Genomic DNA, 54,126 nt, shown 5'->3' with positions numbered 1-54,126 from the left:
CGGGGTTGAGCGAGGCGTCCGTCTGGAGCGCCTTGTAGGTCGTCGTCGAGGTGCCGGTGTCGCCGTTGAACTGGCGGCCGCCGAACTCGAACGGCCACTGGCCGTTGCCGCCGCCCTGCCCCTGCTGGCTCTGGCTCTCGTCGGTGGAGACGGTCACGTCCCGGTTCAGGGCCGAGACGATGCCGCTGGTGACGGTGCCCGTCAGGCCCTCGGGGGAGCCGATCGCCACGACCTCGTCGCCGACCTGGACCCCGTCGGAGTTGCCGAGGGTCGCCACCGTCAGGCCGGAGGCGTTCTCCAGCTTGATCAGGGCGAGGTCCTTCTTGCTGTCGGTACCGACGACCCGGGCGGTGTACTCCTTGCCGTCGCTCGTCGCCACCTTGATCGACGAGGCGCCGGAGATGACGTGGTTGTTGGTGACGATCTCGCCGTCGCTGGTGACGATCACCCCGGAGCCGGTCGAGGAGCCGTTGCTGAGCGTGGCCTTGACCTCGACGATGCTCGGGCTGACCGCCGCGGCGACCCCGGAGACCGTGCCCTTCTTGGCGGAGGGCACCACGTTGGTGCTGGTGGAGCTGGAGGCGACCGAGTCCTTGCCGGTGAGCTCCTGGATGCCGTAGGCCGTGCCGCCGCCCACGGCGGCGGCGATGATCGCCACGGCGGCGAGCAGGGCGACCGTGCCGCGGTTCCGCTGCTTCTTCGGCGCGGGCCCGGCGGGTACGGCGGCCAGGAGAGCGGTGTCGCCTCCGTGACCGGCGCCGGAACCGGAGCCGTCCGCCGCGGAACCGGCGAAACCTGAGAAACCGGCGAAATCGACCGGTGCGCCGGGCGCGGTCGCCGAGGAGGCCTGGGCCGGCCACACCGTGGTGCCGGGCTCCACCGTCACCGGCTCGGTCGACGGCTGTGCGGGCCGGTAGGCCGGCGGGGGCGGCCACTCCGGGTCCACGGGAGAGGAGGCGTGCTGCTGCTGGGGGTACGCCGGCTGCTGCTGGTCGCCCTGGTAGGGGTTCTCGTACTCGCCGCTGCGGCGGAAGCTCTCGGTCATGAGGAGAGCTTCCCGCTCCACGATGAGAGCTTCCTGAGTGCTGACTGAGAAGGCGGGTAGAACCTCGTATGCCCGATATAAAGCGGGTTCCCGCGGCCGGGCGAGACCTCTCAGGACGGTCTCGGAAACGCCCGGGACCGGGAGCGGCGGACGTGCCGAAGCTCACTCGCAGCCGCAGGACCTGCGGGCTACCAGCTTCGAGGGGAACACCTTCAGCCGCTCCCGTCGCGACCCCGCGACCCGCAGCCCGTCGTCCAGCACCAGGTCCACCGCCGCCCGGGCCATCGCCGAACGGTCCGAGGCGATCGTGGTCAGTGGCGGATCCGCCAGCGCCGCTTCCTTGATGTCGTCGAAGCCGGCCACCGCCAGCTCTCCCGGCACGTCCAGACGCAACTCCCGCGCCGCCCGCAGCAGGCCGATCGCCTGGTCGTCGGTGGAGCAGAAGACGGCCGGGGGCCGCCGGGGACCGGACAGGATGTCGAGAGCGACCTTGTAGGCGTCGTAGCGGTTGTACGGCGCCTCGAAGAGGCGGCCCTCCGTCGATATCCCGGCCTCGTCCATGGCGCGCCGCCAGCCCTCGACGTGGTCGGAGACGGGGTCGCCGACCGCGGGGGTCTCCGCGGTGCCGCCCAGACAGGCCACGTACTCGTAGCCGTGCTCCAGCAGATGGCGTACGACGTGCTGGGCACCGCCCAGGTCGTCCAGGACGACGGCGACGTCGTCTATGGCCTCGGGCCGCTCGTGCAGCAGGACCACCCGGGCGTCCCAGGCCTCGATCTCGGCGGCGGCCAGGTCGTTGAGCGCGTGGCTGACGAGGATCAGGCCGGAGACGCGCATCCCGAGGAAGGCCCGCAGGTAGTGGACCTCGCGCTCACCGATGTAGTCGGAGTTGCCGACGAGCACCATTTTCCCGCGCTCGGAGGCGGCCTGCTCGACCGCGTGCGCCATCTCCGCGAAGAACGGCTGGCGCGCGTCCGGCACGATCAGGCCTATGAGGTCGGTGCGCCGGGACGCCATCGCCTGGGCCACCCGGTCGGGCCGGTAGCCCAGTTCCTTGATGGCGGCGAGGACACGCTCGCGCGTGGCCGGGGCGACCGGCCGGGGTCCGTTGTTGATGACGTAACTGACCACAGCGGTGGAAGTCCCCGCCAGTCGCGCCACATCATCCCGAGTCACCTTGGCCACGCGCGGAGTCTACGCGGATGGATCCCTGCTGGGCAGGGCGTATCAGAGCTTGGATGTGCGCGTGCAATGCCCTGGACGCCCCGCCCGAGCGCCTCCTACGCCTCTGCCCCGACCTCGGTGCTGTCCAGGGCGGCCGTCTCGTCCGCATCCTCCGGCTTTGACTTGGCGGCCTTGGCCTTCGCCTCGTCCGAGGAGCGGTCGGCCTTCTCGGGAGTAACGAATCGATAACCGACGTTCCGGACGGTCCCGATCAGCGACTCGTGCTCGGGGCCGAGCTTGGCGCGCAGCCGCCGTACGTGCACGTCGACGGTCCGGGTGCCACCGAAGTAGTCGTAGCCCCAGACTTCCTGGAGCAGCTGCGCGCGGGTGAACACCCGGCCCGGGTGCTGCGCCAGGTACTTCAGGAGCTCGAACTCCTTGAAGGTGAGGTCGAGGACGCGCCCCTTGAGCTTGGCGGAGTACGTCGCCTCGTCGACCGACAGGTCGCCGTTGCGGATCTCCATCGGGGAGTCGTCGTTGACGATCTGCTGCCGGCCCATGGCCAGCCGCAGCCGGGCCTCGACCTCCGCCGGGCCGGCGGTGTCGAGGAGCACGTCGTCGATGCCCCAGTCGGCGGTCACGGCCGCGAGGCCGCCCTCGGTGACCACGAGGACGAGCGGACAGCCGGGTCCCGTGGAGTGCAGCAGCTGACACAGGCTGCGGACCTGGGGCAGGTCACGTCGTCCGTCGATCAGGATGACGTCGGCGCCCGGTGTGTCGACCAGGGCGGGGCCTTCCGCCGGGGCCACCCGCACGTTGTGCAGGAGCAGGCCGAGAGCGGGAAGCACCTCCGTCGACGGTTGGAGGGCATTGGTCAGGAGCAGCAGAGAACTCATCGCACGCCACCTGCCTGGGTCGTCGTCACATGTTCGTGCAAGGTTCGCTCGCCCATAACGTCTCGTTCCTCCTCGGTCCCTGCGAGGACGTTTGCGGCACTGCCTCCTACTGTGCGGCTCCCGGTCCTCTGGGACCCGCCACGACTCCAGGGAGCCGAGGTGCGCCGAAGGCCCGTACGCCTGCGGTTTCCCGCTTTGCATACAAAGCTTCCGAAAGCACAAAAGGACTCGGGGGCTTCTCTGCCCGAGTCCTCTGTCCAGCAGAATAGCCCACATGAGCATCAGTCCGGCAGGTCATGAGGCGCGTTCCACCATTCGTCCGAATCCCGAGACGAGCAGACCTGCACCATTGCGGACGTTTCTACGCACCGTCGACGGTGTGACGATCGATTCCGTATACGACCCGGCTGCGGTTGTATACGAAAACGGCCCGTCACCCGCCGGTGACCTCGTGTTCGTCGTGGCGCACGGGTTCACCGGCGCCGCGGACCGGCCACATGTTCGCCGGGTGGCGAAGGCGCTCGCGCGGTACGGAGCCGTCGTCACGTTCTCCTTCCGCGGCCACGGGGCCTCGGGCGGACGGTCCACGGTGGGGGACCGGGAGGTGCTCGACCTGGCGGCGGCGGTGGAGTGGGCCCGTGGGCTCGGGCACCCGCGCGTGGTCACCGTCGGCTTCTCCATGGGCGGCTCGGTGGTGCTGCGGCACGCGGCGCTGTACGGCCCGGAGCACGCGGGGGCCACGGACGCCGTGGTCTCGGTCAGCGCCCCGGCCCGCTGGTACTACCGGGGCACGGTCCTCATGCGGCGGGTGCACTGGCTGGTGACCCGGCCCGAGGGCCGCCTGGTCTGCCGCCTCGGCCTGCGCACCCGTATCCACCACCGCGACTGGGACCCGGTGCCGCTGTCCCCGGTGGAGGCGGTCCCGCGGATCGCGCCCAGGCCGCTGCTGATCGTGCACGGCGACCGGGACGGCTACTTCCCCGTCGACCACCCCCGGATGCTGGCCGCGGCCGCAGGCGAGCACGGAGAGCTCTGGCTGGAGCCCGGCATGGGCCATGCCGAGCACGCGGCGGACGAGGAACTGCTGCGCCGGATCGGCCGCTGGGCCGCGGCACCGGCGTCGGCGCAGGCACCAGTGCGGACGTCGGCGCAGACGCCCGCGCCGGGCGTCCTGGGCGGGCGGGAATTTGACGGCAGGGCCTAGCCTGATCGTGTTCACAGCCGAACCGACTCGAGGGACGAGATGGCAAAGGGCACGGTGCGCTACTGGGCCGCCGCCAAGGCCGCGGCCGGGGTCGCCGAGGAGCCGTACGACGCGGCCACGCTCGCCGGGGCGCTCGACGCCGTCCGGGAGCGACACCCCGGCGAACTGACGCGTGTCCTGCGTCGATGCTCGTTCCTCGTCGACGGGAATCCCGTCGGGACCCGCGGGCATGAGACGGTACGGCTGGCCGAGGGCGGCACGGTCGAGGTGCTCCCGCCGTTCGCAGGAGGATGACCCCACCGATGACCGACCAGCCGTACGAGCCCCGCGAGGGGGCCCCGTACGAGGGCTACGCCCCGTACGCGCAGCAGCCGCACCAGCAGCCGCAGCAGCAGCACCACCAGCACCACCAGCACCACCAGCAGCACCACCAGCAACCGTCGCACCCGTCCCACCAGCAGGCGCATCAGCCCCAGCAGTCGCAGCAGGCCTGGTCGGGGCAGCAGCACCAGCCCCACCCGTACGACGACCAGCACACCCAGCAGTGGCAGGGGCAGACCTGGGAGACCCAGACGCAGCCCCCGGTCCCCGCGGCCCCCGTGGCGGAGACGGCGTACCTGCCGCCCGTCGGGCAGGCGCCCCGGGGCCACCAGGCGCAGCCGGGCTACCAGGAGCCGTCTGCGGCCATGGGCGGATGGTCCGCCGTCTCCGCCACGGGGGCCGCCGCCCCGACCGCGGCCGAGCCCGCCGCCCGGCCCGCCGCCGGTGAAGGCGACGGTGGCACGACGGGGGGTCCCACCTACGGTCCCGCCACCCTCGCGGGCAACGCCCGTGTCACCGACGCCCAGCGCGCCCGCCTCGAAGGCCGTTCCCCGGTCATCGAGCCCGGGATGCAGCCCGCCGCGCTCACCGCGCTGCTCGGCCTGCTGCTCGCGGGCACGGCGGCCGTCGGCTCGTACGCGCTGCTCGTCCCGCTCGTCGCCCTCCAGGCCGTCACCGCGGCGGGCTGGTTCCGGCTGAACGGGATGTGGCCGGCCCGGCAGGGCATCGCGCTCGCCTTCCTGGGCGCGCTGGTCTCGGACGCGGCGGTGGTCGCGGCCGGCCGTGAGCACGGGCCCGCCGCGATCCTCGGCACCCTCGGCGTGTGGGTGCTGCTCTGCCTCGTCCTGGGCCTGCGCTCGCACGCCGACCCGGACGAGCGGATGTACGGCCTGATGGCGGGCGTCGCCTCGGCCGCGCTGGCCATCGTGGCGACCGGGTACCTCGCCGCCGAGGCGGACGTGGTGTCGGTCGGCGCCGCCGCGGTGGCGGTGGCGGTCCTGGCCCGTGCGCTGCCGCTGCCGACCCCGGCCTCGGTGGTCGTGTCGCTGCTGGCCGCGGCGGGCGCCGGTGCAGCGGTCGGCGGGATGACGGACCTCGGCGCGAAGGGGGCGCTGCTCGGCGCCGGTGCCGCGGTCTGCGCGCTGATCGGCCACCGGGTCGCCAGCTACGACTACCCGTCCCGGTTCGTGCACTTCACGGCGGGCGTGGCCCTGCCGCTCGCGACCGCGGCCCCGGCGGTCTACGTACTGGGCCGGGCGCTGGGCTAGGAGAGACCGAGGAGAACGGGCCGGGGCGGTCCGGAGACGGCCTGAACCGTCTCCGGACCGCCCCCGGCCCGTTTCCGCAGGACGATGCGGCGTCCGTGACATGTCACAGGTGATCGACAATTCCGCGACGGGCCCGCGCGCCGGGACTACCGTGGCTGTCGTCGTTGCTGACCGACCGTCAAAGGTGGGGGAGAACACCGAAATGCGTGCGCTGCGAATACTTGTGGTCCTCGTCGTGATCCTGGGTGTGCTCTTCGTCGTCGTGGACCGGGTCGCCGCGCACTTCGCCGAGGGCGAGGTGGCGGACAAGCTGAGGACGAGCGAGGGGCTGGCCGGCACCCCGGACGTCTCCATCAACGGCTTCCCGTTCCTCACCCAGGTCGCGGGCGGCGAGCTGGACGACGTCGAGATCGGCATCAAGGACTACGAGGCGGCCTCGGGTACCGGCGCCGAGAAGATCCGTATCGACGACCTGAAGGCGCACATGAAGGGCGTCGCCTTCTCGGGCGACTACAGCTCCGCCACCGCGGCCACCGCCACCGGTACCGCGACGATCTCCTACGACGAACTGCTCAAGGCCGCCAAGTCCGAGCCCACCGAGGTCGGGCCCGGAGTGAGCGCCCAGGTCGTGGGCCTGTCCGACGGCGGCAACGGCAAGATCAAGGTGATGGTCGACGCGACCCTCCTCGGCGTCAAGCTGCCCCACCCGGTGCCCGTGCTCAGCACGGTCACGGTCAAGGGCGACAGCGTGCGGGTGCGCGCGGACTCGATGCCCGGCCAGCTCGGCGCCGGCCTCGCGGAGAAGTCGGTCCGCTCGATCACCGACTTCCAGCAGGCCATCCAGGACCTGCCGGGCGGCGTCCGGCTGGACAAGGTCGAGCCGACGAGCGGCGGGGTGGAGATCTCGGTACAGGGTTCGAACGTCAGGCTGGCCGGGTAGGACGACGTCCGGCGGACACCGGCCGTCCGACAGGCGAGACGCCCCGGTCCGCGGGGCAGGAGCGGCAGCACACGCAGGCGCCCGGAAGCCGTGCCACGGCGGTCCGGGCGCCTTTCTCGTCCCACAATGTGGACGATCGCGTCTCAAAATACGACACACCGGTGACATGCCGGGCGGTCCGTCCCTACGATCGAGTCCATGAAGCGACAGGCGGACCTCACGAAGCGGCGGGCAGTAGACCTGTGCCGCGTCGCCGCCATGCTCTGTCGCCCCTTCTGAGCGGAAGCACCGACTTCCACATCCCCCTGCCCTGGCCTGGGCATTCGTGCGCCCCCTGTCGTGTGTGCGCACCCCTCTCACTTGCACGCCCGCCGCAACTGCCCGGAGGAGAAAGAGCATGAGCCGCCGCAGCGAGGTCCTGGTCGACGCCGACTGGGTCCAGGACAACCTGGACAACCCGGCGATCGCCATCGTCGAGGTCGACGAGGACACGTCCGCGTACGAGAAGAACCACATCAGGAACGCGATCCGGATCGACTGGACCAAGGACCTCCAGGACCCGGTCCGCCGTGACTTCGTCGACCAGGAGGGCTTCGAGAAGCTCCTGTCGGCCAAGGGCATCGCCAACGACACGCTGGTGATCCTCTACGGCGGCAACAACAACTGGTTCGCGTCCTACGCCTACTGGTACTTCAAGCTGTACGGCCACGAGAACGTCAAGCTCCTCGACGGCGGCCGCAAGAAGTGGGAGCTGGACGCCCGCGAGCTGGTCGAGGAGGTGCCCGAGCGCACCGAGACCTCCTACCAGGCCAAGCCGCAGAACAAGGCCATCCGCGCCTTCCGCGACGACGTCGTGGCGGCCATCGGCACCCAGAACCTGGTCGACGTCCGCTCGCCCGACGAGTTCTCCGGCAAGCTGCTCGCCCCGGCGCACCTGCCGCAGGAGCAGTCGCAGCGCCCGGGCCACGTCCCGACCGCCCGCAACATCCCGTGGTCGAAGAACGCCAACGACGACGGCACCTTCAAGTCGGACGACGCCCTCAAGGAGCTGTACGCCGACGAGCAGGTGGACCTGGCCAAGGACACCATCGCCTACTGCCGGATCGGCGAGCGCTCGGCCCTGACCTGGTTCGTCCTGCACGAGCTGCTCGGTGTCGAGAACGTCAAGAACTACGACGGCTCGTGGACCGAGTACGGCTCCCTCGTGGGTGTGCCGATCGAGCTCGGCGCCAACAAGTAAGCAATCCGACCGACCGTTCATCACCCCCTTCAGGAGTACGACATGTGTGGAGCGAAGGCCGGCGGCCCGGACGCCTCGACGATCAAGCCCGGTGAGACCACGATCCAGGGTCAGGTGACGAAGGACGGCGAGCCCGTGGTCGGCTACGTCCGCCTGCTGGACTCGACCGGTGAGTTCACCGCCGAGGTCCCGACCTCGGCCACGGGCCAGTTCCGTTTCTACGCGGCCGAGGGCACCTGGACGCTCCGCGCCCTCGTCCCCGGCGCCACGGCCGACCGCACGGTCGTCGCCGAGCAGGGTGGCCTCGCCGAGGTCGCGATCGCGGTCTGAGCGAAGCGATGGACCACCGAAGGGCCGCATCCCGCGGGTTGGACGCCTGGGATGCGGCCCTTCGGCGTGCACGGTCGTGCGCGGTCCCAGGTGCGCGGTCCTACGCTGGAGGTATGTACGCGCGGCGACGGCACGTCTACTTCGCCATGATGGGGTTCTGCATCGGCCTCTTCGTCCTGGCGTGGGCGGTCGTACGCCTGTGGTCGATACCGGTGGCCGTGGGCATGTGCGTCGTGGCCATGGTCATCCCGCCGCTCGCCGCGATGGTCGCGAACCGCCGCGGACCCGAGGACCGCTGGTGGGACGACCCCTCGGGCGACCGGGAGTCCGACGAGTGGTGGGACGAACTGGACGGGAAGAAGCGGCCCCGGTAGCTGGACGGGGAGAAGCCCGTCCCGGTAGGAAGACCGGCATGTCTCCCACCAGGCTGTCGACCGTCGTGCTGGACACCTCCGACGCGCATGAACTGGCCGGGTTCTACCTCCGGCTGCTCGGGTACGAGGTGCGCGACGAGGAACCCGACTGGGTACTCATCGGCCCGCCGCCGGGCGCGCCGGGCACCGCCCTGGCCTTCCAGACCGAGCCGGACCACGTCCCGCCCGTCTGGCCCGTGCCCGGGCCCGGCGAGCAGCGGATGATGCTGCACCTGGACATCGAGGTCGACGACCTCGCGGCCGAGACGGCACGGGCCGTCGCGGCGGGCGCCGCACTTGCCGAGTACCAGCCGCAGGACGACGTACGGGTGCTCCTCGACCCGGCCGGACACCCGTTCTGCCTGTGGGTGGCGTCGTGACGCCTGTCCGGCCGTTCCCGCGGGTACGTCAGTAGACGAGCGCCTGTGTCCCGTCGCCCAGCGCCTCCTGTACGAACACCTGCGCGCCCGCGATCCGTACGCCCTCGACGACGTCCTTCTCCGTGATGTCCCGGCGGGCCGCGCACTGGGTGCACAGGGTCAGCCGGCCGCCGGCCAGGATCGCGTCGATCAGGTCCGGCAGCGGCGCCGCGTGCGGCAGCTCGAACTCGGCCGCCCGGCCGGGCAGCGCGAACCACGAGGACTCGCCGGTCAGCCACAGGGAGACCTCGACCCCGCTGGCCACGGCCACCGCCGCGACCGTGAACGCCTGAGAGCAGCGTTCGGGCGCGTCGGCCCCCGCCGTCACCTTGATCACGAGCTTCTTCGCCATGGCTGAATCGTAATCAACTTCCTTACAACGGCCCGCAACGACCGTGAGTCTCCTGTGAAGCGTGTATGTGGAATCGATGATTCGCGTTCTGTGGGGGGACGTTTTGGAAGATCCCGAAGTGGTGCCCGATGCGTCTGTTGCGCCAGATGTGCCAGAGGTAGCAGATGCACCAGAGGCGCTGGGTGTGCCGGATGCGTCGGCGGCATCCGAGTCCGACGCGTCCGACGCGTCCGACGCCGCGGCACCGCCCCGGCCGCGCCGCCGCGGGCGTACGGCGCTGCTGATCGCCGGTGCTGCCGTGCTCGGCCTGGTCGCCGGCACCTGCGGTGGCTACCTGGTCCAGGCGGACCGTGAGCCGACGAAGCTGCCGTCGCTCTCCCAGCCGACGCTGCCGCAGGGCAGGGGCGACGGGCCCGAGCCCCTGTCGGCCGCCCAGGACCACCAGGTGAAGACCGACGGCGACCTGCGGAAGCTGCTGCTGAAGACGCCGCGCGGCGCGAAGAAGGCCGAGTGGATCTCCGACGACGGCTGGATCGACCTGGCCGCCTACGCGGACCGCTTCACCAAGCCCCGGCTGGCGTTCCCCGACGTGGTCGGCAAGGAGTTCCGTCGGGCGGCCGACACCGGCTGGCAGGTCGGCAAGACGTACAGCGTGGAGATCGAGCTGGTCCAGTTCCGTCAGGTCGATTCCCTGGGTGCCGAGGACTCCAGCGACGACGGCCAGTACTGGGCGGACAAGGAGGACCACAGCCACAGCTGGAGCATCCCCGGCACCGGGGACGGCATGGCGTACGTCCACGACCGGGCCGAGACCAAGCCCGGCTATCTGCCGCTGTACAGCGCGGAGGCGCACGCCTGGCGCGGGGACATCGCGATGGAGATCTGGATCTACGACAGCAAGCCGATCCCCAAGAAGACGATCATGGATCTGGCCAAGCGGCAGATGGAGCAGCTGTGAGCGAGAAGGAGACCGGGCCGGCCGAGTCCGCCGAGCCGGTCCGGTCGGCCGAGTCCGCCGAGCCGGCCGTGGCGCCCGGAGCGGAGATACCGGCATCCGCGACGCCCGAGCCGGTGCCGGTGCCCGAGCCCGTCGTGGCCGCGCCCGCCCGGCGACGGCTGCGCAAGGGGCGGGTCGCCGCCGTCGCCGGCTGCGTGCTGCTGGCCGGTGCCTTCGTCGCCGGGGTGGGCTACACCGTCGTGACCGTGGACGGCGCCGACCGGGACGCGGGTGCCGCCGTCTGGAAGTTCCCGGACTCCCCGGCGGACAAGAAGCAGACGACGGCTCAGCGTGGTCTCGCCGCGACGCTGGTGCCCTACGACACCGACGGCTGGAGCAAGGGGCCCGACATCGGTGAGTTCGGTGCCGACGCCCAGCTCAGCGGTGCCCAGGCCACGGCCCTGCGCAAGCAGGCGCTGGGCGATCTGCCCCGCACCCAGCGCAAGCGGCTGGAGAAGCAGATCGACAAGCAGCCCACCACGGCCATGGCGATGCGCAGCTTCTACAACCACAAGATCGACCCCTACAACAACGACGACGTCTTCACCGTGCGGATCGTGCTGGCCCAGATGGACAGCAAGGCCGCGGTCCGGGAGAGGTCGACGTTCCAGAACGAGTTCCTCGACGCCCTGCACGTCTTCCGCAAGGGGCCGGAGATCAAGGGCCACAAGGACGCCAAGTGCTTCCTGCCGCCCAAGGACGCCGACGAGGACCTCGACACGATGTACTGCTCCGGCTATGTCGGAGACGTCCTGGTCACGGCGACGGCGGAAGGGGTGAAGCCGCTCGACGCCAAGGGAGTGGCCACGCTCCTGAGCACCCAGCTCGACCGCATCGCAGAGCCTGGGAAGGCGGTATGACAGAGAAGCAGCAGGCCGCGGAACCCGCACCGACCGAGGAACCGCAGATGACCGAGCCCGCGACCGCCGAGCCCGCGACTGAGCCCGTGACTGCCGAGCCCGAGCCCGAGCCCGCGACTGAGCTTGCGACCGCCGCGCACGCGCCCGCGCCCGAGCCCGCACCCGCCGAGCCCGCCGACAGCACGCCTGCCGCGACCGGGCCCGTCGGCGATGGCGTCCGGCCCCCGAAGGACCGCCGGGTCCTGCGTGCCGTCCTGCGCTGGACCGCCGCCGTCGCCGTCTTCGCGGCCGTCGCGTCGGCGTCGGCGTACGGAATCACGGGGATGGAGCGGACGGACGTACCGGGACTCGCGACGCGGTCGGACGGACGCTGGGACTTCCCCGCGCTCGTCCGGGCGCCGCTGCCGTCGGGCAGCCCCGCGCCGTTCGCCGAGGCGAACGCGGCCAACGCCCACTACGCCGATCTGCGCGCCCTGCTCCTGCCCGCCCCGAAGGGAGCGACCCAGGACAAGGCGCTGAACGGCGCGGACGGCTGGCTGCCGACGAAGGACTACCTGGCGGAGTACGCGGACGCGGACGACCGGCAGGCGCTGGGGCAGAACCTCGTCGACTCCGGCCTGCGGCACATCGCGGCCCGCGGCTGGACCACCCAGGACGGCACCCGGACCCGTATCTACCTGCTCCAGTTCGGTACGGGCGCGGTCGCGGACAAGCTCTACGCGGGTGAGGCCGTCCCGTTCGGCAGTCCCGCCCGCCTGGTGCGCGGCGACAGCACGTCCGTGTACGACGAGACCTTCCCCGACGAGACCGCGCTGTCGGGGATCGAGCGTTCGGTGTACCAGGAGCAGAAGCCGTACGGGCCCGAACAGGTCCGCCAGGCCTACCTGTCCGCAGGTGACGTCTTCGCGCTGATCGTCCAGTCCCGCAAGGGCGGAGCCGCCGTCGTCCCCTTCCGGCAGACGGTGGTCCTGCAGAGCCAGCTCCTCGGCTGACCCGCAGGGCGTACCTCACGGAGAGGGCCGGGGCCCAGCCGCGTAAGCTGGGTCCCGGCCTTGTCTACGTGCGCAACCACGCTCATCCCAAGGAGCATCCGTGGAGATCTTCTTCGAAACCCTGCTGGTCCTGGTCTGCGTCGGCGTCCTCGCCTTCGCCGGGCTGACCGTGAAGAAGCTGTACCAGGGCCAGCGCTGATCAACCTCTAGGGACTGCCACTCATGATCGAGATCCCGTCGGACCTGCACAAGGACCTCGTCCCGCTCGCCTTCCTGCTCGGCTCCTGGGCCGGCGCGGGCGTGCACGACTTCCCCGGCTCCGAGAAGTGCAACTTCGGCCAGGAGGTCACCTTCACGCACGACGGCCGGGACTTCCTGGAGTACCGCTCCCACACCTGGGTCCTGGACAACGACGGGAACAAGGTCAGCCCCCTGGAGTCGGAGTCCGGCTTCTGGCGCATCGACGCCGACCGCAAGGTCGAGGTCACGATGACCCGCGACGACGGCGTCATCGAGATCTGGTACGGCGAACTGGCCGACAAGAAGCCGCAGATCGACCTGGTCACGGACGCGGTGGCGCGGACCGCCGCCTCCCGTCCGTACACCGGTGGCAAGCGCCTCTACGGCTACGTCAAGAGCGACCTCATGTGGGTCGGCGAGAAGCAGACCCCCGAGGTCGAGCTGCGCCCCTACATGTCCGCCCACCTGAAGAAGGCCGTCACCCCGGAGGAGGTCGAACGCTGGGCCAAGGCCCTGCCGGACGACATGCCGGACGACGGGATCGCCTTCTTCAAGTAGGGTCCTAGACTTTCCTGTGTGGTGAGCACCGGAAGTACGGACTGGAAGAGCGACCTCAGGCAGCGCGGCTACCGGTTGACGCCGCAGCGTCAGCTCGTGCTCGAAGCCGTGGACACCCTTGAGCACGCGACCCCCGACGACATCCTCGTGGAAGTGAGGAAGACGGCGTCGGGGGTCAACATTTCCACGGTCTACCGGACCCTGGAGCTCCTGGAGGAGCTCGGGCTGGTCAGCCACGCCCATCTCGGGCACGGCGCGCCGACGTACCACCTCGCCGACCGGCACCACCACATCCACCTCGTCTGCCGTGACTGCCAGAACGTCATCGAGGCGGACGTCGAGGTGGCCGCCGACTTCACCGCCAAACTGCGCGAGACCTTCGGCTTCGACACCGACATGAAGCACTTCGCGATCTTCGGCCGGTGCAAGGACTGCACGCTCAACAGTTCAATTACCAAGTCGTAGGCTGGGTCCATGAAGAGCCCTCTGCTGTCCCTGCCCGGCGCGGTCCCCGCCGAGGGCGTGGACGAAGGCGTCGCCGCCCACTACGGCGACCTGTTCCGCGAGCAGCGCGCCCTCGCCGACGGCACCGGATGCGTCGACCTCTCGCACCGCGGAGTCGTCGCCGTCACCGGCGAGGACCGGCTGAGCTGGCTGCACCTGCTGCTCACCCAGCACGTCAGCGAGCTGCCGCCCGGCCAGGCCACCGAGGCGCTGATCCTGTCCGCGCACGGCCACATCGAGCACGCCCTGTACCTGGTGGACGACGGCACGACCGCCTGGGCCCACGTGGAGCCCGGCACCCAGGACGCGCTGATCGCGTACCTGGAGTCGATGAAGTTCTTCTACCGGGTGGAGGTCGCCGACCGGACCGCCGACCTCGCCGTCGTGCACCTGCCGGCCGGTTCGATCACCGAGGTGCCGGAGGACGTCGTCGTACGCGAGACGGCGTACGGCCGTGATCTCTTCCTGCCGCGCGCGCAGTTGGAGGAGTACATGGCGAAGGCCGGCCCGCCGGTCGGGCTGCTCGCCTACGAGGCGCTGCGCGTCGAGCACCACCAGCCGCGCGTGGGCTTCGAGACCGACCACCGCACCATCCCGCACGAGCTGGGCTGGATCGGCACCGCGGTCCACCTCCAGAAGGGCTGCTACCGGGGCCAGGAGACGGTCGCCCGGGTCCAGAACCTGGGCAAGCCCCCGCGCCGGCTGGTCTTCCTGCACCTCGACGGCAGCGACGTCCACCTGCCCGCCCACGGCACGGAGCTGCGGGTCGCGGACGAGGGTCCCGACGGCCGCAGGATCGGATTCGTCACGACATCCGTACGCCACCACGAGCTCGGCCCGATCGCCCTCGCGCTGGTGAAGCGGAACGTACCGGTGGACGCGCGGCTGCTGGCGGGGGAGACGGCGGCGGCGCAGGAAGTCGTCGTCGAGCCCTAGAAGATGCCCAGCTCAGAGCCTTGTGTCACACCCTTTAGGGAGGCCAGGGGGCCTGCTAGATCTCCAGCAGGACGGTGAACGGGCCGTCGTTGGTCAGCGACACCCGCATCTGCGCGCCGAACCGGCCCGTCTCCACCGTCGCGCCCAGGGACCGCAGCTGGGCGACCACCTCGTCGACGAGCGGCTCGGCGACCTCGCCGGGGGCGGCCGCGTTCCAGGTGGGGCGGCGGCCCTTGCGGGCGTCGCCGTACAGGGTGAACTGGCTGATCACGAGGAGCGGCGCGGCGATGTCGCTGCACGACTTCTCGTCCTGGAGCATCCGGATCGACCACAGCTTGCGGGCGAGCTGGGCCGCCTTCTCCGGGGTGTCGTCGTGGGTCACCCCGACCAGGACGCACAGTCCCTCGCCGATGATCTCCCCGACCGTCCTGCCGTCGACGACGACGCTCGCGCCGTCCACTCTCTGCACCACTGCACGCATACGACCATCATGCCCGGCCCGGCGGACAGCCTGGAGGACAGCCCGGCGAGCGGCCCGATGAGCGGTTCGCGCAGGGTTGCTACCAGGTCTTTTTTGATCCGTATACCCCCATCTGGGGCCGATCGGGTGCACTCGTTCACATAGTGGCCGCTTGGGGTGACACGATGGCGCCACACGCCGGTCGAGGGGACGGGTAGAGGCACATGAGCACACCGAGCACCGAGCTCACCGGGCAGTCGCCCACGGCTGCCCCCAGGCCGCCCGCGCAGCGCACCGACAGCCCGTGGCGGCCGGCCGAGCCCGACCTGGCCGCGCTGAGCCTGGCCGAGCTGCGCACCCTGCGCCGGGACGCCCAGCGCGACGAGGCCGACCTCAGCTACATCCGGCGGCTGCTTCAGGGCCGGATCGACATCCTGCGCGCCGAGCTGGCCCGGCGCGGCCCGGCGTCCCCGGTGGACACCCCGGACGGGGCGTCCGTCTTCGCCCGGCTGTCGGAGATCCTGACCGACGCCCCGGCCCGGCACCGTTCCTCCGCCCGCCATGTCACGCTGGGCACCCCGCACGGCGAGGAGTACCGGTTGCTCGCCTCGGAGATGCTCGCCGAGGTCGAGCTGTCGGACCTGGGCGCCCGCACCGACCCGGAACTGAGCGAGGCGATGGGCCGGCTCGTACGGTACGAGCAGCAGGTGTCCCGTCGGCGGCAGCAGTGGCAGCGGACGACGGACGACTGCAGCGCGGAGATCGCCCGCCGGTACCGCGAGGGGGAGGCGCAGGTCGACGACCTGCTCGTCTGACGCGTCCGGGCAAATGCACGCGACACCCCCCGGCCGCACACCTACCGTGACCTCATGACGAGCCGCCCCGCCCTCGACGTCCGCCCGATCACCGAGTCCGAACTCCCCGACTGGCTCCGCGCCCTGAACACCGGCTTCCTGCGCGAGCCGGTCAGCTCGGGGAAGCAACTCGACGGCCGCCGCAAGCAGTTCGTGCCGGGCAGGCTGCTCGGCGCCTTCGACGGCGGCCGCTGTGTCGCCACCTACCGCTCCTTCGCCCAGGAGCTCACGGCCGTCGGCGGCACCCCGGTCCCGGCCGACGCCGTCTCCAACGTCACGGTCACCGCCACCCATCGCCGCCGGGGCCTGCTCACCCGGATGATGAACCACGACCTGGCGGCGGCGAAGGAGCGCGGCGACGTCGTGGCCACCCTCATCGCGGCCGAGTACCGGATCTACGGCCGCTACGGTTTCGGCCCCGCCACCTCGACGGCCGAGTGGATCGTCGACACCGCCCGCACGGGCCTCGACCCCCGCGCAGGCGTCCCGGACGACGGCGGCCGCATCGACCTGGTGGAGGGCGAGGAGGTGCGCAAGCTCGGCCCCGAGCTGCACGAACGGGTGCGCCTGGGCCAGCCGGGCGCCGTCACCCGCGACGACCTGTGGTGGCAGGTGAACACCGGCGCCGTACGCTTCGACACGTCGTGGACCGAGCCGTTCTACGCCGTGTACCGCTCCGCGGACGGCGAGGTCGAGGGCCTGGTGTCCTACGCGTGCGACACCGCGTGGGACGACGCCAAGCAGCCGCGCGTCACGGCGAGCGTGGACTGGCTGATCGCCTCGACCCCGGCCGCCGAGCGCGCCCTGTGGCGGTACCTGTGCTCGATCGACTGGGTGGCGCAGGTGAGGACGGGCTGGCGGGCCCCGGACGACCTGCTGCCGTTCTTCTTCCCCGACGTCAGGTCGGCCCGGATCATCCGGCAGGCCGACTGGCTGTGGGTGCGGCTGCTGGACGTCGTACGGGCCCTGGAGGCGCGTACGTACGACGGGGCCGGCGAGCTGGTGCTGGAGGTCGTGGACCGGGCCGGGCTGACCGGCGGCCGCTATCTGCTCCAGGCCGCGGCGGGCGGGGCCGGGGTGTGCACACCGACCCGGGCGGACGCCGATCTCGTCCTGGAAGTCGCCGAGTTGGCGACGCTGTGGCTGGGCGACGAGTCGGCGGTGCGGCTGGCCGCGCTGGGCCGGGTCCGGGAAGAACGAGCGGGCGCCGCCCGGTCGGCCGACGCCCTGCTGCGTACGTCCAGGCGGCCTTGGTGCCCGGACATGTTCTGAGGCCTCCTTCCGGCCGGCGGCAGCTCTGTGTGCTGTGTGCTGTGATGCGGCAGTGCGGTACCACGCATCCGTAGCTGGTGCTGTTCGGTTGTGGTTGTTGTGCGGTGGTGCAGGCGGACCAGGCTCCCGGCTCCCCTCCGGAAGGAAGCCCGGTCAGCCGGACTGGGCGAGCAGCATCACGAGGATCACCGCTCCGATACCGCTGATCGTGGTGTTCCTGGCTCTGAGTCCGACGGTCAGCGCGGCGAACGCGATGAGTCCCATCGGCCCGTACTTCCACTGGACGATCTGTTCGAAGCCGATGGCGAGGGCGGCGACAGCGACGGCGAAGAGCGGCATGACGGTCTCTCCTTGTCCCTCCTGGCGGCCAACCCGTCATCGGTCTGACCATGTTGCTTAAGTTGGCTACCAACTTCACTGTAGTTATCTCCGCTTGGAAGCGGCTCATAACCACCTTTCCCTGAACTGCCCAAAGATGGCGGGAAGTTGTAGGGTTTGGCCGTGGACCCGGAACACGCCTCCGCCAGTGGGCGGAAAAGGCCACAGCGGCCACAGGTGACACACCGCGAGGTGGCCGACGTGCTGCGCACCCGGATCAGGTCCGGGGTGCTGCGGCCTGGTCAGCGCATGCCCACCCAGGCCGAGCTGGCCCAGGAGTTCGGGGTCGAGCGCGGGGCCGTGCGGGAGGCGCTGCGGATCCTCCAGACGGAGCGGCTGCTCACCAACATGTCCAAGGGGAGTCCGGCGACCGTCGCCTCCGACCTGGGGCTCGGCCGGGCCCCGACCGGTCCGGAGGTCCCGCCGCAGCCCACCATGGTGGCCCTCGGGCCGCGCGTCGCGGGCGCCTTCGCGGCCCCGCACGTCTCGATCGACGCGCTCTGCCTGACCTCGGTCTCCCTCACCCTCGCCATGGGCGAGCCGCTGCGCCGGATCCATGAGGGGCGTATGGAACCGGCCAAGGTCGACGTGCGGATCCTGCTGCCGAGCCGGAACATCGACCTGGCCTTCCCGGCGCCGGTCGACCGCTCGGACCCCGAGCGCCTGCAACGCCGCTGGCTGGCCCAGCGCAACGCGCAGGGGCAGGTGCTCCGGCACAACCTGCTGGCCCTGCGCTCCACCCACGGCATCGACGTCCGGGTGACCTTCCGCGCGCTGCCCTTCACCCCGCCGGTCAAGCTCTACCTCCTCAACGGGGTGGAGGCCCTCTTCGCCTACTACACGCTGGTGCGCCGGGAGGCGGAGGTCGACCACGAGCCGCTGGAGATGTACGACGCCGAGGGCACCCGGTCGATGCTGTTCGCCTTCGAGCGGGGCGTGGGGCTGCGGGACACGACCTTCGTGGAGCAGTCGCACCTGTGGTTCAACGCGCTGTGGGAGACGATCAGTTCGGAGCTGGTGCTCACGGACTGACGTCTCCCGCGGAGAGTGGGCCGGGTGGCGCCGCGTCACACGGCGGGCCTGGTGACCAGGGCGGCGAGCATGACGGCCCCGATGGAGCTGACCGTCGCGTTCCTGGCCCTGATGCCGATGGAGAGCAGCAGCAGGCCGATGACGCCGGCGACGCCGTATTTCCACTGGACGGTCTGTTCCAGGCCTACGCCGAGAACGGTGGTCAGAAGAGCGAGAGCAGCGGGCACGGTGGTTCCCCCTTCGGGCTGCCGGACGGGACAGGGCTGGGCAGGGTGGAACAAGGTGGCACGGGGTGGGGCGGGCGGAACAGGTGCGGGAGGCCGGAGGCCGAAGGCTGGTCGACGGGAAGCAAACCTTCCGCCAACTCGGATAAGTTGGCCGCCAACTCCAATGAGTTTGTCCCCACTTGGCAGCCAGTCGTAAACAACTTTCAAACAACTCCCGGTAGATGGATCTGAGTTGTAGCGTTTGGTCGTGGCTCAGGAGAACGTGGCAGTGAACGGCAGCAGGAAGTCGGCGCAGGACATCGCCGACGTCCTGCGGGAACGCATCCGTGTCGGAGACCTCAAGGCGGGCGACCGGCTGCCCACCCAGGCCGAGCTCGCCGAGGAGTTCGGGGTCGAGCGCGGCACCGTACGCCAGGCGCTGCGCGCGCTCCAGGACGACGGCCTGCTCAGCAACGTGAGCAGGGGCAGCCCGCCGCGCATCGCGGAACCGGCAGCGGCCGGCCACCGGCCGCAGCCGACGATGGTCGGTCTGGCCCCCCGGCTCACGGAGGCGTTCAGGGCCCCGAACGTCCGGATCGACGCGGCCTGCCTCACGGCCGAGAGCCTGATGCTGGCCCTGGGCGAACCGCTGCGCCTGATCCACGGGGACCGCGTCCGTCCCGAGTCGATCGACGTGCGCATCCTGCTGCCGAGCCGGAACATCGACCTGGCCTTCCCGATCCTGGTCGACGGGCGCGGGGACGACGACCCGGTCCACCAGCGGTGGCTGGCGATGCGCAACGCCCAGGGGCAGGTCCTGCGGCACAACCTCCGCTCGCTGCGCTCCTCCCACGGCATCGAGGTGAGTGTCACCTTCCGCGCCCTGCCCTTCACCCCTCCGGTGAAGCTGTATCTGCTCAACGGGACAGAAGCGCTGATGGCGTACTACACGATCAAGCGCCGGGAGGAGACCACGGAGGAGGGAACCATGGACATGTACGACGTGCTGGGCACCGAGTCCGTCCTGTTCTCCTTCGAACGGAACGCGGGGGAGCGGGACGCCGCGTTCGTGGAGCAGTCCCAGAAATGGTTCGACGCACTCTGGGAAACCATCTCTACGGACCTGACCCTCAGCTGACAGGTGTCGCAGGCACCTCGCGGTGTCGCTCGGGGCACGGACATCGACCAGGAGAACGTGGTGGTGAACGGCAGCGGGAGAGCCTCGGCCCAGGAAATCACCGACGCCCTGCGGGAGCGGATCAGGGCCGGAGACCTGGAGGCCGGCGACCGGCTGCCCACCCAGGCCGTGCTCGCTCAGGAGTTCGGGGTCGAGCGCGGCACCGTACGCCAGGCGCTGGGCATGCTCCAGCACGACGGACTGCTGACCCCTGTGACCAAGGGCAGCCCGCCGAGGGTGGCCGACGTCCCGGTGGAGCAGTCTCAGGAGTCCAGGGCGACCCGGGTCGCCCTGATCCGGTATCTGGAGGAGGCGTTCCAGGCAGACGACGTGACCATCGACGCCGTCTGCTTCACCGCGGAGACCTTGCTGTGGGCGCTCGCCGATATGTGCGCGGCGGTCGCCGGGGGCGCGGCCCGCCCCGCGTCGGTCACCGTGCGGTGCCTGCTGCCGGGGCCCGGCGTACCGCTGCCCTATCCCGAACCCGTGGACCGGCCGGACCTCAGGGACGCGGTGCACGAGCAGTTGAAGGCGCAGATCAGGGCCCAGATGAAGACCATGGACATCCATCTGTCCAACCTCCGCCGCTACCAGGGCGTCGCCGCCGGGGTGACCTTCCGGCCGCTGCGCTTCGTACCGTCGGAGAAGAAGTACGTGCTGAACGGCACGCTCGCCCTGCGGGGCGACTACCCGGTCGGCCGGCACTCCTACGAACTGCCCGGGGTCGGCGAGTTCGACGTCCTGGACGTCAGCGGGTTCAACTCGGACCTGTTCGAGTACCGGCTGGGCAGGGGCGGACAGGAGGCGGCGGTCGTCCGGGCCACCAAGAATTACTTCGATGCCCTCTGGGATTCGGAGGCTCCCGGACAGACACTCGAAGAGTGACTGCAGAGACGGGACGGGCCCGACCGGTGACGAGCGAAGCCGATGAACTGCGCGAACTGGTCGCACGCACACGGTATGTCCTCTTCGACTTCGACGGACCGATCTGCCGGCTGCTCTCCGGCCATCCGGCCGATGTCATCGCCCGGGACCAGGTGCGCTGGCTCGACAGCCGCGGACTGGGCGGGATGCTCACCGAGGCGGAACGTGTCAGTTCGGATCCGCACGGAACCCTCGGCTCGCTGCACGGCCGCTGTCCGGGAAGCGAAGTGATCGCCGGGCTGGAGGAGAACCTCACCCGGCACGAACTGCGGGCGGCCCGGGTGGCGATGCCCACGGCGTACGCGGATCCGCTGATCCGGACCTGGGTGGCGGTCGGGGCACACCTTGCCGTCGTGAGCAACAACTCGGCCCGCGCGGTGGCCTCGTACCTGACGGGGCGCGGCCTGTACCCCTGCTTCGACCCGCACATCTACGGCCGCACCCAGGAACTGCGGCTGCTCAAGCCGCACCCGGAGATGCTGAACCGCGCGCTGGGGGCGATGGGCGCGGCGCCGGACGCCTCGCTGATGATCGGCGACTCCGTCTCCGACCGTGCCGCCGCCCACGCGGCCGGTGTCCGCTTCCTCGGCTACGCGCGCAACCCTGCGGCCCGGAGGCGGCTGCTGGAAGGCGGCGTACCGCCCTCCGACATCATGGGCTCGCTGGAGCCACTGCTGTCGACACTGCGATCGGCGTACGCCTGACTGCGGTGGCGACTGCCCTTGCCGCTGACGCAAGTCGGTTGCCCAGAAGTGGTTCGACGCCCTCTGGGAAACCATCCCTACGGACCTGACACTCTCCTAGTGACTTTTGATGCGGCGCAGACCGATTCGGTGACGGAAGAGGCTGAGGCTGAGGGCGGAAGGCTTCAGGAGCTGATCGTGCACGCACGGGTGGTCCTTTGGGACTTTGACGGACCCATCTGTGGGCTGTTCGCGTCGCATCCGGCGGAACGGGTGGCGTACCGCCTGGTGGACTGGCTGAAGGGGCAGGGCCTGCACGGTCTGCTGACCGAGGGGGAGCGGAAGTCCGAGGATCCACACGCGGTCCTGCGCGCGGTGGACCGCCGGCACCCCCGCAGCGATCTCGTGGCGGAGTTGGAGGAACGTCTCACTCGGGAGGAGCTGCAGGCCGCGAAATCCGCCGCGCCCACCGTTGACGCCGACGATCTGATACGCGCCTGGTCAGCAGCGGGTGTGCGACTCGCCATCACCACGAACAACTCCCCGGAGGTGGCCCGCAATTACCTGGAAGGCCACGAACTTCTCTCGCACTTCTCCTCGCACATCTACGGCCGCACCCGGGACCTTCGCCTTCTCAAGCCCCATCCGGACTGCCTCGAGCGTGCCCTGAGGGCCATGGAGGTGAAGGCCCGGGATGCGCTGATGATCGGTGATGCGGACACCGACTTTCTCGCCGCTCAGAAGGCAGGCGTTCCGTTCCTGGGCTACGCGCGTAATCAACGCAAGGAGAGGCGACTGCGAGCGGCGGGTGCCAGGGTGATCGTCGACTCGTTGGAACCGGTGCTTCAGGTGGTGCGGACCGGCGGCCCGAAGCAGTCGGTCCAGGATTGATCGTCCCGGCCTTCGTCAGCCGGCGTTCTGACGCTCCGGTGGAATCCAGCGGGGGTCGCTGATGACGGGATGTTCGGGCTTGATGTGGCCCAGTTTGTCCCAGAGGTTCCGATGCCATTCCATGTGGTGTTCCGCGATCTCTCGTGTCGATCGGGACTTCGATCGCCTGTCCCAGCCGATGATGCGGGCCGTTCCGTGACGAAGGCCTATGCCGGCAGTGTCCAGAATGTGATAAGTGGTGTCATGCCATGTGACGTCCGCCTCCATGATTCCGTAGGGCTGGTAGAAGAATTTTTCCTGATTGAGGATGTAGAACTTACGCTCGGGAATCTGGGGTGACTCCCGTATCTCGCAGGAGATGGTGATGTGCCGATTCCGCTCGTGGACCTTGTTCAGAAGGGTCTTGAGATTCTCCCAGTTCGGCTTGGTGTAGCCGTCCCGCATGCGCTGGCGATTTTCGGTGGAGTCGGCGAATCGGAACGTCCCGGCCGGGTGCCCGCTGCTGTCGGGTGCGGGATCGAGCCGTCCCGGCAGGCTCATCGGGAGATTCAGATGGGCGATGATGATGCGTAGCGTCAACTCCTGGGTGCGCACTTCTTCATCGGCCATCCGCTCCAGCGGCCCTTTGAGCAGGTCGAGCAGTGTCTCCATGGTGAAGCCCGAGAAATCGACGCGGACATGGCGTGCCTCGAACGCCTCCCGGAAAGGGTCGTGGAGGTCGTTCCTGTGGGCGAGTACGTAGACGCCCGACACCTCTCGCGGTTCGGACTCGCTGATGGCGTCGAAGAGGATGAGGGCGATCAGCGCTGCGAAGGAACCCCCGAGGAAACCCTGGCTCTTGAGCGCCTCGCCGAGCGGATCGATGACTTCTGCGGCGATGCCCAGAACGGCCACCAGCGCGAGGGACCACTTGACGATGCCGGGCTTCCACTCGCTCAGTGAGCGCCGGATGAGGTCGAGTCTGGACGGACCGCCGGCGCCTGGATCGCGAGAAGACACACACCACCCCCAGTGCGTGAGCAGCGGATGCGAGGCGGTCGCCACGTCCGCAGCTCTCCATGGCGCACCATGATGCCCTGGCCAACTCGCCAATACCAGAAGGTCGGTTGACGCTCTACAGCAGTGCCGTCGCCGCGTCGAGAAGGGGTTCGTGGGAGCGTACGACCCAGGAGCCGCCTCGTGCCCGCATCTCCGCTGCACGGCTCTCCGAGCCGGTGTACCCGAGGAATCGGGTGCCTGCCCTGCGGGCGGCTTCCAGATCGGTGAGCTGGTCGCCGATGAGCAGACAGGAAGACGGCGGGAGCCGAAGGTGCGCCACGGCCTGCGTCACGCAGTAGGGGTCGGGCTTCATGTGCCGTAGCTCAAGAGGATCCCGCCCCACCACGGTCACGAACTCCGACTGAAGGTTGACGCCCTTGAGGAACTCCCATACCGGGCCGTCGGAGTTGTTGCTCACGACGGCGAGCCTGTGGTTGAGCCTGCGCAGGGCGGGGACGAGGTCCTCGAAGCACGGAACCGGCTCGGCCTTCTTGACGGCCTCGTTCTCGCACTCCGTGACCATCGCTTCAGCCCGCTCCAGTACCCGGTGATCGCGGGGAAGTGCGCTCGGCCGGTCGTACATGTCCCTGAGGTGCCGGAGGATGTCGTGCGAGTCGTCGCACTCCTCCACGTCGTCGTCCAGCGGCCCCCACTCGGCACGCGCCATCTTCTTGATGCGATCGGCGACGGGCGCGGTGGACGTGTCTCCGAACAACTTGGTGACCGGTCCGTCGAAGTCGAACAGGACGGCACGCGTCCGACGGAGCAACTCCTGCAGGGTTTCGTGTCGATCCAGTACGTCGCCCATGGGCTCTCCAGGCCTCCTCCCGCTCACCGGGTTCAGTGTGGACCACGACGGTCCGTGCCACCAGCACCGCAGGTCGTGGCGCAATTCGGGGCGCAGTCGGCGCGCGACGGGGGCGCGCGGGACTTCTCATCGCGCAGGTGCGCGCCCGACGGCCGTCCGGTGAGGTCGAGTTCGATACGGGTTGGCGCGACAGGGGTCGCCGGTGGAGTACCGTACTCACACTTTCTGCACCCCGTGAAGGGTCCGAGAAGGAAGAACGGATAATGTCAATCGAATCACCCTCGTCGGCTCGGCGGCATGCAGCCGAAATGAGTCGTGACGAGAGTGTGGTCGAGGGGCCGCTTCACGGATACCACCATGAGACCTATGTGTTTCCGCTGCGCAGCGAAGTGCGCGATATTCGACGAAGTCGATGGAAGTGTCGGGAGCCGCGCACCGGTCTCCTGTGGTTCGACCGGCGGTGTTTTTCTTCGGAAGAACAGTTGCTGAGCTCCCTCGGTGGTCGGATCTCCGGAATTCCGGATATCATCGAGGTCGAGGGAATCCGCTTGCAGAGATTTATCGAAGGGCGGACGCTGGGATCGTTGTACATGCCCGGCTCGCCTGTTCCTGGTGAACTTCTCCGGCAGATTGTCGATGTGTTCGGCCAGTTGAGCCGCGTGGCCCCCGAGACCCTCCTTGTCAAGCGGCGATGCAAAGACGAGGACCGCCCGGAGGGAGGAGACAGCAACGGTTTTTTGGAACGGCTCGTATGTTTTGCCGAGGAACACGTCTACTTGAAGAATCGTGCAGAGTTCGGAGCGCTTTTCGCTGACCTCGGCGTCGATGCTGATTCCTTCAAGAAGCTCAGGAAGCATGTGTCGGGTCTCAAGGAGCGCCCCTTCGGCCTCTTGCATGCGGACTTGCATCGCGAGAACTTCATCGTCGATCCGGAGAACCGGCTCTGGACGATCGACTGGGAGTTGGCGATGGTGGGCGACCCCCTGTACGACCTCGCCACCCATCTCTATCTGATGCGGTACCCCAGGTGGCAGGAGCGGCGGGTGGCGCAGCGGTGGAGCGCGGTCGTGGAGAAGTTCCGGCCCGGTTCCTCCAGCGGTCTGGAGCACGACCTTCCACTGCTGCTCGACTACAAGAAGGCGCAGTCCGTCTTCACGGACGTCATCCGTGTCGCCCTGTCGCTGGACACCGGTGCGGAGCCTTGTGAGCGTCGACTCGGCCACGCCGTACGCAAGCTGCGCGACGTCCTGGCCTCGGCCGCTGGACCGCTGGGCCTGGAGGCGGTGCCCACTTCGGCGGCAATCGCGTCGGCCCTCGTGCGCCGGCGAGGGCCTGCGGGCAGCGGAGACTCGCGTCCGCGCTGACCGGCCCTCCCGCGCCGCCTCGCCGAGTGCGCGCCGGGGCTACGCTTCGTAGTCATGAGCAGGGGCAACGGGGGACTGCGCGAGCGCAAGCGGCAGCGGATGTACCAGGACGTGTCGGACACCGCCGTCGGCCTCTTCCTGGAGCGGGGGTTCGACGCCGTGTCCGTCGCCGAGGTCGCCGCCGCGGCGGGGATCTCGAAGCCGACCCTCTTCCGGTACTTCCCGACCAAGGAGGACCTGGTCCTGCACCGGTTCGCCGACCACGAGGACGAGGCGGCGCGGGTGGTGACCGAGGGGCCGACACCGCTGGCCGCGCTGCGCCGGCACTTCCTCGACGGTCTGGAGCGGTGCGATCCGATCACCGGGCTCAACGACCATCCCGCGGTCCTCGCCTTCCACCGGCTGCTGTACGGGACTCCCGCGCTGGTCGCCAGGCTGTACCCGTACCTGGAGCGGTCGGAGGCGGCGCTGGCCGGGGCGCTCGGCGGCGGCCTCGACGCGCGACTGGCGGCCGGGCAGATCATCGCCGTCCAGCGGATCCTCGCGCAGGACAACTGGCGGCGCGTCGCCGAGGGGGAGCCGGTGGCACGGGTGCGGCCGGACGCGGTGGCGGCGGCCGGGCGGGCGTTCGGCGCACTGGCGGCGGGGCTGCCGCGGCTCGCCTGAGCGGGCGGGCGGCGTACTGGGCACGGCGTACGGGGGCGGGGAGCGGCGTACCGGAACGGCGTACGGAGGGCGGGGGTCGACGAGGCGGACCGGAGACCGGGCGGTCGCGGCAGAATATTTAACTCGGTTACGTTTTTCACGTACGCTCGGGGCATGACGTCCACCGGACCCGCCCTCGACCAGGACCTCCGCCGCGAGCGTGCCCACCACGACACCTGCCGCAGCGCCCTCGCCGCCATGGTCGAGGGCGCCCAGGAGCAGGTCGTCAGGGGCGAGGACGTCTCCGCCTCCGGAGCCGACGCCGAAGTGCTCGGGTACCAGCTCCGCAGCAAGGCCAAGGAGATGCGCGAGCTGCCCGAAGGGCCGCTGTTCTTCGGGCGGCTGGACTTCGCGCACGGGCCGGGCGACCACGCCGGCCAGCGCTACCACCTCGGACGGCTGCGGATCAGCACAGCCCCGGCCGCCCCGCCCCTGGTCGTCGACTGGCGGGCTCCCGTCTCCCGCGCCTTCTACCAGGCGAGCGCCCGCGACCCGCAGGGCGTCGCCGTCCGCCGCCGGTTCGGCTGGGCCCCCGGCAGCCGGGGCGACTCCGCCGACCTGACCGCCCTGGAGGACGAACACCTCGGCCGGGGCGAGGCCGGCGCGGCCGGCGTGATCGGCCCGTCCGGCGCGGCCGGCGTGAGCGACCTCGTCGCCCGCGAGATCGAACGGCCCCGCGTCGGCCCGATGCGCGACATCGCCGCGACCATCCAGCCCGAGCAGGACGACCTCGTACGCGGCGACCTGGCGCTCTCGGTGTGCGTGCAGGGAGCGCCGGGAACCGGGAAGACCGCGGTCGGCCTGCACCGCGCCGCCTACCTCCTCTACACCCACCCCCAGCGCGTCAGACGCTCCGGCCTGCTGATCCTCGGCCCCAACCGCACCTTCCTGTCGTACATCGCCGAGGTGCTGCCCGCGCTCGGCGAGACGGGCGTACGGCAGTCGACGCTCGGCGAGGAGATCGCCCGGCACCCCGTGACCGGGACCGACGACGAGCGCACCGCGGCCCTCAAGCACGACCCCCGGATGGCCCGGGTGCTGCGCCGGGCGCTCTACGCGCGCGTGACCGTGCAGACGCGGGACAGCCTCGACATCCCCGACGGCACCTACCGCTGGCGCGTCACCGCCACCAGGCTGACGGCGATCGTCTCCGGCGTGCTCGCCGAGCAGCCGCCGTACGCCGTCGGGCGGGAGCGGGTGCGCAGCCGGATCGTGCGCCGCCTCCAGGAACAGGCAGAGCTGCGGTACGGGCCGCCACCGAGCTCCTGGGTCCGCCGGATCGAGCGGGCCCGGCCGGTGAGCGCGTACCTCGACGCCGCGTGGCCGCGGGTACGGCCCGAGGAGGTCCTCGCCGCGCTCCTCACCGACCCGGACGAGCTGGCGCGGGCCGCCGAGGGACTGCTCGACGAGGAGGAACGGCGGGCCCTGCGGTGGGCACGGCCGCCGCGCTCGTGGAAGTCGGCGCGCTGGTCGGCCGCCGACCTCGTCCTCCTCGACGAGCTGGCCGGGCTCGTCGAACATCCCGGGAGCTACGGCCACGTCGTCGTCGACGAGGCCCAGGACCTCTCCCCGATGGAGTGCCGGGCCATCGCCCGCCGGGCGGCCTTCGGCTCGCTGACGGTGCTCGGCGACCTGGCCCAGGGGACCACCCCGTGGGCGGCCCGGACCTGGGCCGCGCTGCTGGGTCACCTGGGCAAGCCGGACGCGGCCGTGGTGCCGCTGACCAGCGGGTTCCGGGTGCCGACCGAGGTCGTCGCGCTCGCCAACCGGCTGCTGGAACGGCTGGACGTCGAGGTGCCGGCCGCCCGTTCCCTGCGCGCGGACGGCGAACTGCGGCTGCGCCCGACGGACGACGTCCTCGGCGCGGCGGTGGACTGCGTACGGCACGCGCTCGCCCGCGAGGGGTCCATCGGCGTCGTCGCCGCGGACGCCGACGTGCCGCGGCTGCGGGACGCGCTCGGCGCGGCCGGGATCGAGACGGCCGCCGCCGACGAGCCGGCCGCCCGGGTGGCGGTGGTCCCGGCGAGCGTCGTCAAGGGCCTCGAGTACGACCACGTCGTCGCCGTCGAACCGGCGGCGATCGCGGAGGCGGAGGAACGCGGCCTGCACCGGCTGTACGTCGTCCTCACCCGCGCGGTGTCACGACTGGACGTGGTGCACGCGCGCCCCCTGCCGTTCTGAAGGCCTGCCCCGCGGTGCGGCCGGGCGCGGCTGCGGGCGCGGTGGGTGCTCCGGCCGGGTCCGGGCGCGCTGCCCGGGGGCCGGGCGGCCTCGCGCGGGAAGGTGGCGCCGGGGCGAGAAGCGGGGCACCGTGGTTCTCGATGCCTTCCTCGCCCGACTCAGCCGTTTCACCTGCCCCGCCGTCCTCCCCGGCCGCCGTGCTCCTCTTCCTGGACGTCGACGGGACGCTGCTCCCCTTCGGGGCGGCCGGTCCGTACCCGGTGTACGAGACGGGCTCCGGCGCCTGTGCCCGGGCCGTCGGCAATCCGCTGCTGACCCGGATCGACCCGGGGCTCGGCCCCCGGCTGGCCGCACTGGGCTGCGAGCTGGTGTGGGCCACGACCTGGATGGACGAGGCCAACGTCTGTGTCGCGCCCTGGCTCGGGCTGCCCCCGCTGCCGGTGGTGGAGTGGCCGGACGAGGAGTGTCCGCCGGGAGCCCTGCACTGGAAGACCCGGCCGCTCGTCGCCCTCGCCGCGGGCCGGCCCTTCGTCTGGGTCGACGACGAGATCACCGCCGCCGACCGCGTCTGGGTGAGCGCCCACCACCCCGGCCGGGCCCTGCTCCACCGGGTGGACCACCGGTACGGGCTGACCCGCGCGGACTTCTCGGTGCTGGAGCAGTGGATCGACCGACCGGGACCGGACGGGCCCTGCTAGGGACTGCCCGGGGCGTCACGAGAAGTCGTACGCCGCCCAGTCGGTGAGCGCGCGATAGCCGAGGCGTCGGTAGAGGGCGTTGCTGGTGGGGTTGGCCACGTCCGCGAACAGCACGACGTCCTTCGCCCCCGCGGCCAGCGCCGCCCGGCTCACCTCCGCGGCCACCGCTCCCGCGTAGCCGCGACCGCGCAGGTGGGCCGGGGTGTAGACGATGTCCACCTGGATCTGGCCGCCGATCAGCGGATTCATGCCCGCGACGGACACGGGGGTGCCGTCCGGGGTCTCCCAGAGCGTGTAGCGCTTGTCGGCGAAGCGGGTGTCCGCCCAGGTGCGGGCGTCGACGGTCACGTCCTCCCCGACGGCCCTGGCGAACTCGCCGCACCAGAACATGGCCTGTTCGAGGTCCTGCTCGCCCAGCAGCCGGCCCCGGCCCGCGGGCATCGGCTCCGGCGGGACGAGCGTGTCGAGGCGGTACAGCCGGACCCGGGTCTCCCGGGCCTTCGGCGTCGCGCCGGTGTGCCGCCGCCAGGCCTCGGCGAAGGCGGCGGCGGTGTGCTGGTCCGCGCTGACGGAGGGAAGGGGGTGGCCGAGGGCGGCCAGGTGGGCGGCGAGGGAGTCGGCCTGCTCGGGCGTGAGCGGGGTGGGGGCCAGGGCGCGGGGCGGGAGGCGGTGGAAGGTCGCCAGGACCTCGCCCGCCCGCTCCAGCATGCCGAAGACGGGGGCCCCGGTACCGAACGCGCCCGCCCCACGGGTCCGCACCCGCTCGGCCCACGTCAGCGCCATGACGTGCGGGCCGGGCCGCGAGCGCAGGAAGTCCCCGGCGCGGGCGAGGAAGTCGTCGACGTCTTCGGTGAGGTGCCAGCCGTCCGGTCGCATGGCTTCATGATTTCCCATGCCGCGGAAGCGCTCCAGGGCCGCTCCAGGGTTTTCGGCCACCACGGCCACCACGGCCACCACGGCCACCACCGGCGCGGGCTCCCGCGGCACACTTTTGCAAGCGGGTGCTTGCAAAAGTTAGCGATGATGCGGCAAGGTGGAGTCATGGCATCGCTCAACGTCGGCAATCTCGGTGACTATCTGCGCGAGCAGCGGCGCAACGCGCAACTGTCGCTGCGGCAGCTCGCCGATGCCGCCGGGGTGTCCAATCCGTATCTGAGCCAGATCGAGCGCGGGCTGCGCAAGCCGAGCGCGGAGGTGTTGCAGCAGGTCGCGAAGGCGCTGCGGATCTCCGCCGAGACGCTGTACGTCCGTGCCGGGATCCTCGACGCCGAGCGGGACCGGGACGAGGTGGAGACCCGCGCGGTCATCCTCGCCGATCCCACGCTGACCGAGGGGCAGAAGCAGGTACTGCTCCAGGTCTACGAGTCGTTCCGCAAGCAGAACGGATTCGAGTCCGTTCCCGCGGCGGATCCAGCGGATCCCGTGGCTGCGACAGATCCCGCGGAACCCGGGGCCGATCCCGACGGGACGGCGCCCGCCGAAGCCGACGACAGCGGTACGCCCAGCGCAGTACGCCGTAGCCGCCCCGTCGGCGGCTCCGGCGCGGACCCGCAGCAGACGGCCAGTTGACCGGACCAGGGGACCGGCCGCCTGACTGCGGACCCACATCACCCTCAGCCGAACGCGAATCCGGGAGGACCCTCACCATGGCCATCACCGACGACCTGCGCAAGACCTTCAGCGACCCCACTCCGCTCTACTTCGCCGCCGGCACCGCCGACCTCGCCCTCCAGCAGGCCAAGAAGGTGCCCGGTCTGGTGGAGCAGCTGCGCACCGAGGCGCCTGCCCGGTTCGAGGCCGTCCGCGGCACCGACACGAAGGCCGTGCAGGAGAAGGCCGCGGCCCGCGCCAAGGAGGCCGGTGCCAGGGCCAAGGAGGCTCAGGAGAGCCTCCAGACGAAGGTCGGCGAGTTCCTCAGCTCCCTCGACGGTGACCTGAAGAAGCTCGGCAGCTCGCTCGACGCCGACCTGAAGAAGCTCGGCGAGAACGCCCAGGACCTCGCGCTGCGCGGGGTCGGTGTCGCCGCCGAGTACGCCGTGAAGGCCCGCGAGACCTACGAGAAGGTCGCCGAGCACGGCGAGCAGGCCGTACGGACCTGGCGCGGCGAGACCGCCGAGGAGATCGAGGAACTGGCGATCGTCATCGAACCGAAGGCCCAGCCGGTCGAGGTCAAGGAGGAGCCGAAGCCGGCCGGGGCTGGGGCCGAGTCCGGCACGGAGAAGAAGCCCGTGGCGAAGAAGGCCCCGGCCCCCCGCAAGGCGACCAAGAAGTCGACCCCGCCCGCCAAGTAAGGGACGGCAGTCGTACGGGCCGGGCACCTCCGGGGTGTCCGGCCCGTTCTACGGGTACGGTGGCCTGGTAGGGGTCACGGTCGGACGAGTCGGACAGGCAGGCGGGAACAGGCGGTGGGCGACATGCTGGCGTTGGGTTTCGCGGGATTCCTGGGGCTCTTGAAGATCCTTCTGATGGCCCTGGCGGCGTTCGGGCTGGCCGACGCGGCCTTCCGGCGCGAGGACGCCTTCCGAGCGGCCGACAAGCAGAACAAGGTGTTCTGGCTGATCATCCTCGGCATCTCGCTGGTGGTGAGCTACCTGTTCTCGATCCTGGCGATACTGCCGGTCGCGGCCGCGGTCGCCAGCATCGTCTACCTGGTGGACGTGCGGCCCGCGCTGAAGCAGGTCTCCGGCGGTGGCGGCGGCTGGGGCCGCCGCGGCGGCGGAAGCAGCAGCGACGGCCCCTACGGCCCGTACAACGGCGGGCGCTGACCGCTGCCCGCTGCCGGGTTCCACGACTCGGTCGCCTGCCGGGTGCCACCGCCCGGCCACCGGGTCCTCAGGGGACCCGGTCCAGCAGCACCACCGCGACGTCGTCCGTCAGCTCGCCCCCGTTCAGCTCGCGGACCTCGCTGACCGCGGCGCGCAGCAGCTGCTCGCCGTACAGGCCCGAGGCGAGCTGGCGGCGGACCATCTCCACCATCCCGCCCTGCCCGAGCCGTTCCCGGCCTTCGCCGACGCGGCCCTCGATCAGGCCGTCGGTGTAGAGCATCAGGCTCCACTCGGCGCCCAGCTCCACCTGCGTCCGCGGCCAGCGGGCGCCGGGCAGCAGCCCGAGGGCGGGGCCGTTGTCCTCGTACGGAAGCAGCTCCGCCGGTTCGCCCGGCCGGGCGATCAGCGGGGACGGGTGGCCCGCCAGGCACAGACCGGCCCGGCGGCCGTCCGGGGCGATGTCCACGGTGCACAGCGTCGCGAAGATCTCGTCGTCGTCGCGCTCGTGCTCCAGCACCTGCTGGAGCGTGCCGAGCAGCTCGTCGCCCGACAGGCCCGCCAGGGTCAGCGCACGCCAGGCGATGCGCAGCTCCACGCCGAGCGCCGCCGCGTCCGGACCGTGCCCGCAGACGTCACCGATCATGGCGTGCACGGTGCCGTCGGGCATGCGGACGGTGTCGTAGAAGTCGCCGCCGAGCAGGGCGCGGGAGCGGCCGGGGCGGTAGCGCGCGGCGAAGCGGAGCGCCGAGCCCTCCAGCAGGGGGGTCGGCAGCAGGCCGCGTTCCAGCCGGGCGTTCTCCTGGGCGCGCAGCTTGCCCTCGGCGAGCCGCCGCTCGGCGGTGTCGGAACGCTTGCGCTCCACGGCGTACCGGATCGCACGGCTGAGCAGCCGTCCGTCCAGCTCGTCCCGGAAGAGATAGTCCTGGGCGCCGACCCGTACCGCCTCCGCACCGCGCTCGGCGTCGTCGGACGCGGTGAGCGCGAGGACGGCGTGCCGGGGCGCGAGCCGCAGCACGTGCTTGAGCACGGCGAGCTCGTCCTCCCCGGACGAGCGGCCGGGCGCCGGCAGCGCCAGGTCCAGCAGGATGCACTGGACGTCGTCGGTGAGCAGCCGCCCGGCCTCGGTGAGGTTGCGGGCGGTGCGCACCCGGATCGGGTTGCCGGCCGAGTCGAGCAGGTCGGGCACGATCGGCGACCCCGCCGGATCGTCCTCGATCAGCAGGAGTGTGAGAGGGGCGTGAGCGGTGGCGTTCGGGTGCGTGGCGGCGGTGGCGTCTACGACCGTGGCTTCCTTGCGCGGGGTCTCTTCCTTCGAGGGGCCGGCCTGGGGCACGGCCTGCGCCTGACCACACTCCACGGCCGGGATTGCTCTCTGCCGGGGCACGGGTACGGGCATCGTCTTGGGTTCCTTCCCTCCCCCCGAGGGCACGGCGGACAGAGGGACTCCATCCACCGACGGGGACCATAGCGGGTGTCGGCGCCGCAGCGGAATGGTGTACGACACCCAGGTTGGACCAAGGCCTCTGGCATATGCCGCTTTACCTACCGCAGTTGGGCAGGCGGGGTGTGCAGTGGGGATGACGAACGTCACGTCCACGGGGAGTTCGGCGACCGCCGTGGGTGCGACGGGTCACGGCACCGCAGTTGGTGTGCCGTGACCCGTGCCCGCGGTCACGTGCCCGCGGTCACGTCGCCCCGGTCACGTGGTCGTGCTCACGTGCCTCCGATCACACGCTCCCGGTCATGCGTCCGGTCATGTGCCCGGTCATGCGTCCGGTCGGACCACCCCGAGGATCGGCATCGTCCCGGCGCCCGCGAGGGTCACCGTCCGGCCCGGCCGCGGGGCATGGATGATCGCGCCGTCACCCACGTACATCGCGACATGGCTGGCGTCGCCGAAGTAGATGATCAGATCGCCGGGGCGCATGTCCTTGATGTCGACGTGCTGGAGCTGCTTCCACTGCTCCTGCGAGGTGCGCGGGATGCCGTGGCCGGCGTTCGCCCAGGCCTGCGAGGTCAGCCCCGAGCAGTCGTACGAGTCGGGCCCCTCGGCGCCCCACACGTACGGCTTTCCGATCTGGGCCGTGGCGAACTCCACGGCCTTCTTGCCCTGCGCGGAGGCCTTGCCGTCGATCTCGTCGAGGATGCCGGAGTCCAGCCAGGCGGTCTGCGCCCGGTGCGCGGCCTCCTCCTCCAGCTTGGCGAGGCGCTCCTTCTGCCTCTTCTCCAGCCGGGACTCCAGGGTCTCGGCCGCCGTGATCTGCCGTTCGATGCTCTTCTGGGCGGCCGCCTTGGCCCGGCGGTTCGCCTCCAGCTTCCGCCACTGGGCGGAGGCGTCCTCGGCGTACTGCTCCAAGTCCTGCTGGGTGCGGGTCATTTCCCCGAGCAGGCCCTTGACCGCCCGCTGGCCCTGGACCACCCGGCCCGCTCCGTCGAGGAACTGCTGCGGGTTGTCGCTCAGCACCAGCCGGGCCTCGTCCGGCAGACCGCCGCCGCGGTACTGGGCGCGGGCCGCGGCGCCCGCGCGGTCCTTGAGGTCGGCGAGCCGCTGCTGCCCCTCGACGATCTTCCGGGCCAGCTGGACGATCTCCGCGGACTGCTGCTGGGCCTTCTCCTCGGCGGCGTTGTACGCGTCGGTGGCCACGGAGGCCGCGTGGTAGAGCCGGTCGAGCTGCTCGCGGACGGCCTCGAGGTCCTTGTCCGGCGGGGGCGTCACGGTGCCGGTCGCGGCGGCGGACGGCGTGGTGGCCGAGGTGGCGGGGGGAGCCGGTGTGGGGTCGGGTGCCGCGAACGCCGTGCACGGCACGGCCAGGACGGTGACCGCGCAGACCACGGTGACGGCCGCCGCGAACAGCGTGCGCTTGCCCGTACCCATACCTCGTCCCCCAGAAATGATTAACCGTCAGTAACGTACGGTGCCTGAGGGATCGTGCCACGGCGGCGCGCAAAACGACAGAGCGACTGCTGCCCCCTCACTCCCCCTCGTCCCAGCCAGGTATGACGATCTCCCCGCCTGTGTGACGAACGACTCATGGGGATCGTTCCGTGCAGGTGGAAGCGGATCGAGCGGTCCCGGATCAGCCCCGCGGGGCCAACGCCTCCCACGTCACCGTGACTTCACCCTGCCGCCACCTCACGGGCCCGTCCGTCACCGGCCAGTCCGCCGTCAGGTCCCGGACCGCCCGGATCCAGCGCTGCCGGGCGCCGTAGGAGGCGTAGGGGGCGGCGGCGGCCCAGGCGCGGTCGAAGTCGCGCAGGAAGGCGTGCACGGGCTCGCCCGGGACATTGCGGTGGATCAGTGCCTTGGGCAGCCGCTCGGCCAGGTCCGACGGGCGTTCCAGGGAGCCCAGCCGGGTCGCGAAGGTGACCGTGCGCGGTCCCTCCGGACCGAGCGCGACCCAGACGTGCCGGCGTCCGATCTCGTCGCAGGTCCCCTCGACGAGCAGTCCGCCGGGCGAGTCGGCCGTCGCGGGGGCGAGGCGGGAGCACAGCCGCCGCCAGACCGCGGCGACCTCGCCCTCGTCGTACTGGCGCAGGACGTTGGCGGCCCGCACGAGGTGCGGACGCCGGGTGAGGGGGATCTCGAAACCGCCGTGCCGGAAGACCAGTCCCTCGCGCTCGTACGGCCGGGCCGCGGCCACCCGGGCCGGGTCGATCTCGACGCCCACCACGCGTGCGTGGGGCACGGCCGAGCGCAGCCGCTGCAGCAGTTCGACGGCGGTCCAGGGGGCGGCCCCGTACCCGAGGTCGACCGCCACCGGGTCGGCGGCACGGCGCAGCCGGTCGCTGTGCGTGGCCACGATCCAGCGGTCCATGCGGCGCAGCCGGTTGGGGTTGGTGGTCCCGCGGGTGACCGTGCCCACGGGGCGGGCGGAGGCGCGGGACGTCATGCCTATGAGGGTATGCGCCCGCGTCCGCCTTCCGGCGCACGCATCCCGCGCTCGAACGGTTGAGCGATATTCGGTAATGGCTCGGCAAAAACCGCCCCGCACGGAATGGGAATGCCTTCCTTCGGTGTTTCACCCCCTTGGAGGGCGCGCTGCGTCCCCGCACGGCATGCCCGAAGCGAGGAGGAACGCCACGTGAGCCAGTACGTCAGCAGGCTCGGGCGGCGCTCGGGTACGGCGCCCGCACGGCTCAGGCTGCCGCACCGCAGGCCTCGCAGGGTCGCCATGCTCTCCGTGCACACCTCTCCGCTGCACCAGCCCGGCACGGGCGACGCCGGCGGCATGAACGTCTACATCGTGGAGCTCGCGCAGCGGCTGGCCGCCATCAACATCGAGGTCGAGATCTTCACCCGCGCCACCACCGGCGCCCTCCCGCCGGCCGTCGAACTGGCCCCCGGCGTCCTCGTCCGGCACGTCGACGCGGGTCCGTACGAGGGCCTCGCCAAGGAGGAGCTGCCCGCCCAGCTCTGCGCCTTCACGCACGGCGTGATGCAGGCCTGGGCCGGCCACCGTCCCGGCTACTACGACCTGGTCCACTCGCACTACTGGCTCTCCGGGCACGTCGGCTGGCTCGCCGCCCAGCGCTGGGGCGCCCCCCTGGTGCACGCCATGCACACCATGGCCAAGGTCAAGAACGCCAGCCTGGCCGAGGGCGACACGCCCGAGCCCGCCGCCCGGGTGATCGGCGAGACCCAGATCGTCAGCGCCGCCGACCGCCTCATCGCCAACACCGCGGAAGAGGCCGCCGAGCTGGTACGGCACTACGCCGCCGACCCCGGCAAGGTCGCCGTCGTCCACCCCGGGGTGAACCTCGACCGCTTCCGCCCCGCGGACGGCCGCGCCGCCGCCCGCGCCCGCCTGGGCCTCCCGCAGGACGCCCTGATCCCCCTGTTCGCGGGCCGCATACAGCCCCTGAAGGCCCCCGACGTCCTGCTGCGCGCCATCGCCGTACTCCTCGACGAACGCCCCGACCTGCGCAGGAACCTCGTCGTGCCGATCGTGGGCGGCCCCAGCGGCAGCGGCCTGGCCAAGCCGGAGGGCCTCCAGAAGCTGGCCGCGCGCCTGGGCCTCACCGACGTCGTACGGTTCCGCCCGCCGGTCGGCCAGGACCAGCTCGTCGACTGGTTCCGGGCCGCGTCCGTGCTCGTCGTCCCCTCCTACAGCGAGTCCTTCGGCCTGGTAGCGATCGAGGCGCAGGCGGCCGGCACCCCGGTGCTCGCCGCCGCGGTCGGCGGCCTGCCGGTGGCCGTGCACGACGGCGAGACCGGTGTGCTGGTCCGGGGCCACGACCCGGCCGCCTACGCGCGCGTGCTGGCCGACTTCGCCGACCGCCCCGAACTGCTGTCCCGGATGGGGCCCGCCGCCGCCCGGCACGCCCGGTCCTTCGGCTGGGACACCGCGGCCGGGGCCACCGCGGACGTCTACACGGCCGCGGTGCAGTCGTACCGGCGTCGCGTACGCTCCCACCATGGCTGACAAGGCTGACATCGCTCACCGGACCGAAGCGGAGCGGGCCACCCGGGCCGTCGAGAGCTTCCTGACGGACGCCGGACCGGAGTGGGAGAGCCCCGCACCCGGCACCTTCGTCGTGCAGCTCCCCGGCACCCGGAAACTCAAGACGACCGTCTCGCTCGTCGTCGGCCGCCACTCCCTCTCCCTCAACGCCTTCGTCATCCGCCACCCCGACGAGAACGAGGCGGGCGTCCACCGCTGGCTGCTGGAGCGCAACCTCAAGCTGTACGGCGTGAGTTACGCAGTCGACCCGCTCGGCGACGTCTACGTCACGGCCCGCCTCCCGCTCGCCACGGTCACCGCCGAGGAGACCGACCGCATCCTCGGCCAGGTCCTGGAGGCCGCCGACGGAGCCTTCAACACCCTGCTGGAACTGGGCTTCGCCTCGGCGATCCGCAAGGAGTACGCCTGGCGCGTCTCCCGCGGCGAGCCGACCGGCAACCTGGACGCGTTCGCCCACCTGACGCGGCGCCAGGCCGACTGACCCGCCGGGCGGGTGAGGACGGTCCGTCAGGCGGTGCGCCCGGACGCGGACCCGCCGACCCGGTAGCGCCCCGGCGTCACCCCCACCAGCCGTTTGAAGTGCCGGGTCAGATGGGCCTGGTCGTAGAAGCCGGCTGCCGCCGCCACCTCGCCCGGCGGCTGTCCGTCCAGCAGCAGACGGCGGGCGAGGTCGACCCGGCGGGACATCAGGTACTGGTGCGGGGCGATGCCGTACGCGCCGCTGAACGCTCGCACCAGATGGGCGGGATGGGCGGACAGGAGCCCGCCGGCCTCGTCCAGGGCGAGGCCCTCGGCCACCCGCTCGTCGAGCAGTTCGCGCAGCCGACGGGCGACCACGGGGTCTTGGCGCGGGGCCCGCACGGCGTCCCGGGGCCGCAGCAGCGTCCGCAGCCGCTCGCCGAGGAACGTCAGCCGGCTCTCGGCCTCCAGTTCGTCGCCGGGACGCGCCAGCGCGGTGTGCAACTGTCCGACCCGCAGCCGCAGCACCGGATCACGCAGGTCGGGCCCGTCGACCGCCGCCCCGATCAGATGCTCGCCCAGCCGCGAACTGTCCAGGTAGAGAACCCGTTTGCGGAAACCGTCCGGGGTGGCGGGGGAGCCGTTGTGCGGGACGTGCGGCGGCAGCAGCGAGACGGTGTCGTGCGGGGTGCCGTGCCGGTGCCGGTCGAGGTCGTACCGTACGGCCCCGTCGTCGACGATGAGCACCGTCCACGCCTGGTGCACGTGCATCGGATAGGCGTACTCGGTGAAGTGCGCGTGGAGCACCTCCACGACACCGGGCACGCGGGGGCGCCAGGCGGAGACGTGGTTGCCGCCGTCGCGCGAGGTGGCCATGCAAAGAACGTACAAGACGACGCCGGACGGCGTTCGGCAGTCTCGAGGCATGAGCGAGCAACCCCGATTCGACACCAAGATCGCCGTCCTGCTGCGGGAGGACCTGGAGACCTGGCAGCGCCTGAACGTCACCGCGTTCCTCACCAGCGGCCTCGGCACGGTCGTCCCCGAGGTGATCGGCGAGCCGTACGAGGACGCCGACGGCGTCCGGCACCTGCCGATGTTCCGGCAGCCGGTACTGGTGCTCGAAGGCACGAAGGAGACGCTGACGGCGGCCCACACCAGGGCGCTGTCCCGCGCCCTGCCCCGCGCGCTCTTCACCTCCGACCTCTTCGCCACCGGCAACGACCACGACAACCGGGCGGCCGTGCGCGCGGTGCCGACAGCGGCGCTGGACCTGGTGGGACTCGCGGTGTACGGCCCGCGGAACGCGGTGGACAAGGTGCTCAAGGGCGCCCGTATGCACCCTTGAGCCCGGCACGTCCGGCGACGGCGGGACCGGCGCCGGACACACCGGGCTCAGGACTCGGGGTTCACGGCCTGGCGACCGCCTCGGGCGAGGCGTTGGGCGAGGTGCTGGAGGAGATCTCGGCCTGTTCGCCCGCCGTCCGTTCGTCCGCGGCGAGCGACCGCATCAACGCCCCGTACCCGACCGCGGCTCCCGTCCCGACGACCGCGCACAGCCCCCACAGCCACTCCGCGCCGAACCGGTCGATGACGAAACCGGACATCAGCGGGGCCACCAGGGCCGCCACCGACCACGACATGGTGTACATGCCCTGGTAGCGCCCACGTCCGTGGACCGGGGAGAGCCGGACGACGAGGCCGGTCTGCGTCGGCGCGTTGACGATCTCGGCGAGCGTCCACACGCACACCGTGAGGGCGAAGACGCCGACCGACCCGGCGAAGGCGGTGAGCCCGAAACCGTACCCCGCGAGCATCGAGGAGACGACGAGCAGCCGCCGCGGGTCCTGGTGCTCGATGAGCCGGGTGACGGGGATCTGGAGGGCGACGATGAGGAAACCGTTGACGGCGACCGCCAGGCCGTAGTCGGCCGGGGTGAACCCGGCCGCGCCCATGGCGACGGGCAGTCCGACCGACCCCTGCTGGAAGATCACCGCGACCAGGAAGGACAGCCCGACCACGCTCATGAAACGCCGGTCGCGCAGCACGGTGCCGAGCCCGACCTCGTCCGCGGCCCTCTTCTCCGCCGCCGTGCGCTGCGGCCGGGACTCCGGGACCTTCAGGAAGACGACGACCGCGCAGGCCAGGGTCATCCCCGCCTCGATCAGGAACCCGGCGAGGTAGCTGAACTCGGCGATGAAGCCGGCCGCCATGGAGGAGACGGCGAAACCGAGGTTGATGGCCCAGTAGTTGAGCGAGAAGGCCCGCACCCGGTCCTCGGGCCGCACGATGTCGGCCATCATCGCCTGCACGGCCGGCCGGGAGGCGTTGCTGGCCATCCCGACGAGGAAAGCGACGCCGGCGATGGCGACGGGATCGTGCATGAACCCCAGCAGCGCCACCGAAAGGCCGGTGGACACCTGGGCGATCAGCATCGTGGGCCGCCGCCCGAGCCGGTCGGTCATCACGCCTCCGCCCAGGGAGGAGATGACACCGCCGAGCCCGTGCAGCGAGGCGACCAGACCCGCATACGAGGCGGAGTAGCCGCGGTCGAGCGTCAGGTACAGCGCCATGAAGGTGGCGACGAACGCCCCGAGCCGGTTGACGAGAGTGCTGGTCCACAGCCACCAGAACTCGCGGGGCAGCCCGGATAGGGTCTCGCGGGCAGTGCGCCTCAGAGCGGTGACGGACATGGAGGTACTCCCACGGTTGTAAGTGGCTCAGGCGGTGTGCACAACTTACGATCGCGGGCCTCGGGCGGACCACTCAATTAACAGATCCAGTCAACTGTCGGAGCCCCCGCCCCCGCCCCCGCCCCCGCCCCTGCCCCGGCACCCGCCGCTCCCGCCCACCCCTCCCCGTTCGCCGTACATCCGTCCCCTGTCCGGAGTCCGTTCCGTGGGCAGGAACGCCTCGCCGCAAAGCCTTCGATTAGGCTCATACGCATGGCCGACGCACCGTACAAGCTGATCCTCCTCCGCCACGGCGAGAGCGAGTGGAACGCGAAGAACCTGTTCACCGGCTGGGTGGACGTCAACCTCAACGAGAAGGGCGAGAAGGAGGCGGTCCGCGGCGGTGAGCTGCTGAAGGACGCCGGCCTGCTGCCCGACGTGGTCCACACGTCCCTCCAGAAGCGCGCCATCCGCACCGCGCAGCTGTCCCTCGAGTCCGCCGACCGCCACTGGATCCCGGTCCACCGTTCGTGGCGCCTGAACGAGCGTCACTACGGCGCCCTCCAGGGCAAGGACAAGGCACAGACCCTCGCGGAGTTCGGCGAGGAGCAGTTCATGCTCTGGCGCCGCTCGTACGACACCCCGCCCCCGCCCCTCGAGGACGGCACGGAGTTCTCCCAGTCCGACGACCCGCGCTACGCCTCCATCCCGCCGGAGCTGCGCCCGCGCACGGAGTGCCTGAAGGACGTCGTCGTCCGCATGCTCCCGTACTGGTACGACGGCATCGTCCCCGACCTCCTGGCCGGCCGCACGGTCCTGGTCGCCGCCCACGGCAACAGCCTGCGTGCCCTGGTCAAGCATCTCGACGGCATCTCCGACGCCGACATCGCGGGCCTGAACATCCCCACGGGCATCCCCCTGTACTACGAGCTCGACGCCGACTTCAAGCCGGTCACCCCGGGCGGCAAGTACCTCGACCCGGAAGCTGCCGCCGCGGCCATCGAGGCGGTCAAGAACCAGGGCAAAAAGAAGTAACCCGACGCCGACAAGCCCCCGACCTGCGAGTTCCTCGCGGGGGCGGGGGCTTTTTGGTGGGGCTGGGCCGTCAGGTGTCGGCCGGGGCTCGGTGGGGTTCGGGCTTTCGGGGGAAGGGTTTCTGCTTGGCATATGCCATTCGGGTTGCAGTCGACGTGCTGCGTGCGAGCCGGGGGAAGTGCGGCGGCGGGGCGCGCGGGGCAAGTTTTAGCCTGAGGCGGCAGGGAGAGCCGTCGGCATCGGGAGCTGCGCGTGGCGAGGCCGGGAGTATGGCAGTGGCTGGAGAGGCGCAGGCGCCTGATGCCGGCCGTTCTGCTCTTCGGAGCAGGGATGGTCGACTTTTTCACGCCACCCACGGTCAGTGCCGCGGCCTTCTACGCGGCCGCGATCCTGATGGCCGCGCCTCTGCTGTCCCTGCGCGGCACCGTCCTCACCGGGGTGTGCGCGTTCCTGCTCGACCTGGTCTCGTTCGTGTACTTCGGCTACCACGGAAGCGCGTTCGAGTTCAGCGAGCTGGCCATGGTGGCGACGGTGTTCGCGATCGCGGTCTTCCTCAACCGCCTCATGCATCACCTCGAGACCCAGCTGCGTTCCGCGCGTGACATCGCCGCCGCCGTCCAGTGCGCCGTGCTGCCGGATCCGCCGAAGGCGAGCGGTCCGCTGCGTTTCGCCGTGCGCTACGAGGCCGCGCAGACGGACGCGCAGATCGGCGGGGACCTCTACGCCGTGCTCGACACCCCGTTCGGCGTGCGCTGTGTGATCGGCGATGTGCGCGGCAAGGGAATGGACGCGGTCAGGGCAGTCGCGGCCAGCATCGTCACCTTTCGCGAGGCGGCCCTGTACGAGCCCAGCCTGACCGGGCTCGTGGAGCGGCTCGAGCGGGCTGCCGTCCTGGAGACCCAGCAGTCGGGCAGCGAGACCGAGTTCGAGGGGTTCATCACCGGCGTGGTGGCGGAGTTCCCCCGGCACGAGAGGGCGGTCCGCCTCGTCAACCGCGGCCATCCGGCACCCGTACTGCTCCTGCCCGACGACGTGCGGTACGTCGAGCCCAGCAGGCCGGCCGTGCCCCTGGGCATGGCCGGCCTGGCCGGCGACCCGGCCCCCGTCGACATGGTGGCCTTCCCGGAAGGGGCGACTCTGCTGCTCTACACGGACGGACTGACGGAGGCCCGTGACGAGAAGGGCCGCTTCTACGACCCCGTCGGGGCAGCCGCCATATCCACGGATGCCCGGCCTGAGGCTCTCCTCGACGCCCTGCTGGCCGACGTGCACCGGCACACCGGTGGCCGAAGAACCGACGACATGGCACTGCTGGCCATCGCCTGTGCACCGGACGCGGTGAAAAGCGGTTCGAATTCGGAGCGTGCATAAGGAAGTTGACCGGCAGCCGCTGATTTCGCCAACCCGGGGAGACGTCAGGGTCAAGTCATGGGCCGGGCGGCAATGGTGCACGACTCCGCGGTGAACCTCTCTGTCTGACGCAGGTGAAGTCACCACCCAATTCATGAAAGCGGGAGACCGCATCATGCGCCTGCGCGCCACCGAGCCTCACCCCGGCCGACTTCGTCGACGTGAGGTGAGCCGGGACCGTCGGGGCGGGCGGTGTCACCAGACGGACAGAGGGACCTCGTGGATCTCGTCCGCCTTGTGGCCGGCGCGTTCGTGCACGCGCTGGACCGCCTCGGCGGAGGGAGCCTCGGAGAGGCAGTAGACGGTTCCGGTGGCCGGGTCCGCCCAGGCCCGTTCGAAGTGCACCCGCTCCTCGCCCTCGATCGCGAGGTCCGCCTTATGGGCCGCGTCCAGCTGGTCGGCCGTGATGCCCTGCATGCCGTGGTGGATGTCCATGAACCGGGGCATGGTCCCGCACCTCCTGTCCCTGCGGATCACCTTCCATGCTGCGCCCGTACGGCCGGGGCGGCGACCGGCGGGGTGCGAGGAGAGGCGGGAGGTACGAGGGCGTACGACGACGGAGGTCGTCGTACGCCCTCGCGTGTCGTGGGCTTCGTCAGCCGCACTGGCAGGGGTTGCCCGACTGGCACCCGCACCCGCAGCCCGAGCCGCAGCCGCACGCGCCGATCAGCGTCAGGTTCTTGATGTCGGCGGGCTGCTCGGTGGGGCGTTCCTGCGTGGGGTCGGGTGTCGTGCCGGTGGATTCGGCCATGGCTCTGGGTCCCTCCTCGAGGCGGTGCCTGTGCCCATTCCATGCCCGCTCCGCCGGGCGCATCAACGGCGCACAGTGGCTTCGGGCCCGCCCCGGCCGATCCTCTTCGCGCCTGTTCGGATACGGAGGGTCAGGCGCCCTTGGGCCCGGCGGCCTGGATCTCCGGCTGGACGTCGGGCTGGAGCTCGTCCGCGTGCTCACCCGTCACCAGGAACACCACGCGCTTGGCGACCGCCACCGCGTGGTCGGCGAACCGCTCGTAGTAACGGCCCAGCAGCGTCACGTCGACCGCGGTCTCGATGCCGTGCTTCCAGCGGTCGTCCATCAGGTGCTGGAACAGCGTGCGGTGCAGCAGGTCCATGGCGTCGTCGTCGGCCTCCAGCTGCATCGCCAGATCGACGTCCTTCGTGATGATCACCTCGGCCGCCTTCGCCATCAGACGCTGCGCGAGCTGACCCATCTCCAGGATCGTGGCGTGCAGGTCGTGCGGTATGGCGCGCTCCGGGAAGCGCAGGCGCGCGAGCTTCGCCACGTGCTGGGCGAGGTCGCCGGAGCGCTCCAGGTCGGCCGACATCCGCAGTGACGTGACGACGATCCGCAGGTCGGTGGCGACCGGCTGCTGCCGGGCCAGCAGGGCTATCGCGCGGGCTTCCAGGTCGTGCTGGAGCTCGTCGACTTTCTTGTCCGCCTCGATGACGCTCTCGGCCAGCTTCAGGTCGGAGTCGAGGATGGCGGTCGTGGCGCGCCCGATCGCCGACCCGACCAGCCGGGCCATCTCGACCAGTCCGTCGCCGATCGAGTCCAGTTCCTCGTGGTACGCGTCCCGCATCAGGTTCCCTCTCGTACGTGTTCCATAGGGGTTTGGGGGGCCGGTCCTCCGGACATGTGAGTCCTCGAACGTCTGAGTCCTCGCACGTTTCGAACCGGCGGTACGAACCCCACGCTCCCACGTTCGGCCCCGTACGCGTCGGTTTCCGTCACCCGAAATGAACCACTGCTAGCTCCAAGGTGAACTCTGGGCGACGAGTGTTCGAGGTCGCACTTCGATGGCTGTAGCCATCCGGGACGGCATGCCTAACCTGGGGGCATGGACGTGAACGCGGCGGTCGCCGCAGCGGCAGCGATCGCCGGGGTGCTCACCGGCGCCATCGCCATGCTGGCGTTCCGCTGGAGCGAACGCGACCAGCAGCGACCCACCAGAACCTCTCTGCACACCGATCTCGTGCTCCCGCCGGGGGTGGACACGGTCCTTTCCGTGCTCCGCTCCTCCGCCGTCGTACTCGACGAGGCGGACGCCGTGGTCAAGGCGAGTTCCGCCGCGTACGCCCTCGGGCTGGTACGCGGGGGCAAGCTCGCCGTCGAACCCATGCTCCAGATGGCCCGGGACACCCGGCGGGACGGCGAGATACGCCAGGTCGAACTGGATCTGCCCAGGCGGGGGACCGGGCGGGGCGAGGCACTCGCCGTGTCCGCGCGGGTCGCCCCCCTCGGCTCCCGGCTCGTCCTGCTCCTCGTCGAGGACCTCACCGAGGCCCGGCGCATCGAGGCGGTACGGCGCGACTTCGTCGCGAACGTCAGCCACGAGCTCAAGACCCCGGTCGGCGCGCTCTCCCTGCTCTCCGAGGCCGTCATGGACGCCTCGGACGATCCGGAGGCGGTGGAGCGCTTCGCCGGGCGGATGCAGATCGAGGCCACCCGGCTGACGAACCTGGTCCAGGAGCTCATCGACCTCTCCCGGGTCCAGAACGACGACCCCCTGGAGGACGCCGAGCCCGTCCGGGTGGGCGAACTGGTCGCCGAGGCCATCGACCGGTGCCGTCACCAGGCCGGCACCAAGCAGATCACGATGGCCGCGGGCGGCACCGCCGACCTGCGGATCTGGGGGAACCGGGGGCAGCTCGCCGCCGCACTCGGCAATCTCGTCGAGAACGCCGTCAACTATTCGCCGGCCCGCACCCGCGTCGGCATAGCCGCCCGCCGGGTCAGCGTGCCCAGCGGGGACCTCATCGAGATCGCCGTGACCGACCAGGGCATCGGCATCTCGGACAAGGACAAGGAGCGCATCTTCGAGCGCTTCTACCGGGTCGACCCCGCCCGCTCCCGTGCCACGGGTGGTACGGGCCTCGGGCTGGCGATCGTCAAGCACGTGGCCGCCTCGCACGGCGGGGAGGTCACGGTGTGGAGCTCCGAGGGACAGGGCTCCACGTTCACTCTGCGGCTGCCGGAGGCGGGTGCGGCCCGCGACCGCGCCCAGCAGCATCCCGATCTCGACCACGTGGACGACACCTACGACGAACACGTGAACGACGAATACGACTACGACGAGGACATCCCCGAGAACGTCATCGACAGCGCCGTCGAGAACGCCGCCGGGAACAACGCCGTCGAGACCGGACGGGCCGCACCTTCGGCCCACCCCTCGCGCACCACATCCCCCGACTCAACCGCGTACGAAACGCTTTCCGCCCCGGAGGTCCTTCCGTGACCCGTGTGCTTGTCGTCGAGGACGAGGAGTCCTTCTCCGACGCCCTGTCGTACATGCTCCGCAAGGAGGGCTTCGAGGTCGCTGTCGCGACCACGGGCCCCGACGGGCTCGACGAGTTCGAGCGCAACGGCGCCGATCTCGTCCTGCTCGACCTGATGCTGCCGGGGCTGCCCGGCACCGAGGTGTGCCGTCAGCTGCGCGGCCGCTCGAACGTTCCGGTGATCATGGTCACCGCCAAGGACAGCGAGATCGACAAGGTGGTCGGTCTGGAAATAGGAGCCGACGACTACGTCACCAAGCCGTTCTCCTCGCGCGAACTGGTCGCCCGCATCCGGGCGGTCCTGCGCCGCCGGGGCGAGCCCGAGGAGGTCACCCCGGCGGCGCTGGAGGCCGGCCCGGTCCGGATGGACGTCGACCGCCACGTGGTCACCGTCTCCGGCTCGAAGGTCGACCTCCCGCTCAAGGAGTTCGACCTGCTGGAGATGCTGCTGCGCAACGCGGGCCGCGTCCTCACCCGCATGCAGCTGATCGACCGGGTCTGGGGCGCCGACTACGTCGGTGACACCAAGACCCTCGACGTCCACGTCAAGCGCCTGCGCGCGAAGATCGAGCCGGACCCCGGTGCGCCGAGGTACCTGGTGACGGTGCGCGGCCTCGGCTACAAGTTCGAGCCGTAGACCGCCGTCGGGAGTCGGAGCGGGCCGGAGGGATCCGGTACGCACGTACGGTGAAGGGCGGCACCCTGGAAAGGGTGCCGCCCTTCTCGCATGCGCACGGGCCGTACCCGCGGCGCACCGCTCACGGGACGCGCCCGGAGGCGGACCCGCGGGCCGTGCCTGCCTACTGGCCGGCCGCCGACTCGGTGGCGGTGGCGGTGGCGGTCGCGTTCGGGGAGACGGACTCGTTCGGGGACGCCGACTCGCCCGGCGACGCCGACTCGGTGGCGGACGGCGTGACGCTCGGGATGTCGCTCGGGCCCCAGGAGGAGAAGTAGCTCTCGGCCGGGACGACGAAGGCGCTGATGTTCACGGCGCCGGTCGAGCTGAAGGTGAAGGTGATCTTCTGGACGTTGCCGTTCTGGACGGCCTCGGCGGCGTCCGAGAGCACCGCGGAGGCGTTGTTCTTGCCGCCGAGGACCAGGGAGCCGCCCGCCGGGACGCTCAGCTTGTCGCTGCCCTTGGCGGGGGAGAGCTTGGCGGTGCCGCCGCCCTCGACGCTGATGGAGTCCAGGGTCTGGGCGCTCTTGCCGCTGTTGAAGACGGTCGCGGAGATCACCGAGGGACCCGAGGTGTCCGTGCCGGGCTGGGTGATGACGAGAGCGTTCTGGATCTTGATGTCGCCGACGCTCGTCGCCGCGTTGTCGGGCTGGACCTCCAGCGTCTGGGAACTGTTGCCCGCGCCGCACGCGGCGAGCGAGGCGATCGAGAACGCGATGGCGGAGGCGGCGAGGGCGCCGCGACGAAGGCTGCTGCTCACGGCGGCGGCTTCTCCTTGAACGCAGGGGCAGCTGTACCTAAAGCCGCCCTAAGTGTCTGTCAGCGGCCTTAGGTTACCGAGCCGTTCCGGAGCCGCCGCACCCGACCCTCCCCCGGGGCGCCCGGCTTCGCTCGGCAGGCGGTACCCGGACGGCTTTCCGGGGTCGGAAGCGACCGGGAACGTATTGGTCTCACCGTCGTACGAGATTCACTTAGACGGGCTTGTGGATTTTCCGTGCCGGAATACCTGGTGGTGGCGGGCCTCTAAGCGGCGGAATTGATCACCGACGTGGTTCGGCCGGCCGTTCCGCCGGTCTTGTGATCTTCCCTTGTGATCACCCCGTGATCAATTCCGGAATCGTGTCGCGGTCGACACCGGCAACCGAACGGAGTAGCGGAAGTCGATCGCATGGAACCGGACATTTAGGGACGTTCGTCCACTTGGGGCGGCCTCCGGATGTGTGTAACGTGTGCGTTTCCCTTCCCCTGGACAGCCGCTCCGACCTGCGAATACCCGCTTCCGATCGGCCCGCGATGCACGTTCCTGTTGCTGTTGTCAAGCCCCGAGATATGCCCTGACCTGCGAAAACGCCATTCAGAACCCGTCGTTTCCGTGTTACTCTGGATAGCCACGGAAGGGGTACCTGTCACATGACGTTCAAGGTTGGCGACACCGTGGTCTATCCCCATCACGGGGCCGCGCTGATCGAGGCTATCGAAACTCGCCAGATCAAAGGCGTGGACAAGACCTACTTGGTGCTGAAGGTCGCCCAGGGCGACCTGACGGTACGTGTGCCAGCGGACAATGCGGAGTTCGTCGGCGTGCGTGATGTGGTCGGTCAGGACGGGCTGGACCGGGTCTTCGAGGTGCTGCGCGCTCCGTACGCCGAGGAGCCCACGAACTGGTCACGCCGCTACAAGGCAAATCTGGAGAAGCTCGCCTCCGGCGATGTCATCAAGGTCGCGGAAGTCGTGCGTGACCTGTGGCGTCGTGAGCGCGAGCGCGGACTCTCCGCCGGTGAGAAGCGCATGCTCGCCAAGGCCCGCCAGATCCTGGTGAGCGAGCTGGCTCTCGCGGAGAACACGAACGAGGACAAGGCGGAGGCCCTGCTCGACGAGGTCCTCGCGTCCTGACGTGCGGCGGCACCGTCCGCCCTGCTCAGCACGCCGCTCACTCTGCGCAGTGAAATGCCGCGGTGCCCGATGACGTATCTTCTGTCGCCGGGCGCTGCGGCATTTTTTTTGTACGCCGTACTCGGATGCCGTACGCCACGAGGAATTCCCCGATACTGGTGTGCCGGGCCCGGGCAGCTGGCTCGACCGGTGTCACGGAAGGGTTCCGGTCAAGGCGTCGCGCCCGGCACGCTGTGGCCATACCCACGTAGGCCGAGCACACAAACCTGACAGGAACCGATGTCTGACGTTTCGCGCCCTTCGACCGCGGATGCCGTTCCGGAAGCCCCGGCTGTGACCACCCGTACCGCCGTCGTGATCCCGGCCGCCGGCCGGGGTGTGCGCCTCGGTCCGGGCGCACCCAAGGCGCTCCGCGCGCTGAACGGCACCCCCATGCTCATCCACGCCGCGCGCGCCATGGCCGCGTCCCGCGCCGTCTCCCTGGTCGTCGTCGTGGCGCCGCCCGACGGCGCGGGCGAGGTCAAGTCGCTGCTCGACGCGCACGCGCTGCCGGAGCGGACCGACTTCCTCGTCGTCCCCGGCGGAGAGACCCGCCAGGAGTCGGTGAAGCTCGGCCTCGACGCGCTGCCGCCCGACTGCGGCATCGTGCTCGTGCACGACGCCGCCCGGCCCCTGGTGCCGGTCGACACGGTGGACGCCGTGATCGAGGCCGTACGGGAGGGCGCGGCCGCGGTCGTGCCCGCGCTGCCGCTCGCGGACACGGTCAAGGAGGTCGAGCCGGCGGCCGTGCCGGGCGAGCCGGAGCCGGTGCTCGCCACGCCCGAGCGCAAGCGCCTGCGGGCCGTCCAGACTCCGCAGGGCTTCGACCGGGCCACGCTGCTGCGCGCCCACGAGACGGTGACCGGCGACGTCACCGACGACGCGAGCATGGTGGAGCGGCTCGGCCTGCCGGTCGTGGTGGTCCCCGGGCACGAGGAGGCCTTCAAGGTCACCCGGCCGCTGGACCTGGTGCTGGCGGAGGCGGTCCTGGCGCGCCGGAGGCTGAACGATGGCTTCTGAGCTCTCCGGGACGCCCGGTGCCGCCCAGGGCGCCGGGGCGTACGTGCCCGTGCTGCCGCAGGTGGGGATCGGTACGGACATCCACGCCTTCGAGGAGGGGCGGGAGCTGTGGTGCGCCGGTCTGAAGTGGGAGGGCGAGGGTCCGGGCCTCGCCGGGCACTCCGACGCGGACGTCGTCGCCCACGCCGCGTGCAACGCGCTGTTCTCCGCGGCCGGGCTCGGTGATCTGGGGCAGCACTTCGGCACCGGGCGGCCCGAGTGGGCCGGGGCGTCCGGGGTGACGCTGCTGACCGAGGCCGCGCGGCTGGTGCGCGAGGCCGGATTCGTCATCGGCAACGTCGCTGTCCAGGTCGTCGGACCCCGGCCGAAGATCGGCAAGCGGCGTGACGAGGCGCAGAAGGTCCTGTCCGAGGCGGTCGGCGCGGCGGTCTCGGTGTCCGGGGCCACGACGGACGGGCTCGGCTTCCCGGGGCGCGGCGAGGGCCTGATGGCGGTGGCGACGGCGCTGGTGGTCCGTACGGGCTGAGCCCGCCCGGACGGCGCCGGTGGTCCGCGCGGGCCGAGCACGCCGGCCCGTCCGCGCACCCGGCCCGGCCGGGTGCGCGGGGCCGGGAGGGGGCTCCGCCCCGCGCGTCCGCGGGCCCGCGTGCTCCCGTCGCCCGGGAGAATTAAGGCGGAAGGGTCGCAGGGCACTGCCTCGCGACCACTACCCTGGAGTGGTGACTATTCGCCTGTACGACACCAGCGCCCGGCAGATCCGTGACTTCGCCCCGCTCAAGCCGGGTTGTGTCTCGATCTACCTGTGTGGTGCCACCGTTCAGGCGGCCCCGCACATCGGACACATCCGGTCGGGGCTGAACTTCGACATCATGCGCCGCTGGTTCGCCCACCGCGGCTACGACGTCACGTTCATCCGCAACGTCACCGACATCGACGACAAGATCATCAAGAAGTCGCGCGAGGAGGACCGCCCCTGGTGGTCCATCGGCTACGACAACGAGCGCGCGTTCAACGACGGCTACCAGGCCCTCGGTTGCCTGCCGCCCACGTACGAACCGCGGGCGACCGGGCACGTGCCCGAGATGATCGAGATGATGCGCGGGCTCATCGAGCGCGGACACGCCTACGAGGCCGACGGCAACGTCTACTTCGACGTGCGCTCCTTCCCGGGGTATCTCCAGCTCTCCAACCAGGAGTTGGACAACCTCCGCCAGCCCTCGGGCGAGGGCGAGACGGGCAAGCGGGACCACCGCGACTTCGCCATGTGGAAGTCGGCCAGGCCCGGCGAGCCGAGTTGGGAGACGCCGTGGGGGCGCGGGCGTCCGGGCTGGCACCTGGAGTGCTCCGCCATGGCGCACAAGTACCTCGGTTCCGCCTTCGACATCCACGGCGGCGGGCTCGACCTGATCTTCCCGCACCACGAGAACGAGATCGCCCAGGCCAAGGCGTTCGGCGACGAGTTCGCCCGGTACTGGGTGCACAACGCCTGGGTCACCAAGGCCGGCGAGAAGATGTCCAAGTCGCTCGGGAACTCGGTCCTCGTCTCCAAGATGGTCAAGGAGTGGCGCCCGATCGTGCTGCGCTACTACCTCGGCACCCCGCACTACCGCTCCATGATCGAGTACAGCGTGGAGGCCCTGCGCGACGCCGAATCGGCGTTCGCGCGCATCGAGGGCTTCGTGCAGCGGGTCGTGGAGAAGGCCGGTGGGGTCGTCGAACCCGCCGGCGAGGTGCCGCCGGCCTTCGCCGAGGCGATGGACGACGACCTGGGCGTGCCGCAGGCGCTCGCCGTCGTGCACACCGCCGTCCGGCAGGGCAACTCCGCGCTCGCCGCCGACGACAAGGAAGCCGCGGTCGCCCGCCTCGCCGAGGTGCGCGCCATGCTCGGCGTCCTCGGACTCGACCCGCTCGACCCGCACTGGGCCGAGGAGACGGACCGGGGCGACGATCTGCACGGCGTCGTCGACAGCCTCGTACGACTGGTCCTCGACCAGCGGGAGGCGGCCCGGACCCGCAAGGACTGGGCCACCGCGGACGCCATCCGCGACCAGCTCAACCAGTCCGGACTCGTCATCGAGGACGGTCCGCAGGGGCCGCGCTGGAGCCTCGGCCCGCGCTGACCCCACCCGATCGCCTACGTGATCGATTGTGCCGTCCGGGCCTTCGGGCGGCACACTTCATAGACGTACACGCTTCGACGCGGGCGCACGCGCCGCGTCGCCCCGCACAGACAGGTAGGTCATGGCCGCTAACAACCGCCGCATGTCCGGCAAGAAGGGCGCGCAGGTCGGCAGTGGCGGCCAGCGACGCAAGGGCCTGGAGGGCAAGGGCCCGACCCCGCCCGCCGAGATGCGCAAGAAGCACAAGAAGAACCGCATCGCCACCGCGAAGGCCAAGCAGGTCGCCCGCCGTCCCGTGGTGCGCGGCCGCGGCGGCAAGGGCACGTCCGAGATGGTCGTCGGGCGCAATCCCGTGGTCGAGGCGCTGCGTGAGGGCGTGCCCGCCTCCACGCTCTACGTCCAGCAGTTCATCGACAACGACGAGCGGGTGCGCGAGGCGCTCCAGCTCGCGGCCGAGCGCGGCGGGATCAACCTCATGGAGGCCCCCCGCCCCGAGCTCGACCGGATGACGAACGGGCTCAACCACCAGGGTCTGGTCCTCCAGGTCCCGCCGTACGAGTACGCCCACCCCGAGGACCTCGTGGCCGCCGCCTACGACGAGGGCGCCGATCCGCTCATCGTCGCCCTCGACGGCGTCACCGACCCGCGCAACCTCGGTGCCGTCGTACGGTCCGTCTCCGCCTTCGGCGGCCACGGCGTCGTGGTGCCCGAGCGGCGTGCCGCGGGTATGACCGCCGGCGCGTGGAAGACGTCCGCCGGTACGGCCGCGCGCACGCCGGTGGCCCGCGCCACCAACCTCACGCGCGCCCTGGAGGCGTACAAGAAGTCCGGTCTCACCGTGGTCGGCCTGGCCGCCGACGGCGAGGCCGAGGTGGGCGACCTGGAGGCGCTGGGCGGCCCGGTCGTCATCGTCGTCGGCAGCGAGGGCAAGGGACTGTCCCGACTGGTCGGCGAGACCTGCGACTTCCGGGTGCGGATCCCGATGCCCGGTGGCGCGGAGTCGTTGAACGCGGGTGTCGCGGCGGGTGTCGTGCTGTACGAGGCGGCCCGGCGCCGCGCCTGAGTCCGGGTCGTACGCAGGTCCGGGGCGCGTGTGACGCGTGCCTCGGACCGGGCCGGGACGTCGTCCGAACGGATGTCCGTCCCTGTCACCCACTCGGGGCAATCTGGGCGATGAGGACAACCTTGACGGGGTCCGGACAGATCCGCCCGGTCAAGACAGTGTCCTAACTCCACGTCACTCGGTTAGATGAGTGTGGACACCAGAACACCCCGCACACCCACGGGGGACCGCTCGTCGGGATACGACGACGCTCCCGCGCTGAGCATGGTGAAGGTGCCGAGCGATCCGGCGCAGGTCATCGTCAATCACGCGAGCTTCCGCGTCCAGCTGGGCACGTCGGCGAGACGCGCCCAATCGCCGCGGATCGCACGGCACTCGAGCGTCGGCGTGGGCACCGCCCAGGCGCCCGCGGCGGGCGGTGCCGGAGCCCGTCGCCGTGCGGTCGTCTGGAGCGGCAGGTCCGCCCCCGACGACACCGGCGCCCACCGCCTCCTCCAGGCCGTGCGGGCCGGCAGCGTCCGGCACGGCGAGCAGCCCTCCGCCGACTCCGGGGCCACCCAGGTCATCCCGCGCGTCGACACGACGAGGGCGGCCCCGGGCCGACCCGGTGGCGGCTACGGCGGACACGACGGCTACGGCGGCCGGTACGACGAGCTGGACCAGACCCTGGAGACCCCCGTCGTCGGCGCCCAGCGCATCCCGGGCGACGGTATGCCCGCCGGGGCCCGGCTCCTGCCCCACATGCGCACGGTCGGCAGCGCCTACGACGAACCCGCCTACGGACGGCCCGCACCCGCCCACGCCGGCCCCGGTCGCGGCGCACCCGTCCACGGCGGTCCCGCGCACGGCGAACCCGCCTACGACGACGGGCGGTTCGACGACGACG

Annotated in this window: 60 protein-coding genes and 1 pseudogene (2 of these 61 only partly in view); 42 read left to right on the top strand and 19 right to left on the bottom strand. The window is 71.0% G+C overall.

The annotated features are described in order from the left end of the window. The 3 genes from ACWC24_RS11265 to ACWC24_RS11255 all read right to left on the bottom strand — a co-directional run. Positions 1-1,045, bottom strand: the 5' portion of a protein-coding gene (locus ACWC24_RS11265; RefSeq protein ID WP_450662564.1) for a S1C family serine protease. The gene continues 185 nt to the left of window position 1, outside the view; only the first 1,045 of its 1,230 coding nucleotides appear in the window; its start codon is at positions 1,043-1,045; its stop codon lies beyond the left edge, outside the window. A gap of 162 nt (positions 1,046-1,207) precedes the next feature. Further along, positions 1,208-2,230 (bottom strand): LacI family DNA-binding transcriptional regulator, encoded by a 1,023-nt coding sequence (locus ACWC24_RS11260; protein ID WP_450662563.1) that lies wholly within the window; start codon positions 2,228-2,230, stop codon positions 1,208-1,210. Positions 2,231-2,325: 95 nt separating this feature from the next. Continuing rightward, positions 2,326-3,105 (bottom strand): winged helix-turn-helix transcriptional regulator, encoded by a 780-nt coding sequence (locus ACWC24_RS11255; protein WP_450662562.1) that lies wholly within the window; start codon positions 3,103-3,105, stop codon positions 2,326-2,328. A 274-nt stretch (positions 3,106-3,379) separates the two neighbouring features. Between ACWC24_RS11255 and ACWC24_RS11250 the strand changes: the two are divergent. From ACWC24_RS11250 to ACWC24_RS11210, 9 genes and pseudogenes are all read left to right on the top strand, one after another. Then, positions 3,380-4,225, top strand: a pseudogene (locus ACWC24_RS11250) (alpha/beta hydrolase); the annotation flags it as partial. A 123-nt stretch (positions 4,226-4,348) separates the two neighbouring features. Beyond that, positions 4,349-4,603: a MoaD/ThiS family protein gene (locus ACWC24_RS11245; protein WP_450662561.1), complete on the top strand. Its 255-nt coding sequence runs from the start codon at positions 4,349-4,351 to the stop codon at positions 4,601-4,603. A gap of 8 nt (positions 4,604-4,611) precedes the next feature. Then, positions 4,612-5,898, top strand: coding sequence for a hypothetical protein (locus ACWC24_RS11240; RefSeq protein ID WP_450662560.1), 1,287 nt, complete (start codon positions 4,612-4,614; stop codon positions 5,896-5,898). Between the two features lie 202 nt (positions 5,899-6,100). Further along, the gene (locus ACWC24_RS11235) at positions 6,101-6,838 is read left to right on the top strand and encodes an LmeA family phospholipid-binding protein (protein WP_450662559.1); all 738 of its coding nucleotides are present in this window, start codon (positions 6,101-6,103) and stop codon (positions 6,836-6,838) included. Positions 6,839-7,036: 198 nt separating this feature from the next. Then, positions 7,037-7,117 carry an Ms5788A family Cys-rich leader peptide gene (locus ACWC24_RS11230; protein ID WP_350751515.1) on the top strand — a complete coding sequence of 27 codons (81 nt, stop codon included), beginning with the start codon at positions 7,037-7,039 and terminating at the stop codon, positions 7,115-7,117. Between the two features lie 118 nt (positions 7,118-7,235). Next, entirely contained in the window at positions 7,236-8,078 is an 843-nt protein-coding gene (locus tag ACWC24_RS11225) for a sulfurtransferase (RefSeq protein ID WP_450662558.1), read from the top strand. A 42-nt stretch (positions 8,079-8,120) separates the two neighbouring features. Further along, complete coding sequence (locus tag ACWC24_RS11220) at positions 8,121-8,408, top strand: DUF1416 domain-containing protein (RefSeq protein WP_450662557.1); 288 nt, start codon at positions 8,121-8,123, stop codon at positions 8,406-8,408. 113 nt (positions 8,409-8,521) lie between these two features. Further along, positions 8,522-8,782 (top strand): DUF3099 domain-containing protein, encoded by a 261-nt coding sequence (locus tag ACWC24_RS11215; protein ID WP_450662556.1) that lies wholly within the window; start codon positions 8,522-8,524, stop codon positions 8,780-8,782. Positions 8,783-8,820: 38 nt separating this feature from the next. After that, positions 8,821-9,201 (top strand): VOC family protein, encoded by a 381-nt coding sequence (locus ACWC24_RS11210; protein WP_450662555.1) that lies wholly within the window; start codon positions 8,821-8,823, stop codon positions 9,199-9,201. A 28-nt stretch (positions 9,202-9,229) separates the two neighbouring features. Here the strand turns inward: ACWC24_RS11210 and ACWC24_RS11205 are convergent, their stop codons facing one another. Further along, positions 9,230-9,592, bottom strand: a complete 363-nt coding sequence (locus ACWC24_RS11205; RefSeq protein ID WP_450662554.1) for a DsrE family protein — start codon at positions 9,590-9,592, stop codon at positions 9,230-9,232. Between the two features lie 184 nt (positions 9,593-9,776). Between ACWC24_RS11205 and ACWC24_RS11200 the strand changes: the two genes are divergently transcribed. From ACWC24_RS11200 to ygfZ, 6 genes are all read left to right on the top strand, one after another. After that, the gene (locus ACWC24_RS11200) at positions 9,777-10,550 is read left to right on the top strand and encodes a hypothetical protein (RefSeq protein WP_450662553.1); all 774 of its coding nucleotides are present in this window, start codon (positions 9,777-9,779) and stop codon (positions 10,548-10,550) included. Then, positions 10,547-11,449: a hypothetical protein gene (locus tag ACWC24_RS11195; RefSeq protein ID WP_450662552.1), complete on the top strand. Its 903-nt coding sequence runs from the start codon at positions 10,547-10,549 to the stop codon at positions 11,447-11,449. The genes ACWC24_RS11200 and ACWC24_RS11195 overlap by 4 nt, the downstream gene beginning before the upstream one ends. Continuing rightward, complete coding sequence (locus ACWC24_RS11190) at positions 11,446-12,441, top strand: hypothetical protein (protein WP_450662551.1); 996 nt, start codon at positions 11,446-11,448, stop codon at positions 12,439-12,441. Before ACWC24_RS11195 ends, ACWC24_RS11190 begins: the two co-directional genes overlap by 4 nt. Before the next feature lie 222 nt (positions 12,442-12,663). Further along, positions 12,664-13,239: an FABP family protein gene (locus tag ACWC24_RS11185; RefSeq protein WP_152885620.1), complete on the top strand. Its 576-nt coding sequence runs from the start codon at positions 12,664-12,666 to the stop codon at positions 13,237-13,239. 18 nt (positions 13,240-13,257) lie between these two features. Further along, the gene (locus tag ACWC24_RS11180; RefSeq protein WP_450662550.1) at positions 13,258-13,704 is read left to right on the top strand and encodes a Fur family transcriptional regulator; all 447 of its coding nucleotides are present in this window, start codon (positions 13,258-13,260) and stop codon (positions 13,702-13,704) included. 9 nt (positions 13,705-13,713) lie between these two features. After that, positions 13,714-14,679 carry a CAF17-like 4Fe-4S cluster assembly/insertion protein YgfZ gene (ygfZ, locus tag ACWC24_RS11175; protein ID WP_450662549.1) on the top strand — a complete coding sequence of 322 codons (966 nt, stop codon included), beginning with the start codon at positions 13,714-13,716 and terminating at the stop codon, positions 14,677-14,679. Positions 14,680-14,734: 55 nt separating this feature from the next. Here ygfZ and dtd read toward each other — a convergent pair whose 3' ends face one another. Further along, a complete protein-coding gene (gene dtd / locus ACWC24_RS11170; protein ID WP_351604696.1) occupies positions 14,735-15,160 on the bottom strand; it encodes a D-aminoacyl-tRNA deacylase in 426 nt (141 codons plus the stop codon). 203 nt (positions 15,161-15,363) lie between these two features. On the opposite strand from dtd, the gene ACWC24_RS11165 reads away from it, so the two are divergent. Continuing rightward, positions 15,364-15,954, top strand: coding sequence for an RsiG family protein (locus ACWC24_RS11165; RefSeq protein ID WP_450662548.1), 591 nt, complete (start codon positions 15,364-15,366; stop codon positions 15,952-15,954). 54 nt (positions 15,955-16,008) lie between these two features. Next, positions 16,009-17,265, top strand: a complete 1,257-nt coding sequence (locus ACWC24_RS11160; protein WP_450662547.1) for a GNAT family N-acetyltransferase — start codon at positions 16,009-16,011, stop codon at positions 17,263-17,265. A 153-nt stretch (positions 17,266-17,418) separates the two neighbouring features. On the opposite strand, the gene ACWC24_RS11155 is transcribed toward ACWC24_RS11160, so the two are convergent. Beyond that, positions 17,419-17,604, bottom strand: coding sequence for a hypothetical protein (locus ACWC24_RS11155; RefSeq protein WP_450662546.1), 186 nt, complete (start codon positions 17,602-17,604; stop codon positions 17,419-17,421). A gap of 156 nt (positions 17,605-17,760) precedes the next feature. Between ACWC24_RS11155 and ACWC24_RS11150 the strand changes: the two genes are divergently transcribed. Then, positions 17,761-18,675, top strand: a complete 915-nt coding sequence (locus tag ACWC24_RS11150; protein WP_450662545.1) for a winged helix-turn-helix domain-containing protein — start codon at positions 17,761-17,763, stop codon at positions 18,673-18,675. A gap of 35 nt (positions 18,676-18,710) precedes the next feature. Here ACWC24_RS11150 and ACWC24_RS11145 read toward each other — a convergent pair whose 3' ends face one another. Further along, positions 18,711-18,902 (bottom strand): hypothetical protein, encoded by a 192-nt coding sequence (locus ACWC24_RS11145; protein WP_450662544.1) that lies wholly within the window; start codon positions 18,900-18,902, stop codon positions 18,711-18,713. Between the two features lie 241 nt (positions 18,903-19,143). On the opposite strand from ACWC24_RS11145, the gene ACWC24_RS11140 reads away from it, so the two are divergent. The 4 genes from ACWC24_RS11140 to ACWC24_RS11125 all read left to right on the top strand — a co-directional run bounded on the left by ACWC24_RS11140 (position 19,144) and on the right by ACWC24_RS11125 (position 22,556). Then, positions 19,144-20,019, top strand: a complete 876-nt coding sequence (locus tag ACWC24_RS11140) for a GntR family transcriptional regulator (RefSeq protein WP_450662543.1) — start codon at positions 19,144-19,146, stop codon at positions 20,017-20,019. Between the two features lie 3 nt (positions 20,020-20,022). Continuing rightward, positions 20,023-20,943 (top strand): GntR family transcriptional regulator, encoded by a 921-nt coding sequence (locus ACWC24_RS11135; protein WP_450662542.1) that lies wholly within the window; start codon positions 20,023-20,025, stop codon positions 20,941-20,943. Then, positions 20,940-21,686, top strand: coding sequence for an HAD family hydrolase (locus ACWC24_RS11130; RefSeq protein ID WP_450662541.1), 747 nt, complete (start codon positions 20,940-20,942; stop codon positions 21,684-21,686). Before ACWC24_RS11135 ends, ACWC24_RS11130 begins: the two co-directional genes overlap by 4 nt. Before the next feature lie 99 nt (positions 21,687-21,785). After that, positions 21,786-22,556: an HAD family hydrolase gene (locus ACWC24_RS11125; protein WP_450662540.1), complete on the top strand. Its 771-nt coding sequence runs from the start codon at positions 21,786-21,788 to the stop codon at positions 22,554-22,556. Positions 22,557-22,571: 15 nt separating this feature from the next. Here ACWC24_RS11125 and ACWC24_RS11120 read toward each other — a convergent pair whose 3' ends face one another. After that, positions 22,572-23,600 (bottom strand): hypothetical protein, encoded by a 1,029-nt coding sequence (locus ACWC24_RS11120; protein ID WP_450662539.1) that lies wholly within the window; start codon positions 23,598-23,600, stop codon positions 22,572-22,574. 70 nt (positions 23,601-23,670) lie between these two features. Continuing rightward, positions 23,671-24,402: an HAD family hydrolase gene (locus ACWC24_RS11115; RefSeq protein ID WP_450662538.1), complete on the bottom strand. Its 732-nt coding sequence runs from the start codon at positions 24,400-24,402 to the stop codon at positions 23,671-23,673. Between the two features lie 308 nt (positions 24,403-24,710). Between ACWC24_RS11115 and ACWC24_RS11110 the strand changes: the two genes are divergently transcribed. From ACWC24_RS11110 to ACWC24_RS11095, 4 genes are all read left to right on the top strand, one after another. Then, a complete protein-coding gene (locus tag ACWC24_RS11110) occupies positions 24,711-25,766 on the top strand; it encodes a phosphotransferase (protein WP_450662537.1) in 1,056 nt (351 codons plus the stop codon). 54 nt (positions 25,767-25,820) lie between these two features. Further along, positions 25,821-26,432 (top strand): TetR family transcriptional regulator, encoded by a 612-nt coding sequence (locus tag ACWC24_RS11105; protein ID WP_450662536.1) that lies wholly within the window; start codon positions 25,821-25,823, stop codon positions 26,430-26,432. 153 nt (positions 26,433-26,585) lie between these two features. Beyond that, positions 26,586-28,652 carry a HelD family protein gene (locus ACWC24_RS11100; protein WP_450662535.1) on the top strand — a complete coding sequence of 689 codons (2,067 nt, stop codon included), beginning with the start codon at positions 26,586-26,588 and terminating at the stop codon, positions 28,650-28,652. Between the two features lie 197 nt (positions 28,653-28,849). Beyond that, positions 28,850-29,350, top strand: a complete 501-nt coding sequence (locus ACWC24_RS11095) for a hypothetical protein (protein WP_450662603.1) — start codon at positions 28,850-28,852, stop codon at positions 29,348-29,350. A 15-nt stretch (positions 29,351-29,365) separates the two neighbouring features. Here ACWC24_RS11095 and ACWC24_RS11090 read toward each other — a convergent pair whose 3' ends face one another. Further along, entirely contained in the window at positions 29,366-30,226 is an 861-nt protein-coding gene (locus ACWC24_RS11090) for a GNAT family N-acetyltransferase (RefSeq protein WP_450662602.1), read from the bottom strand. A 165-nt stretch (positions 30,227-30,391) separates the two neighbouring features. On the opposite strand from ACWC24_RS11090, the gene ACWC24_RS11085 reads away from it, so the two are divergent. The 3 genes from ACWC24_RS11085 to ACWC24_RS11075 all read left to right on the top strand — a co-directional run bounded on the left by ACWC24_RS11085 (position 30,392) and on the right by ACWC24_RS11075 (position 32,115). Beyond that, positions 30,392-30,919, top strand: a complete 528-nt coding sequence (locus ACWC24_RS11085) for a helix-turn-helix domain-containing protein (protein WP_450662534.1) — start codon at positions 30,392-30,394, stop codon at positions 30,917-30,919. A gap of 77 nt (positions 30,920-30,996) precedes the next feature. Beyond that, on the top strand, positions 30,997-31,641 hold the full coding sequence (locus ACWC24_RS11080) for a hypothetical protein (RefSeq protein WP_450662533.1): 645 nt from the start codon (positions 30,997-30,999) through the stop codon (positions 31,639-31,641). 123 nt (positions 31,642-31,764) lie between these two features. Then, positions 31,765-32,115 carry a DUF2516 family protein gene (locus tag ACWC24_RS11075; protein ID WP_351604734.1) on the top strand — a complete coding sequence of 117 codons (351 nt, stop codon included), beginning with the start codon at positions 31,765-31,767 and terminating at the stop codon, positions 32,113-32,115. A gap of 67 nt (positions 32,116-32,182) precedes the next feature. Here ACWC24_RS11075 and ACWC24_RS11070 read toward each other — a convergent pair whose 3' ends face one another. The 3 genes from ACWC24_RS11070 to ACWC24_RS11060 form a co-directional block, all read right to left on the bottom strand. After that, positions 32,183-33,511 carry a PP2C family protein-serine/threonine phosphatase gene (locus tag ACWC24_RS11070; RefSeq protein ID WP_450662532.1) on the bottom strand — a complete coding sequence of 443 codons (1,329 nt, stop codon included), beginning with the start codon at positions 33,509-33,511 and terminating at the stop codon, positions 32,183-32,185. Between the two features lie 369 nt (positions 33,512-33,880). After that, positions 33,881-34,990 carry an NlpC/P60 family protein gene (locus ACWC24_RS11065; RefSeq protein ID WP_450662531.1) on the bottom strand — a complete coding sequence of 370 codons (1,110 nt, stop codon included), beginning with the start codon at positions 34,988-34,990 and terminating at the stop codon, positions 33,881-33,883. 202 nt (positions 34,991-35,192) lie between these two features. Continuing rightward, complete coding sequence (locus ACWC24_RS11060; protein WP_450662530.1) at positions 35,193-36,005, bottom strand: class I SAM-dependent methyltransferase; 813 nt, start codon at positions 36,003-36,005, stop codon at positions 35,193-35,195. A gap of 192 nt (positions 36,006-36,197) precedes the next feature. Here ACWC24_RS11060 and mshA point away from each other — a divergent pair, with 192 nt between their 5' ends. Continuing rightward, on the top strand, positions 36,198-37,538 hold the full coding sequence (gene mshA / locus ACWC24_RS11055; RefSeq protein WP_450662529.1) for a D-inositol-3-phosphate glycosyltransferase: 1,341 nt from the start codon (positions 36,198-36,200) through the stop codon (positions 37,536-37,538). Then, positions 37,531-38,058 (top strand): YbjN domain-containing protein, encoded by a 528-nt coding sequence (locus ACWC24_RS11050; RefSeq protein WP_450662528.1) that lies wholly within the window; start codon positions 37,531-37,533, stop codon positions 38,056-38,058. The genes mshA and ACWC24_RS11050 overlap by 8 nt, the downstream gene beginning before the upstream one ends. A gap of 26 nt (positions 38,059-38,084) precedes the next feature. Here the strand turns inward: ACWC24_RS11050 and ACWC24_RS11045 are convergent, their stop codons facing one another. Continuing rightward, the gene (locus ACWC24_RS11045; protein ID WP_450662527.1) at positions 38,085-38,912 is read right to left on the bottom strand and encodes an AraC family transcriptional regulator; all 828 of its coding nucleotides are present in this window, start codon (positions 38,910-38,912) and stop codon (positions 38,085-38,087) included. Here ACWC24_RS11045 and ACWC24_RS11040 point away from each other — a divergent pair. Then, on the top strand, positions 38,911-39,384 hold the full coding sequence (locus ACWC24_RS11040; RefSeq protein WP_152885596.1) for a DUF2000 domain-containing protein: 474 nt from the start codon (positions 38,911-38,913) through the stop codon (positions 39,382-39,384). The genes ACWC24_RS11045 and ACWC24_RS11040 overlap by 2 nt on opposite strands. A gap of 61 nt (positions 39,385-39,445) precedes the next feature. On the opposite strand, the gene ACWC24_RS11035 is transcribed toward ACWC24_RS11040, so the two are convergent. After that, complete coding sequence (locus ACWC24_RS11035; RefSeq protein WP_450662526.1) at positions 39,446-40,729, bottom strand: MDR family MFS transporter; 1,284 nt, start codon at positions 40,727-40,729, stop codon at positions 39,446-39,448. 252 nt (positions 40,730-40,981) lie between these two features. On the opposite strand from ACWC24_RS11035, the gene ACWC24_RS11030 reads away from it, so the two are divergent. Both ACWC24_RS11030 and ACWC24_RS11025 read left to right on the top strand, forming a co-directional pair. After that, positions 40,982-41,743 (top strand): phosphoglyceromutase, encoded by a 762-nt coding sequence (locus tag ACWC24_RS11030; RefSeq protein ID WP_450662525.1) that lies wholly within the window; start codon positions 40,982-40,984, stop codon positions 41,741-41,743. Between the two features lie 330 nt (positions 41,744-42,073). Next, positions 42,074-43,114, top strand: a complete 1,041-nt coding sequence (locus ACWC24_RS11025) for a PP2C family protein-serine/threonine phosphatase (RefSeq protein ID WP_450662524.1) — start codon at positions 42,074-42,076, stop codon at positions 43,112-43,114. Between the two features lie 234 nt (positions 43,115-43,348). Here the strand turns inward: ACWC24_RS11025 and ACWC24_RS11020 are convergent, their stop codons facing one another. The 3 genes from ACWC24_RS11020 to phoU form a co-directional block, all read right to left on the bottom strand. After that, complete coding sequence (locus tag ACWC24_RS11020) at positions 43,349-43,600, bottom strand: SCO4226 family nickel-binding protein (protein ID WP_450662523.1); 252 nt, start codon at positions 43,598-43,600, stop codon at positions 43,349-43,351. Between the two features lie 148 nt (positions 43,601-43,748). Beyond that, positions 43,749-43,904: a hypothetical protein gene (locus ACWC24_RS11015; protein ID WP_450662522.1), complete on the bottom strand. Its 156-nt coding sequence runs from the start codon at positions 43,902-43,904 to the stop codon at positions 43,749-43,751. A gap of 130 nt (positions 43,905-44,034) precedes the next feature. Beyond that, complete coding sequence (gene phoU / locus ACWC24_RS11010) at positions 44,035-44,733, bottom strand: phosphate signaling complex protein PhoU (RefSeq protein ID WP_450662521.1); 699 nt, start codon at positions 44,731-44,733, stop codon at positions 44,035-44,037. Positions 44,734-44,991: 258 nt separating this feature from the next. Here phoU and ACWC24_RS11005 point away from each other — a divergent pair, with 258 nt between their 5' ends. Beyond that, on the top strand, positions 44,992-46,389 hold the full coding sequence (locus tag ACWC24_RS11005) for a sensor histidine kinase (RefSeq protein WP_450662520.1): 1,398 nt from the start codon (positions 44,992-44,994) through the stop codon (positions 46,387-46,389). Beyond that, positions 46,386-47,066, top strand: a complete 681-nt coding sequence (locus ACWC24_RS11000; RefSeq protein WP_015659563.1) for a response regulator transcription factor — start codon at positions 46,386-46,388, stop codon at positions 47,064-47,066. The genes ACWC24_RS11005 and ACWC24_RS11000 overlap by 4 nt, the downstream gene beginning before the upstream one ends. A 163-nt stretch (positions 47,067-47,229) precedes the next feature. Here ACWC24_RS11000 and ACWC24_RS10995 read toward each other — a convergent pair whose 3' ends face one another. Then, positions 47,230-47,865 carry a DUF461 domain-containing protein gene (locus ACWC24_RS10995; RefSeq protein WP_450662519.1) on the bottom strand — a complete coding sequence of 212 codons (636 nt, stop codon included), beginning with the start codon at positions 47,863-47,865 and terminating at the stop codon, positions 47,230-47,232. A 650-nt stretch (positions 47,866-48,515) separates the two neighbouring features. On the opposite strand from ACWC24_RS10995, the gene ACWC24_RS10990 reads away from it, so the two are divergent. The 6 genes from ACWC24_RS10990 to ACWC24_RS10965 all read left to right on the top strand — a co-directional run. Next, entirely contained in the window at positions 48,516-48,998 is a 483-nt protein-coding gene (locus tag ACWC24_RS10990) for a CarD family transcriptional regulator (RefSeq protein WP_003953493.1), read from the top strand. Between the two features lie 279 nt (positions 48,999-49,277). Further along, positions 49,278-50,057, top strand: a complete 780-nt coding sequence (gene ispD / locus ACWC24_RS10985) for a 2-C-methyl-D-erythritol 4-phosphate cytidylyltransferase (protein WP_450662518.1) — start codon at positions 49,278-49,280, stop codon at positions 50,055-50,057. Beyond that, a complete protein-coding gene (ispF, locus tag ACWC24_RS10980) occupies positions 50,047-50,583 on the top strand; it encodes a 2-C-methyl-D-erythritol 2,4-cyclodiphosphate synthase (protein ID WP_450662517.1) in 537 nt (178 codons plus the stop codon). Before ispD ends, ispF begins: the two co-directional genes overlap by 11 nt. A 193-nt stretch (positions 50,584-50,776) precedes the next feature. Then, complete coding sequence (cysS, locus tag ACWC24_RS10975) at positions 50,777-52,177, top strand: cysteine--tRNA ligase (protein WP_450662516.1); 1,401 nt, start codon at positions 50,777-50,779, stop codon at positions 52,175-52,177. Positions 52,178-52,298: 121 nt separating this feature from the next. Then, the gene (rlmB, locus tag ACWC24_RS10970) at positions 52,299-53,240 is read left to right on the top strand and encodes a 23S rRNA (guanosine(2251)-2'-O)-methyltransferase RlmB (protein WP_351620569.1); all 942 of its coding nucleotides are present in this window, start codon (positions 52,299-52,301) and stop codon (positions 53,238-53,240) included. A 186-nt stretch (positions 53,241-53,426) separates the two neighbouring features. Further along, on the top strand, positions 53,427-54,126 hold the beginning of the coding sequence (locus ACWC24_RS10965; RefSeq protein WP_450662515.1) for a DoxX family protein. It continues 1,172 nt past the right edge of the window; the window shows 700 of its 1,872 coding nt (coding positions 1-700); its start codon is at positions 53,427-53,429; its stop codon lies off the right edge, out of view.

It is taken from the genome of Streptomyces sp. NPDC001443 (assembly GCF_053597355.1).
The sequence above is the reverse complement of the archived record's forward strand: the minus strand, read 5'-3'. Positions and strand labels throughout refer to the sequence as shown.

Excerpts from the sequence above, each read along its gene's own strand:
- ACWC24_RS11255 (WP_450662562.1), bottom strand. The coding sequence starts at position 3,105 with ATGAGTTCTCTGCTGCTCCTGACCAATGCCCTCCAACCGTCGACGGAG.
- ACWC24_RS11245 (WP_450662561.1), top strand. The coding sequence starts at position 4,349 with ATGGCAAAGGGCACGGTGCGCTACTGGGCCGCCGCCAAGGCCGCGGCC.
- ACWC24_RS11240 (WP_450662560.1), top strand. The coding sequence starts at position 4,612 with ATGACCGACCAGCCGTACGAGCCCCGCGAGGGGGCCCCGTACGAGGGC.
- ACWC24_RS11235 (WP_450662559.1), top strand. The coding sequence starts at position 6,101 with ATGCGTGCGCTGCGAATACTTGTGGTCCTCGTCGTGATCCTGGGTGTG.
- ACWC24_RS11230 (WP_350751515.1), top strand. The coding sequence starts at position 7,037 with ATGAAGCGACAGGCGGACCTCACGAAGCGGCGGGCAGTAGACCTGTGC.
- ACWC24_RS11225 (WP_450662558.1), top strand. The coding sequence starts at position 7,236 with ATGAGCCGCCGCAGCGAGGTCCTGGTCGACGCCGACTGGGTCCAGGAC.
- ACWC24_RS11220 (WP_450662557.1), top strand. The coding sequence starts at position 8,121 with ATGTGTGGAGCGAAGGCCGGCGGCCCGGACGCCTCGACGATCAAGCCC.
- ACWC24_RS11215 (WP_450662556.1), top strand. The coding sequence starts at position 8,522 with ATGTACGCGCGGCGACGGCACGTCTACTTCGCCATGATGGGGTTCTGC.
- ACWC24_RS11210 (WP_450662555.1), top strand. The coding sequence starts at position 8,821 with ATGTCTCCCACCAGGCTGTCGACCGTCGTGCTGGACACCTCCGACGCG.
- ACWC24_RS11205 (WP_450662554.1), bottom strand. The coding sequence starts at position 9,592 with ATGGCGAAGAAGCTCGTGATCAAGGTGACGGCGGGGGCCGACGCGCCC.
- ACWC24_RS11190 (WP_450662551.1), top strand. The coding sequence starts at position 11,446 with ATGACAGAGAAGCAGCAGGCCGCGGAACCCGCACCGACCGAGGAACCG.
- ACWC24_RS11185 (WP_152885620.1), top strand. The coding sequence starts at position 12,664 with ATGATCGAGATCCCGTCGGACCTGCACAAGGACCTCGTCCCGCTCGCC.
- ygfZ (WP_450662549.1), top strand. The coding sequence starts at position 13,714 with ATGAAGAGCCCTCTGCTGTCCCTGCCCGGCGCGGTCCCCGCCGAGGGC.
- dtd (WP_351604696.1), bottom strand. The coding sequence starts at position 15,160 with ATGCGTGCAGTGGTGCAGAGAGTGGACGGCGCGAGCGTCGTCGTCGAC.
- ACWC24_RS11165 (WP_450662548.1), top strand. The coding sequence starts at position 15,364 with ATGAGCACACCGAGCACCGAGCTCACCGGGCAGTCGCCCACGGCTGCC.
- ACWC24_RS11160 (WP_450662547.1), top strand. The coding sequence starts at position 16,009 with ATGACGAGCCGCCCCGCCCTCGACGTCCGCCCGATCACCGAGTCCGAA.
- ACWC24_RS11155 (WP_450662546.1), bottom strand. The coding sequence starts at position 17,604 with ATGCCGCTCTTCGCCGTCGCTGTCGCCGCCCTCGCCATCGGCTTCGAA.
- ACWC24_RS11115 (WP_450662538.1), bottom strand. The coding sequence starts at position 24,402 with ATGGGCGACGTACTGGATCGACACGAAACCCTGCAGGAGTTGCTCCGT.
- ACWC24_RS11110 (WP_450662537.1), top strand. The coding sequence starts at position 24,711 with ATGAGTCGTGACGAGAGTGTGGTCGAGGGGCCGCTTCACGGATACCAC.
- ACWC24_RS11105 (WP_450662536.1), top strand. The coding sequence starts at position 25,821 with ATGAGCAGGGGCAACGGGGGACTGCGCGAGCGCAAGCGGCAGCGGATG.
- ACWC24_RS11100 (WP_450662535.1), top strand. The coding sequence starts at position 26,586 with ATGACGTCCACCGGACCCGCCCTCGACCAGGACCTCCGCCGCGAGCGT.
- ACWC24_RS11090 (WP_450662602.1), bottom strand. The coding sequence starts at position 30,226 with ATGCGACCGGACGGCTGGCACCTCACCGAAGACGTCGACGACTTCCTC.
- ACWC24_RS11085 (WP_450662534.1), top strand. The coding sequence starts at position 30,392 with ATGGCATCGCTCAACGTCGGCAATCTCGGTGACTATCTGCGCGAGCAG.
- ACWC24_RS11080 (WP_450662533.1), top strand. The coding sequence starts at position 30,997 with ATGGCCATCACCGACGACCTGCGCAAGACCTTCAGCGACCCCACTCCG.
- ACWC24_RS11075 (WP_351604734.1), top strand. The coding sequence starts at position 31,765 with ATGCTGGCGTTGGGTTTCGCGGGATTCCTGGGGCTCTTGAAGATCCTT.
- ACWC24_RS11070 (WP_450662532.1), bottom strand. The coding sequence starts at position 33,511 with ATGCCCGTACCCGTGCCCCGGCAGAGAGCAATCCCGGCCGTGGAGTGT.
- ACWC24_RS11065 (WP_450662531.1), bottom strand. The coding sequence starts at position 34,990 with ATGGGTACGGGCAAGCGCACGCTGTTCGCGGCGGCCGTCACCGTGGTC.
- ACWC24_RS11060 (WP_450662530.1), bottom strand. The coding sequence starts at position 36,005 with ATGACGTCCCGCGCCTCCGCCCGCCCCGTGGGCACGGTCACCCGCGGG.
- ACWC24_RS11050 (WP_450662528.1), top strand. The coding sequence starts at position 37,531 with ATGGCTGACAAGGCTGACATCGCTCACCGGACCGAAGCGGAGCGGGCC.
- ACWC24_RS11040 (WP_152885596.1), top strand. The coding sequence starts at position 38,911 with ATGCAAAGAACGTACAAGACGACGCCGGACGGCGTTCGGCAGTCTCGA.
- ACWC24_RS11045 (WP_450662527.1), bottom strand. The coding sequence starts at position 38,912 with ATGGCCACCTCGCGCGACGGCGGCAACCACGTCTCCGCCTGGCGCCCC.
- ACWC24_RS11035 (WP_450662526.1), bottom strand. The coding sequence starts at position 40,729 with ATGTCCGTCACCGCTCTGAGGCGCACTGCCCGCGAGACCCTATCCGGG.
- ACWC24_RS11030 (WP_450662525.1), top strand. The coding sequence starts at position 40,982 with ATGGCCGACGCACCGTACAAGCTGATCCTCCTCCGCCACGGCGAGAGC.
- ACWC24_RS11025 (WP_450662524.1), top strand. The coding sequence starts at position 42,074 with ATGGTCGACTTTTTCACGCCACCCACGGTCAGTGCCGCGGCCTTCTAC.
- ACWC24_RS11020 (WP_450662523.1), bottom strand. The coding sequence starts at position 43,600 with ATGCCCCGGTTCATGGACATCCACCACGGCATGCAGGGCATCACGGCC.
- ACWC24_RS11015 (WP_450662522.1), bottom strand. The coding sequence starts at position 43,904 with ATGGCCGAATCCACCGGCACGACACCCGACCCCACGCAGGAACGCCCC.
- phoU (WP_450662521.1), bottom strand. The coding sequence starts at position 44,733 with ATGCGGGACGCGTACCACGAGGAACTGGACTCGATCGGCGACGGACTG.
- ACWC24_RS11005 (WP_450662520.1), top strand. The coding sequence starts at position 44,992 with ATGGACGTGAACGCGGCGGTCGCCGCAGCGGCAGCGATCGCCGGGGTG.
- ACWC24_RS10990 (WP_003953493.1), top strand. The coding sequence starts at position 48,516 with ATGACGTTCAAGGTTGGCGACACCGTGGTCTATCCCCATCACGGGGCC.
- ispD (WP_450662518.1), top strand. The coding sequence starts at position 49,278 with ATGTCTGACGTTTCGCGCCCTTCGACCGCGGATGCCGTTCCGGAAGCC.
- ispF (WP_450662517.1), top strand. The coding sequence starts at position 50,047 with ATGGCTTCTGAGCTCTCCGGGACGCCCGGTGCCGCCCAGGGCGCCGGG.
- rlmB (WP_351620569.1), top strand. The coding sequence starts at position 52,299 with ATGGCCGCTAACAACCGCCGCATGTCCGGCAAGAAGGGCGCGCAGGTC.